This window comes from Parapedobacter koreensis, assembly GCF_900109365.1.
GTDB classification, from domain to species: Bacteria; Bacteroidota; Bacteroidia; order Sphingobacteriales; family Sphingobacteriaceae; genus Parapedobacter; species Parapedobacter koreensis.
Window position 1 is genome coordinate 172,610 of sequence record NZ_FNZR01000004.1, and the last position, 57,671, is coordinate 230,280.

At 47.6% G+C, this 57,671-nt stretch carries 58 protein-coding genes and 1 tRNA gene (2 of these 59 running past the window's edge); 43 read left to right on the forward strand and 16 right to left on the reverse strand.

The genetic code is table 11. The annotated features are described in order from the left end of the window. The 3 genes in view from BMW65_RS12050 to BMW65_RS12060 are tightly spaced (at most 14 nt apart) and all read right to left on the reverse strand, a layout consistent with a single transcriptional unit that may run on beyond the window. Positions 1–259, reverse strand: partial view of a carbamoyltransferase family protein gene (locus tag BMW65_RS12050; RefSeq protein WP_090605701.1) — the start only. Its footprint begins 1,514 nt before the window's first position; 259 of the gene's 1,773 nt are visible here — the first part of the coding sequence; it begins with the start codon at positions 257–259; its stop codon lies off the left edge, out of view. A gap of 14 nt (positions 260–273) precedes the next feature. After that, positions 274–663, reverse strand: a complete 390-nt coding sequence (locus tag BMW65_RS12055; protein WP_090605702.1) for a hypothetical protein — start codon at positions 661–663, stop codon at positions 274–276. Between the two features lies 1 nt (position 664). After that, positions 665–916: a hypothetical protein gene (locus BMW65_RS12060; RefSeq protein ID WP_090605704.1), complete on the reverse strand. Its 252-nt coding sequence runs from the start codon at positions 914–916 to the stop codon at positions 665–667. A 310-nt stretch (positions 917–1,226) separates the two neighbouring features. Between BMW65_RS12060 and BMW65_RS12065 the strand changes: the two genes are divergently transcribed. The 4 genes from BMW65_RS12065 to BMW65_RS12080 all read left to right on the forward strand — a co-directional run bounded on the left by BMW65_RS12065 (position 1,227) and on the right by BMW65_RS12080 (position 4,130). After that, a complete protein-coding gene (locus BMW65_RS12065; protein ID WP_090605706.1) occupies positions 1,227–1,994 on the forward strand; it encodes a mechanosensitive ion channel family protein in 768 nt (255 codons plus the stop codon). Positions 1,995–2,157: 163 nt separating this feature from the next. Beyond that, complete coding sequence (locus tag BMW65_RS12070; protein ID WP_090605707.1) at positions 2,158–2,814, forward strand: hypothetical protein; 657 nt, start codon at positions 2,158–2,160, stop codon at positions 2,812–2,814. A 21-nt stretch (positions 2,815–2,835) separates the two neighbouring features. Then, positions 2,836–3,480 (forward strand): hypothetical protein, encoded by a 645-nt coding sequence (locus tag BMW65_RS12075; RefSeq protein ID WP_245747624.1) that lies wholly within the window; start codon positions 2,836–2,838, stop codon positions 3,478–3,480. A 47-nt stretch (positions 3,481–3,527) separates the two neighbouring features. Then, the gene (locus BMW65_RS12080) at positions 3,528–4,130 is read left to right on the forward strand and encodes a DUF4142 domain-containing protein (RefSeq protein ID WP_218145397.1); all 603 of its coding nucleotides are present in this window, start codon (positions 3,528–3,530) and stop codon (positions 4,128–4,130) included. Positions 4,131–4,197: 67 nt separating this feature from the next. Here BMW65_RS12080 and BMW65_RS12085 read toward each other — a convergent pair whose 3' ends face one another. Next, a complete protein-coding gene (locus BMW65_RS12085; RefSeq protein ID WP_090605710.1) occupies positions 4,198–4,881 on the reverse strand; it encodes a uracil-DNA glycosylase family protein in 684 nt (227 codons plus the stop codon). 177 nt (positions 4,882–5,058) lie between these two features. Further along, a complete protein-coding gene (locus BMW65_RS12090; RefSeq protein WP_245747625.1) occupies positions 5,059–6,288 on the reverse strand; it encodes a glycosyltransferase family 4 protein in 1,230 nt (409 codons plus the stop codon). Between the two features lie 205 nt (positions 6,289–6,493). On the opposite strand from BMW65_RS12090, the gene BMW65_RS12095 reads away from it, so the two are divergent. From BMW65_RS12095 to BMW65_RS12110, 4 genes are all read left to right on the forward strand, one after another. Next, positions 6,494–7,054 (forward strand): RNA polymerase sigma factor, encoded by a 561-nt coding sequence (locus BMW65_RS12095; RefSeq protein WP_090605712.1) that lies wholly within the window; start codon positions 6,494–6,496, stop codon positions 7,052–7,054. Continuing rightward, positions 7,035–7,304, forward strand: a complete 270-nt coding sequence (locus BMW65_RS12100) for a hypothetical protein (RefSeq protein ID WP_090605714.1) — start codon at positions 7,035–7,037, stop codon at positions 7,302–7,304. The genes BMW65_RS12095 and BMW65_RS12100 overlap by 20 nt, the downstream gene beginning before the upstream one ends. An 84-nt stretch (positions 7,305–7,388) precedes the next feature. Then, the gene (locus BMW65_RS12105) at positions 7,389–8,084 is read left to right on the forward strand and encodes an ATP-dependent Clp protease proteolytic subunit (protein ID WP_090605715.1); all 696 of its coding nucleotides are present in this window, start codon (positions 7,389–7,391) and stop codon (positions 8,082–8,084) included. 384 nt (positions 8,085–8,468) lie between these two features. Then, positions 8,469–9,752: a hypothetical protein gene (locus tag BMW65_RS12110; RefSeq protein ID WP_143053873.1), complete on the forward strand. Its 1,284-nt coding sequence runs from the start codon at positions 8,469–8,471 to the stop codon at positions 9,750–9,752. 4 nt (positions 9,753–9,756) lie between these two features. On the opposite strand, the gene BMW65_RS12115 is transcribed toward BMW65_RS12110, so the two are convergent. Continuing rightward, on the reverse strand, positions 9,757–10,131 hold the full coding sequence (locus BMW65_RS12115) for a helix-turn-helix domain-containing protein (protein ID WP_090605718.1): 375 nt from the start codon (positions 10,129–10,131) through the stop codon (positions 9,757–9,759). An 81-nt stretch (positions 10,132–10,212) separates the two neighbouring features. Here BMW65_RS12115 and BMW65_RS12120 point away from each other — a divergent pair, with 81 nt between their 5' ends. The 9 genes from BMW65_RS12120 to BMW65_RS12160 all read left to right on the forward strand — a co-directional run bounded on the left by BMW65_RS12120 (position 10,213) and on the right by BMW65_RS12160 (position 15,842). Next, on the forward strand, positions 10,213–10,401 hold the full coding sequence (locus tag BMW65_RS12120; protein ID WP_090605720.1) for a hypothetical protein: 189 nt from the start codon (positions 10,213–10,215) through the stop codon (positions 10,399–10,401). A 21-nt stretch (positions 10,402–10,422) separates the two neighbouring features. Further along, the gene (locus BMW65_RS12125; protein ID WP_090605721.1) at positions 10,423–11,241 is read left to right on the forward strand and encodes a sigma factor-like helix-turn-helix DNA-binding protein; all 819 of its coding nucleotides are present in this window, start codon (positions 10,423–10,425) and stop codon (positions 11,239–11,241) included. Positions 11,242–11,243: 2 nt separating this feature from the next. Beyond that, complete coding sequence (locus BMW65_RS12130) at positions 11,244–12,338, forward strand: hypothetical protein (protein WP_090605722.1); 1,095 nt, start codon at positions 11,244–11,246, stop codon at positions 12,336–12,338. 1,117 nt (positions 12,339–13,455) lie between these two features. Next, a complete protein-coding gene (locus BMW65_RS12135; RefSeq protein WP_090605724.1) occupies positions 13,456–13,656 on the forward strand; it encodes a hypothetical protein in 201 nt (66 codons plus the stop codon). Beyond that, complete coding sequence (locus tag BMW65_RS12140) at positions 13,638–14,033, forward strand: type II toxin-antitoxin system VapC family toxin (RefSeq protein WP_090605725.1); 396 nt, start codon at positions 13,638–13,640, stop codon at positions 14,031–14,033. Before BMW65_RS12135 ends, BMW65_RS12140 begins: the two co-directional genes overlap by 19 nt. A gap of 429 nt (positions 14,034–14,462) precedes the next feature. Continuing rightward, positions 14,463–14,696: a hypothetical protein gene (locus BMW65_RS12145; RefSeq protein ID WP_090605727.1), complete on the forward strand. Its 234-nt coding sequence runs from the start codon at positions 14,463–14,465 to the stop codon at positions 14,694–14,696. Then, on the forward strand, positions 14,689–15,096 hold the full coding sequence (locus tag BMW65_RS12150) for a putative toxin-antitoxin system toxin component, PIN family (RefSeq protein WP_090605729.1): 408 nt from the start codon (positions 14,689–14,691) through the stop codon (positions 15,094–15,096). Before BMW65_RS12145 ends, BMW65_RS12150 begins: the two co-directional genes overlap by 8 nt. Before the next feature lie 236 nt (positions 15,097–15,332). Next, positions 15,333–15,542, forward strand: coding sequence for a hypothetical protein (locus tag BMW65_RS12155; RefSeq protein WP_090605730.1), 210 nt, complete (start codon positions 15,333–15,335; stop codon positions 15,540–15,542). Positions 15,543–15,551: 9 nt separating this feature from the next. Continuing rightward, positions 15,552–15,842, forward strand: coding sequence for a type II toxin-antitoxin system RelE/ParE family toxin (locus BMW65_RS12160; protein WP_090605732.1), 291 nt, complete (start codon positions 15,552–15,554; stop codon positions 15,840–15,842). A 174-nt stretch (positions 15,843–16,016) separates the two neighbouring features. Here the strand turns inward: BMW65_RS12160 and BMW65_RS12165 are convergent, their stop codons facing one another. Both BMW65_RS12165 and BMW65_RS12170 read right to left on the reverse strand, forming a co-directional pair. Beyond that, a complete protein-coding gene (locus BMW65_RS12165) occupies positions 16,017–16,406 on the reverse strand; it encodes a DUF1398 domain-containing protein (protein ID WP_090605734.1) in 390 nt (129 codons plus the stop codon). Positions 16,407–16,479: 73 nt separating this feature from the next. Next, on the reverse strand, positions 16,480–17,244 hold the full coding sequence (locus BMW65_RS12170) for a helix-turn-helix domain-containing protein (protein ID WP_090605735.1): 765 nt from the start codon (positions 17,242–17,244) through the stop codon (positions 16,480–16,482). A 53-nt stretch (positions 17,245–17,297) separates the two neighbouring features. On the opposite strand from BMW65_RS12170, the gene BMW65_RS12175 reads away from it, so the two are divergent. The 3 genes from BMW65_RS12175 to BMW65_RS12185 all read left to right on the forward strand — a co-directional run bounded on the left by BMW65_RS12175 (position 17,298) and on the right by BMW65_RS12185 (position 20,313). Then, positions 17,298–17,753, forward strand: a complete 456-nt coding sequence (locus BMW65_RS12175) for a PH domain-containing protein (protein ID WP_090605737.1) — start codon at positions 17,298–17,300, stop codon at positions 17,751–17,753. Between the two features lie 133 nt (positions 17,754–17,886). After that, positions 17,887–19,047 (forward strand): helix-turn-helix domain-containing protein, encoded by a 1,161-nt coding sequence (locus BMW65_RS12180; RefSeq protein ID WP_090605738.1) that lies wholly within the window; start codon positions 17,887–17,889, stop codon positions 19,045–19,047. Between the two features lie 96 nt (positions 19,048–19,143). Continuing rightward, complete coding sequence (locus tag BMW65_RS12185; RefSeq protein WP_177181104.1) at positions 19,144–20,313, forward strand: acyltransferase family protein; 1,170 nt, start codon at positions 19,144–19,146, stop codon at positions 20,311–20,313. Positions 20,314–20,319: 6 nt separating this feature from the next. On the opposite strand, the gene BMW65_RS12190 is transcribed toward BMW65_RS12185, so the two are convergent. Together BMW65_RS12190 and BMW65_RS12195 are read right to left on the reverse strand one after the other, a co-directional pair. After that, the gene (locus BMW65_RS12190) at positions 20,320–22,998 is read right to left on the reverse strand and encodes a TonB-dependent receptor (RefSeq protein ID WP_177181105.1); all 2,679 of its coding nucleotides are present in this window, start codon (positions 22,996–22,998) and stop codon (positions 20,320–20,322) included. Positions 22,999–23,027: 29 nt separating this feature from the next. Continuing rightward, positions 23,028–23,966, reverse strand: coding sequence for a GLPGLI family protein (locus tag BMW65_RS12195; RefSeq protein WP_090605742.1), 939 nt, complete (start codon positions 23,964–23,966; stop codon positions 23,028–23,030). Between the two features lie 184 nt (positions 23,967–24,150). Here BMW65_RS12195 and BMW65_RS12200 point away from each other — a divergent pair, with 184 nt between their 5' ends. Together BMW65_RS12200 and BMW65_RS12205 are read left to right on the forward strand one after the other, a co-directional pair. Then, entirely contained in the window at positions 24,151–25,707 is a 1,557-nt protein-coding gene (locus BMW65_RS12200) for a sensor histidine kinase (RefSeq protein ID WP_090605743.1), read from the forward strand. A 16-nt stretch (positions 25,708–25,723) separates the two neighbouring features. Continuing rightward, the gene (locus tag BMW65_RS12205; protein WP_090605745.1) at positions 25,724–26,434 is read left to right on the forward strand and encodes a response regulator transcription factor; all 711 of its coding nucleotides are present in this window, start codon (positions 25,724–25,726) and stop codon (positions 26,432–26,434) included. A 69-nt stretch (positions 26,435–26,503) separates the two neighbouring features. On the opposite strand, the gene BMW65_RS12210 is transcribed toward BMW65_RS12205, so the two are convergent. Continuing rightward, positions 26,504–26,713, reverse strand: a complete 210-nt coding sequence (locus BMW65_RS12210; RefSeq protein ID WP_090605746.1) for a hypothetical protein — start codon at positions 26,711–26,713, stop codon at positions 26,504–26,506. A 174-nt stretch (positions 26,714–26,887) separates the two neighbouring features. Between BMW65_RS12210 and BMW65_RS12215 the strand changes: the two genes are divergently transcribed. Both BMW65_RS12215 and BMW65_RS12220 read left to right on the forward strand, forming a co-directional pair. Next, complete coding sequence (locus BMW65_RS12215) at positions 26,888–28,519, forward strand: acyl-CoA carboxylase subunit beta (protein ID WP_394332218.1); 1,632 nt, start codon at positions 26,888–26,890, stop codon at positions 28,517–28,519. A gap of 18 nt (positions 28,520–28,537) precedes the next feature. Beyond that, entirely contained in the window at positions 28,538–29,887 is a 1,350-nt protein-coding gene (locus BMW65_RS12220; protein WP_090605748.1) for an acyl-CoA dehydrogenase family protein, read from the forward strand. Positions 29,888–29,951: 64 nt separating this feature from the next. Here BMW65_RS12220 and yidC read toward each other — a convergent pair whose 3' ends face one another. Further along, positions 29,952–31,775 carry a membrane protein insertase YidC gene (gene yidC / locus BMW65_RS12225; RefSeq protein WP_090605750.1) on the reverse strand — a complete coding sequence of 608 codons (1,824 nt, stop codon included), beginning with the start codon at positions 31,773–31,775 and terminating at the stop codon, positions 29,952–29,954. A gap of 15 nt (positions 31,776–31,790) precedes the next feature. After that, entirely contained in the window at positions 31,791–33,410 is a 1,620-nt protein-coding gene (locus BMW65_RS12230; RefSeq protein WP_090605752.1) for a CTP synthase, read from the reverse strand. A gap of 365 nt (positions 33,411–33,775) precedes the next feature. Between BMW65_RS12230 and BMW65_RS12235 the strand changes: the two genes are divergently transcribed. The 3 genes from BMW65_RS12235 (at position 33,776) to BMW65_RS12245 (ending at position 38,785) form a co-directional block, all read left to right on the forward strand. After that, complete coding sequence (locus BMW65_RS12235; RefSeq protein WP_090605754.1) at positions 33,776–36,799, forward strand: amidohydrolase family protein; 3,024 nt, start codon at positions 33,776–33,778, stop codon at positions 36,797–36,799. A gap of 21 nt (positions 36,800–36,820) precedes the next feature. After that, entirely contained in the window at positions 36,821–38,131 is a 1,311-nt protein-coding gene (locus tag BMW65_RS12240) for an amidohydrolase family protein (RefSeq protein WP_090605755.1), read from the forward strand. Positions 38,132–38,272: 141 nt separating this feature from the next. Then, entirely contained in the window at positions 38,273–38,785 is a 513-nt protein-coding gene (locus BMW65_RS12245) for an HmuY family protein (RefSeq protein WP_090605757.1), read from the forward strand. An 80-nt stretch (positions 38,786–38,865) separates the two neighbouring features. Here the strand turns inward: BMW65_RS12245 and rplS are convergent, their stop codons facing one another. After that, complete coding sequence (rplS, locus tag BMW65_RS12250; RefSeq protein ID WP_090605759.1) at positions 38,866–39,213, reverse strand: 50S ribosomal protein L19; 348 nt, start codon at positions 39,211–39,213, stop codon at positions 38,866–38,868. Positions 39,214–39,369: 156 nt separating this feature from the next. Between rplS and BMW65_RS12255 the strand changes: the two genes are divergently transcribed. From BMW65_RS12255 to BMW65_RS12295, 9 genes are all read left to right on the forward strand, one after another. Then, positions 39,370–39,443: transfer RNA gene (locus BMW65_RS12255), tRNA-Pro, on the forward strand. 299 nt (positions 39,444–39,742) lie between these two features. Next, complete coding sequence (locus BMW65_RS12260; protein ID WP_090605761.1) at positions 39,743–40,975, forward strand: site-specific integrase; 1,233 nt, start codon at positions 39,743–39,745, stop codon at positions 40,973–40,975. A gap of 95 nt (positions 40,976–41,070) precedes the next feature. Next, complete coding sequence (locus BMW65_RS12265) at positions 41,071–41,823, forward strand: hypothetical protein (protein WP_090605762.1); 753 nt, start codon at positions 41,071–41,073, stop codon at positions 41,821–41,823. A 112-nt stretch (positions 41,824–41,935) separates the two neighbouring features. After that, complete coding sequence (locus tag BMW65_RS12270) at positions 41,936–43,174, forward strand: hypothetical protein (protein ID WP_090605763.1); 1,239 nt, start codon at positions 41,936–41,938, stop codon at positions 43,172–43,174. A gap of 45 nt (positions 43,175–43,219) precedes the next feature. After that, entirely contained in the window at positions 43,220–43,765 is a 546-nt protein-coding gene (locus BMW65_RS12275) for a DUF420 domain-containing protein (RefSeq protein WP_090605765.1), read from the forward strand. A 214-nt stretch (positions 43,766–43,979) separates the two neighbouring features. Next, a complete protein-coding gene (locus BMW65_RS12280; protein WP_090605767.1) occupies positions 43,980–44,258 on the forward strand; it encodes a helix-turn-helix domain-containing protein in 279 nt (92 codons plus the stop codon). 123 nt (positions 44,259–44,381) lie between these two features. Next, positions 44,382–44,807 carry a plasmid mobilization protein gene (locus BMW65_RS12285; RefSeq protein WP_090605768.1) on the forward strand — a complete coding sequence of 142 codons (426 nt, stop codon included), beginning with the start codon at positions 44,382–44,384 and terminating at the stop codon, positions 44,805–44,807. Then, a complete protein-coding gene (locus BMW65_RS12290; protein WP_090605770.1) occupies positions 44,804–45,775 on the forward strand; it encodes a relaxase/mobilization nuclease domain-containing protein in 972 nt (323 codons plus the stop codon). The genes BMW65_RS12285 and BMW65_RS12290 overlap by 4 nt, the downstream gene beginning before the upstream one ends. 16 nt (positions 45,776–45,791) lie before the next feature. Next, entirely contained in the window at positions 45,792–46,379 is a 588-nt protein-coding gene (locus tag BMW65_RS12295; protein ID WP_090605771.1) for a hypothetical protein, read from the forward strand. 323 nt (positions 46,380–46,702) lie between these two features. Here BMW65_RS12295 and BMW65_RS12300 read toward each other — a convergent pair whose 3' ends face one another. Further along, positions 46,703–47,098: a helix-turn-helix domain-containing protein gene (locus BMW65_RS12300; RefSeq protein WP_090605773.1), complete on the reverse strand. Its 396-nt coding sequence runs from the start codon at positions 47,096–47,098 to the stop codon at positions 46,703–46,705. A 188-nt stretch (positions 47,099–47,286) separates the two neighbouring features. Between BMW65_RS12300 and BMW65_RS12305 the strand changes: the two genes are divergently transcribed. From BMW65_RS12305 to BMW65_RS24170, 3 genes are all read left to right on the forward strand, one after another. Then, on the forward strand, positions 47,287–48,297 hold the full coding sequence (locus BMW65_RS12305; RefSeq protein ID WP_090605774.1) for a hypothetical protein: 1,011 nt from the start codon (positions 47,287–47,289) through the stop codon (positions 48,295–48,297). After that, positions 48,254–50,074 (forward strand): hypothetical protein, encoded by a 1,821-nt coding sequence (locus BMW65_RS24560; protein ID WP_245747626.1) that lies wholly within the window; start codon positions 48,254–48,256, stop codon positions 50,072–50,074. The genes BMW65_RS12305 and BMW65_RS24560 overlap by 44 nt, the downstream gene beginning before the upstream one ends. Before the next feature lie 164 nt (positions 50,075–50,238). Then, positions 50,239–50,454, forward strand: coding sequence for a DUF7695 domain-containing protein (locus tag BMW65_RS24170; RefSeq protein WP_090605776.1), 216 nt, complete (start codon positions 50,239–50,241; stop codon positions 50,452–50,454). A gap of 52 nt (positions 50,455–50,506) precedes the next feature. On the opposite strand, the gene BMW65_RS12320 is transcribed toward BMW65_RS24170, so the two are convergent. Continuing rightward, the gene (locus BMW65_RS12320) at positions 50,507–50,887 is read right to left on the reverse strand and encodes a hypothetical protein (RefSeq protein ID WP_090605777.1); all 381 of its coding nucleotides are present in this window, start codon (positions 50,885–50,887) and stop codon (positions 50,507–50,509) included. Positions 50,888–51,342: 455 nt separating this feature from the next. Between BMW65_RS12320 and BMW65_RS24175 the strand changes: the two genes are divergently transcribed. The 4 genes from BMW65_RS24175 to BMW65_RS12335 all read left to right on the forward strand — a co-directional run. Beyond that, on the forward strand, positions 51,343–51,618 hold the full coding sequence (locus tag BMW65_RS24175) for a hypothetical protein (RefSeq protein WP_177181106.1): 276 nt from the start codon (positions 51,343–51,345) through the stop codon (positions 51,616–51,618). 62 nt (positions 51,619–51,680) lie between these two features. Further along, the gene (locus BMW65_RS12325; RefSeq protein ID WP_090605779.1) at positions 51,681–53,258 is read left to right on the forward strand and encodes a redoxin domain-containing protein; all 1,578 of its coding nucleotides are present in this window, start codon (positions 51,681–51,683) and stop codon (positions 53,256–53,258) included. Positions 53,259–53,261: 3 nt separating this feature from the next. Then, positions 53,262–56,489 (forward strand): SusC/RagA family TonB-linked outer membrane protein, encoded by a 3,228-nt coding sequence (locus tag BMW65_RS12330; RefSeq protein ID WP_090605781.1) that lies wholly within the window; start codon positions 53,262–53,264, stop codon positions 56,487–56,489. Between the two features lie 7 nt (positions 56,490–56,496). Further along, on the forward strand, positions 56,497–57,671 hold the 5' portion of the coding sequence (locus tag BMW65_RS12335; protein ID WP_090605782.1) for a RagB/SusD family nutrient uptake outer membrane protein. It continues 211 nt past the right edge of the window; only the first 1,175 of its 1,386 coding nucleotides appear in the window; its start codon is at positions 56,497–56,499; its stop codon lies off the right edge, out of view.

Sequence of the window (57,671 nt, forward strand, 5' to 3'; positions counted from 1 at the left end):
CAGCTTGTTTCTCATCGATCAATAGATAAGGGTCAAACGAATACACCACCTGGTCTACATCTTTCAGGTGGATGCCTGCCACGTGAAGGCAATAGTCAATCGCATGGAATGGCAATTCATAGGTAGAAAACGGAATAGGCCGTTTCCCGTGTTTAATGCGCGTAAAGCGTTCGTCTTCTACAGCCGCAAGCAATTGCCCGTCTTTGACAATGCAAGCAGCCGAATCATGAAAGACCGCGTTGATTCCTAATGTATACATGATAAAAACACTGGTTATCGATTCTGTTTTGGCCTCTTGACTATAAAAATGGTCATCGCAGTGAGAAAAATCGCCTGAAGGGCTGCATCCAGTAAATAAATGCGACTGATATCTCCACGTGCGACATACAGGATGTCCATGATGAGGAAACTCGATGCTGCCGCATAGCCAAGCAATACCGGCAAGCGCTGCCTGCGCAGGCTGGTTACCAAAAAAGTAAGCCCGATGGACGCGGCCAATAGCCCAACCATCTCCACCAGCCAAGTGTCCTGCTTGGGACCTGTGGCCACCATGAAGCTTTCCATATTGAGCAATGGCCATATCCCCGTAATCAGGAAATAGGCTCCTTGGAAAAGGAATACGTTGCTCAATGCCTTGCTATGCCGATTTACCCCTTGACCCATCTTAACTATCTTGTTGGTCGTGGCCGTGGGTCTTCACGATCTTATTATAGGTGCCTAATAATAGAAACGGCGCCGCCCATTGGCCGATGAACAAAGCCGTGTGTTTGTGCCCCGTGCATTTCAACGCGAGGGATACACCCATAGCTGCTAATGCGGCGCATAGGAATAATTTCGAGGGCAGTTTAGCGGTCTGTTCTTCTATTGCTTTGGTGGTTTCTCCTTCCCGGTGTTGGGGATTTTCTTGTAGTGCCATGATTGTTTCCTTTTAAATGGTTGTCAAATACTGTTTACTTGTATTGACGATTGCATAGACGGTGCCATGATTCCCCAGTTTCTAGGCATTTAGGTGTTTAACGCTCGTTTCGTACCAAACTCGGCTGCGGCTGCTTGCCACATAGTCTATGTTGGCACGACTACCACACTAACCGTTTCGGAATTACGAAACATGGGTTTTTGAAATGGCGACACTATTATGCAGTATTTAGTACAGTAGGACGATGCGTCACGCCAGCAGTGTGGAGTGGGTAAGCTTTTTGCATGATAAATAACAAATACCAATCATTATGGAAATTGAAAAGTTATATACGCGTTTTACAGACTGGTTTATTCACCAAGCACCACGCGTGCTACTGGGTGTACTGGTGCTCGTCGTAGGCATGTGGGTGATTCGGATGCTTTCCGGATGGATAAAGAAAAAGATTACGCAGAAAGATTGGGATCCTACATTGGAGGTTTTTCTTTCGAGCCTGATTGTCATGGCACTGCGGGTGCTGTTGATTCTGCTGGTCATTCAGGTGATGGGTTTGCAGATGACCTTATTTGCAGCATTGATAGGGGCTTTTGGTGTGGCGGCAGGATTGGCACTATCGGGTACCTTACAGAATTTTGCAAGCGGAGTGCTTATCCTTATGCTTAAACCTTTTCGCGTAGGTGATTTAATCTTCACACAGGGGCAGGAGGGTGAGGTAACCTCCATCCAATTATTCTATACCGTCATCCTTACCCGTGACTATCGCACAGTCATCGTGCCCAACAGCAAGCTTTCCAATGAAGTCATCATCAACATGAGCCAAGCCGGCAAGCGCAGACTGGATATGGAACTGAAAGTATCGTATGATATCGATTTCGAACACGCCAAGCAGGTATTGACCGATACCCTTAATCAAACAAGTGATTTGCTGGTAAACACGAATTACCTCATAGGCATCAGCGTACTGGAGCCTGATGGATACAAAATTTCAGTTTCCGTATGGGTGGATGAGCAAGACTATCCGGATACACGGCTGGCCGTGCAGGGAAAATTGCTTCAGGCCATGAAATCACTTCGTTGAGGGGTGTGCTTTTTTGCAAACAAATAAACCACAAAAGCAAACAGGATCGTCCAAAAGGCTTCATATTCCAAAAGGAAACCCCAGCGGGAATCTTTTGGATAGCCTCAAAAGTTGGCATATCCTTATACTGGCGCAATATGTGATTGACTAAAACAAAAAGAAAATGATGATACCAGATAATCAAAAGAAACCCCCTGTAATTCCGCTCGATGTAACGGATACAGATGAAACGCGTGAACCAACAGGCGAAGATTTGCGGTTCAACGAAGCGGAAGATAGCTTTGAATTAGATCCGGAGACTGAAGATGCCGAATACCAGCATCCCGATCCGTATGATACGGCTGCTCCGGACGGGGAAGATGACAATTCCACCTACGATGAGGAAAATCCTTATACACCTGATGAATACCGGGACAAACGGAGCGATCTGAAAGGCGAACTCGAAGAACTGGATGCAGAGGTTGCGGCCGATGAAATCACCCAACTGGACGAAGCTGACGAGCGGCTTGCCGAAACGCCAGAGGATGAGCGCGGTGACCTGGATGAAGAAGGGTATCCGCTGAAGGATGATGCCGGAGGTGATAATAACCCTATTTTGGAGAATTTTGATAACACCAACGATGGGCCGGAAGATGACGAAGACGGGGATGATGACGTGGAGGTGCCTCCTTTTGATGACCCAAGGCGCGATGATGACGAACCGATTTGGGACGATCCGAATAACCCCTTGGAGCCGGAGGATGTACCGCCCGTAGATGAACGGGATCCCTTGGGTGATAAGCAAATCCAGTCAGATGACCCTACAGAAACCCGGGGTTAGCCCTTTAAAATGAGGTGAACAATGATGGTAACACACAAGACAACGGCCGGCGCATCGGTGCCTCCGCAACATACTGGAAAGCAGGTTGATTTGGATGCACATATCGATCTGCCTGATGAAGAAAGTGCGCGCAATTTTTTCCTGCTGGCAAAACGTCGCTTATTGGATGTCAATAATTGGTACCAAATTGCCGAGATACCCATGGCTACGTTTGTACTCACAGATGAATATGGCGGCGAAGCGGTAAAATCCCGCCCTGAAGAAGGCGATAAAATTCGTGTGGATATTCCCGGCCCGGGACCGTCGGCTGGTGACGGTTATGACTGGGTCGTGATTGAAGCTATCGACGAAGTCGATGGCCAAGCGAGCGAAATGTGCTCAATAACCCTCCGCCCAACAGCCAACCCATTAAAGTTAAATGACGACACTGCCCATTTCTTTAAAGATGTGGCAAGTTCCACCATCGTGGTTGAACGGCAGGGGCACCAAGTAATAGCCCGATACCACGGAAGGAATGAAGTGACCAACACAGACACCGATTCGGTAGTGGACAACGCGAGAAATGCGATGGTGGGCATAGGAGCCAAGCTGGGGCTTTCCTATCCCCAATGGAAGAGCTTGGTGGCCGGTCTGGTAAGTAAACCCCAAAACAATGAACAAACTTAATGGTTAAAAGGAAATAGATTAAGCAAACTTATCAAAATTAAAAGATTATGAAGACGTTACGATTTTTAATAGTAGTACTTATATCAGGCATGGTGGCATTGGCGTGCAATAATGCAAACCAGCGCACAGCCAGTGATAGTGTGGATCAGGCGCAGGATGTGAATGACACTAGCGCAATGACCAATAGTGACGATGCGGATTTTGCAGTAAAAGCGGCAGATGCTGGGTTAGCCGAAGTTGAATTGGGCAAGCTGGCTTTGGAAAAAGCTGCCGACCAGCGCATCAAGGATTTCGCCAAGAAAATGATAGCCGATCACCAGAAGGCTAATGATGAACTGATGACCATCGCCACCAAACACAACATCACGTTGCCACCAGTGATCAGCGAAGATCATGTAGAAAAGCAACGGAAGCTAAGGGAAAAGTCGGGCATTGAATTTGACCGGGAATACATCGATCTCATGGTGAAAGATCACGACAACGCGGTGTCCCTGTTTGAGGATGCTTCGTCTGACGCACAAAACGCCGATTTGAAGGCCTTTGCATCGAAGACCCTACCTACCTTGAAACATCATCATGAAGAAGCCCAGGCATTGCGTGATGCCGTAGATCCAACGGATACCACTACCGTGCAACGGATAATGCCTTAGACGGTGAATAGCATCTATCAATACTTGCCTGAAGCCCGTAGACGACGGTTTGCGGGCTTCGCTATTGCTATGCCAGGTTTTTGAGGTAATGGTTGATATAATCTTGCCTCCGTTTTGATTGGTATTGCTCGATAAAACGTGGGTGATCCAGGGCAATAAACGTATCAAACAACTTTTCCGCTGCGTTGATGGTTTCGAAATATGTTGCATTCTTTTTGCCCAGCACGAAGCACACGCCAGTGTCCACGCCGAAATCTATTTGTTTTTTTAGGCTGGAGACGATAAACGGTTTTACGGCAGCAAACAAGCGCTCATCGTCATAGTAATTGCAATTGATCCAATTGCCCTTTCCATTCAGGCGGATAAATCCCAATGGGCATACCGAGTTGATGAAATAGCGACTATAAAACGCCTCTACGCCGCCATATTGGCGGATGACTTCATAGACAAACACCGAGGAGGGCTCATGGGTGCTAATGGACGAGATGGGAATGTCACAAAGCTGGGTAAGCCGCTTGGAGTCCGTGAATGGGATGCCCGTGGCACCACCACCTAACCTTCCCGGATTGATGCCAAGAATCAAAGTTCTTTTCCGGTAGTCATCGTAAAATTTTTTATAAAATGCCGTAGTCACGGACATGATTTCATCATTTGCCTTGAACGGATTCAATAGCTGCACATCAGCTGGCAGTGAATCTGCAAAAGCTAAATCCCGATTAAACTGGATGACGTGGTCTGCAAAAGTATTCATGAGCTGCTACCCTGCATGTTGGTTTCTTTTGGCAATAATACAAAAAATATTGATAAACGGTGGTTTGTGATTTTTTGGCATTAGAATTGCTAAAGAATGGATAGGTTTAGGTTGATAGCCCCTAACCCCATTGGGGCGGCCGCTCACGTCAGTGGGCGGCTTTTTTTTGTCATTTGGTTAATAAGCTTTCCACGAAAGTGGACGGGTCAATGAAGACGTCACCTGCATGAGCGTAGTTTCGGAAAGCAAGTGGGACTCCGCTGTTTTGACATGCGCACTGAATAGCCTGGCGTACTGTTTGCCTATTTTCGGCCACCGCAAGGATAGCCCATATCGGAAGGCATGCTGCCTAAGCCTATTTATTTCCGCTGGATTGGCTAAGAGGTTATTGACCACGGAAGCCAATTGCTCGTGGTTATTGAAATCGAACAGTTTTCCCCGGTTGCCCCGCAGCAGTTCGTTTGCATGCCAATAGGGCGTCGAAACCACCGCCGCTCCAGCCCCTATGGCATAGGAAAGCGTACCACTGGTGATCTGCGCTTCGTTGGGATAAGGAGTTAGGTAGACGTCACAAGCGGTTAAATAGCCATGGAGGTCTTTTTCGCTCATGAATTTTGATATAAACACCAAATGATCCGCCACGCCAAGCTGCGAAGCCAGTTGCTTTAGGTTATTGCGATAATCTTCTCCAGAATGCCTCAACACACCGGGATGCGTCTTGCCCAGGATGACATACTTGACGTCAGGGTGTTGTTCGCGGATGGCTGGCAGCGCCCGGATAACGGTTTCGAGGCCTTTGCTGGGGCCAATCAATCCGAAGGTAAGCAGTGTTTTTCCTGCTGGATAATTTAGCTGCTGTTTCACATCTTGTATACTTGGTTTTTCAAAATCAGGCACCCCATGCGGGATGGATCTGATCTTGCCCGGCGGGATACCGTATGCATCGCACAATAATTGCACCGCCTTTTTACTCATCACAACAACTTTAGCAGCCCTGTCCGCAAGTTTTTTGGTAATCGAAAGCTGGACAGGATCAGGATGCTCAAGTACCGTGTGGAAGATGATTGTGTACGGAATCTGTAAAGCACTGGTCAGCGCCAGTAAGTAAGCCCCGCTCCGGCCACCGAATATGCCAAATTCGTGCTGGATGCAGCATATATCCGCTCCACTGCGGTTGATGAATGCCGCAGCCGACTGGTAATCGGCAAGTTGCTCTTGACTGATGATAAATTTGACCCGATCGTCATAATCATATTGGTTTTTATTGTCTGAATCGTTGATTGCGACCATAAAACTGCCCGATTCCGAAAAAGGTAAGTGTTGGTCTACCGCTTGAATTAAGTTTTCATTGAATGTGGCCAAACCGCATTCCCGGGGTCGGCAAGTAGAAACGTATGCTATTTTCATTCGAATAACCAGCTAAATCTATAATGTGTCGTTGTAAGTGGCGATTGTGCCTCCGCAGTATCTCGTACACTTGCCTATTGTATAGGGTTTAACAGTGCAATTGGGTTATTGTTTGGATGGCAAATGGCCGATTAAAAAAAGTAATGGATAAATGATAAATTTGGGTGATATTTCTGCTACGAAAGGCACATCATAATAAAAGAACATGGCAACGATGACAATGCTACAGGCACTTTACCAACGTATTTTCCCGATAGTGGCCCGTGACGTGGCCAAAAGGGGAGGCACGTTTGAAGAAGCGAAAGATGTTTTCCATGACGCATTATTGGTTTACTATGAAAAAACACATGATAAGCGGCTGACTTTACGGCATGGCGAAGCGGCTTACATTTGTGGGATAGCACGGCACCTGTGGACTAAGCGGTATCGGGAAAACCAACGGTATGCATCACTTGATCAATTGATAGGTAGCTTTGAAGGCGATGACGATTCCGGTATGGACTGGGTGGATGAGGCAACACAGGATGTACAAGGCAGCGTACCAACAAGTGATAAACGTGTTCTCCGGCTATTGCAAGTGGCAGGCCAAAAGTGCATGGAAGTACTCGTTGCTTTTTATTATGAAAAACTCGACATGGAAGCGGTGGCCCGCCGTTTTGGCTTCTCGGGCACACGCTCGGCAACTGTACAGAAATTCAAGTGCCTGCAAAAGATAAAACAGGTGGTCAAAGTAAAATCGCTGCGCTATGAAGACTTCGTTGGATGACCTGCAATTGATGGAAAACTGCCTGCTTGGACGTGCTTCCGGCGAGCAGCGGACGCTTTTTGAAGCCAGGCTGCTGTTGGATCCGGTACTTCGGGAAGATGCGCACTGGCAGCAGCAGACTTACCGCATCATCCGCGACTACGGAAGAAAGCAACTGCGGAATGAGTTGGAGCAGGTACACCAAGTACTGTTTACTGCTCCGAGGCATCGTGCATTCCGTGACAAGGTGCTGAGCTTCTTTGGTAAGTAATCACGGCGTTCAACAATCAATAATTGGCATACCCGCTGGCGGGTGTGCGGGGACTCCTATGTTTAATCCTTCATAAACAATACGATGAATATCAACAGCAATGAATTTCGCCAATATGCCATAAAACATCACGGCATCAACGGCATGTATGTAGACCAGTATGTTTCGCGGGCATCGGCTTACGGTGCACCTATGGCGATGACGCCATACATCACCGAAGAGCGGCAGCTCAATGTCGCCCAGATGGACGTATTCTCACGTTTGATGGTAGATCGTATCATTTTCCTCGGCGAACCTGTGGACGATCGCGTGGCCAACATCATCCAGGCACAGCTGCTCTTCTTGCAGTCGGCCGATCCGAAGAAAGATATCCAACTGTACGTCAATTCGCCCGGTGGATCGGTTTATGCCGGGCTGGGTATCTACGATACCATGCAGTACATCGGGCCGGACGTAGCGACCATCTGCACGGGCATTGCGCTGTCCATGGCGGCAGTGCTGCTATGTGCTGGCGCTACGGGCAAGCGTGCCGCACTGCCCCATGCACGTGTGATGATCCACCAAACCTCGGGCGGCATGCAGGGCACGGCAGCCGATATGGACATCAGTATCCGGCAGACCTTGAAGATACAGGAGGAGCTTTACCGTATCATCGCTACCCACAGCGGGCAGGCGTATGAAATGGTGGATAAATTGTCTGAACGCGACCACTGGATGACAGCCATTGAGGCGAAGGAATTCGGTATGGTGGATGAGGTGTTGGGGCGCGACGATCGGTAGAAACTGCTCCCTTTTCGCTCGTTTTTCTTCTCTCTTTTCCCTGCCGTTGTTCTGCCGTAATGCGGGGTGGATACGGGGTGGATGCGGGGCAGATCCGGGAATTTCACGGATACACCTCGGATGGTCCCCGTATCCACTCCGCGAGATGGTAGGAGAAAGGCAGGAGTTAGTAGGGCAAGCATGCCTTATTCCAGCGCTTTAATTCCGTAGGGAGCAAGCCAGCGCCATTAAGTTATTTGCGCTCATCATACGGTTGTTTATTGGGTTACTTTAAATAAATTTGTATTTTGCTACAAAGATTAAGATAGGTGAGGCTATGGACGAGTCAGGGATAGTTCAATGCTGTTCAATTCCGTTCAAGGGCCTTCACGATTAAACGACGCGGTGGAAAAACAGCATGCATATTTGACGGCGTGCCTACAGGCTATTGAGGAAAAACTAGGCTGGGGCGATAGTGCGCAATGGACGAGCGCCGACTTCCAACGACTGAGTGATCGCATTTACGAATCCACGAAAGTGGTCTTAAGCGCCAGTACATTGAAGCGGGTTTGGGGCCGTGTAAAACACGAGGGTAAGCCTGCAACCTCTACCTTGGATACCCTGGTGGCTTTCGTGGGCTATGAAAATTGGCGTTCGTTTGTGATGGCTCAGCAGCAGATTCCCCAGTCCGCGGTAGTGGCTCCGAGTATGGACATCAAGAAGAAGCGGCTGGTGCTTTGGGCATTGGTCGTCATGGCGTTGATTGCTATCGGTTTTGTAACATTTTACCGGGCTGGCAAGGAAGACATGCCCGCCGGTACAGTGGCTGAAACAATTGCCGTTTCATCCGACGATTATGCGTTCAGCAGCGAGCCAATGACCCGTGATATCCCCAACTCAGTCGTTTTTACATACGACGCTTCCCAAGCGCCGATTGATTCGGTATTTATCCAGCAGAGCTGGGATCTGGTGCGGCAGGAGCAGGTGTCTAAGGATGGCCACAAACATACCTCAGTATACTATGAGCCTGGATTTTATTTGGCAAAGCTATTGGTAGGGCAGCAGGTAGTGAAAGAGCATCCGCTGCTTATCCCTTCCAATGGATGGCTCGGCACGATTGATCGAATGCCGAGGCCTATCTATCTGAAAGACGAGGAGTTTTTACACTCCGATCGATTGGGCGTCGCTGCGGAAGCTATCGAAGCCAGTCAAATCGACCTAAAGCCGGACCCCCCTGTGGTGAAATATTTCAACGTTGGGAATTTCGAACCCCTGTCTGTCGCTGATTTTTCGTTTAGCGCCGAGGTGCGCAACGATTATGCAGCAGGCAATAACGCCTGCCAGTTTTCACAGGTCATGCTCATCACCGAAGGTATGCCCATCTCGCTGACACTTTCTACCAAGGGATGCGTCTCTGAATTGGGCTTGATGGGTGGTGGCCAGTCCATATCGGGGAAAAATGCAGACCTTTCCGCTTTCGGTGTGGATTTTTCAGATTGGGTGACAGTGGGATGCCGCAGCGTTGATGGCAAGCTTGTTTATGAAGTGAATGGTGCGGAAGCCTACACACTACCGCTCGGCACAAATCCCCCACGTATCGTGGGCATGGTGTTCCTATTTGTGGGAACCGGTTCGGTAAAGGCCGTTCGGCTGCATGTCGACGGGGAATCCGTGTTTGAGGCTTTTTAAAGCATTATCGCTTAGTTTTAGAATCTGCCTCGATTTTTTCTTCTAACGTCTTAATGTATTTTTCCTGGATTTTCACCAACTTCTGGAGGGATTCCAAAGTAAGGTCTTCGCTTTGGTCTACACGCTGGTAAACTTCACTCGAATCGGTTGCCACAGCGTAAGAAGAAGGCGGTGTTATTTCAAGGTCTTTTTCGACCAAATCGCTAAGATCGATGTGAAATAAATTCACAATCCGTACCAATACATCCAGCTTTGGAATTGATCCCCGTTCGTAGGAAGCTACATTGTCACGGGACACATTAAGTAGCTTAGCTAAATCATGTTGGCCTAATTTGCGCTCCTCCCGAAGGAATTTTATATTTTTTGAAAAATACATCATTGTGAAAATAAATCACAAAACATTTGTAAATATGAAAAATATTAACAAACTTTGCTCGTATATTCACAAAAGTAATAAAAAATGAAGAAAGCAAGGTATCCTGAAAATTTACCAATGAAGCTTGAAATCGTGAAATCCCGACGCACCATCAAGGAGATTGCCGAGAAAATCGGTGTGAGCCGGGAAGTGCTGACCAATACCGTGAACGGGCATTATAAAGGTATCGAAATCATCAAAAAACTGAAAACCGAACTGAATATTATCGACTGACAACTACCTACAACTGCGCATATGTCTACAGCTCCCTATCGAACAAAGAAAAACATCGAAAAGGCCTTTCTGCGCTTCAAAGCGGACGAAGAATCCGGACTGAATTATTTCTACCACGCTTATTATGATTATTACGCATGGCGGGCCTACCGCTTCGTGAAGGACGATGTGGTGGGTCATGCTATTGCCCAGGAGGCTTTCCTTCGGCTGTGGCTTATGCGGGGCGTCATCCGCGATGTGGCGCACCTGCACGAATTCCTTGGCTTGCAGCTCCGGGATGCAGGGATGGCTTACTTCCGAAAGACCGTCAACCATTTCCACCGGAGCATGCTACGGTTGGATGGCATCGAGGATTTCCAGGAGTTTATGCTGGGCTATGATGTGGAGGAAGAGCAGGAGGAAGACACGGTCTACCTCGAACAACTGGAAGCGGAAAAGCAACGGCAGTTGGAACAGATCAACCATTTATTGCCCAACCTGACCGACCAGCAACAGTTGTTTATCCGGCTGTGCCTTCGGTATGGGTTTAATTACGAACGCATTGCTCATCACCTCGGCGGCATATCCGACTATGAAGTGGCTCAACGTGTGGAGCAATGCATCACCAATTTGAAAGCTGCACTCTCAGATACGGCCAAGCTGGACAGTGCCACGCGTACGAAGCCGCTCATTGCCGAAGGCATGCTCACCGAGGAGCAGGCACAGGTGCTGGCGATGCGGTACGACCTGCAATATTCCTTCGAAGAAATTGCGGAAGCACTGCAACTGGACGATGCCAAGGTGAAATCATTGTTTGTACAAGCGCATACCGTTATTAAAAAAGGGAAGCAATCGGCCTGACCATGGAAAAGAAGACCATCATCCTGACACGGAAAATACAGGTATACGTAGACTGCGAAGATAAGGAGAAGAAGGACGGGTACTACAAGCAACTGTATGAATGGCAGTTTTTAGCCTTTCAGGCGGCGAATCTGATTTTCACCCACCTGTACGTGCAGGATCGGGTGAAAGACCTGATTTACTTCACCGATGAGGTGAAGGTAAAACTGGCCGACCGTGCCAAGGATGACGAGGGCATTTTGAACACCTCGCGGATGAACACCACTTACCGCGTACTGTCCAGCAAGCTGCTGGGCAAGATGCCCTCGGACATCTTTTCCAACCTGAACAATGCGCTGACGAGCGTCTACAATACCGAGCGCAGCGCGTACTGGAAAGGGGAGAAGTCGCTGCGGAATTATAAGCGCAGTATCCCGTTGCCCTTTTCCGGCAAGTCGTTGAAGTTCGTGGCGGATGAAAAGCACCGGGAGTTCCGGTTTACGTTGTTCAAAATCCCGTTTAAAACCTATCTGGGCAAGGACAAGACAGACAAGCGCGTGCTGCTTCAACGCAACGTGGCCGGTACGCTGAAACTCTGTGCCAGTTCGCTGAAAATCGATAGGGGCAAGCTGTACCTGCTGGCGGCCTTTGAGATGGAGCGGGACGAGCACCTGTTGAAAGACACCGTAATCGCCGAGGCTTCGCTCTCCATCGAACATCCCATCGTGATGAAGGTAGGGAAGGAGCAGTTCCAGATCGGTAACAAAGAGGAATTCCTGCACCGTCGACTGGCCATACAGGCCGCACGGCACCGCTTGCAGCGGGGTTCTACGTACAACCGCCCCGGCAAGGGCCGCCAGCGTAAGCTGAAAAGTTTGGGGGATTGGGACGCGAAGGAAAAGCGGTATGTGGATAATCGGCTGCATTTGTACAGCAGGCGGCTGATTGACCTGTGCGTGAAATCCGAGGCGGGCACACTGCTCTTGGTAAACCAGCAGCAGAAGGAAGAGGTGGCCAAGGAAGAGGAGTTTTTGCTCCGCAATTGGAGCTATTACGGATTGAAGGAGAAGATTGCCTACAAGGCGAAGAAGGCAGGGATTAATGTGATTGAGGAGTAGCTAATTATAGGTATTAGCTATTAGCTAATAGGTTGTCGCAGCGAGCTAAAACCTAACTGCTAAAAGCTAAGGACTAAGAACTGTTCTTTGAAATCTTAGTAAAGTAAGTGGCTGAGCTATAATGGTGGCTGGCAAGGCGCGCGAAATGAGCAAAAGCGCAGTTTACTAAAGGTAAATGAGCATTTTGCGAATAAGCGCAACGCAGCCAGGTGCCATTAGAGACAGACACATAGAGGCTGCTTGTACAGCCGCAGGGTGAGGTCAGGATGACACTCACTGAATACTTTTTTCTGTTGCGGATTCGCGAATTCGCTTATTTGCTTGTGACGGTGGAACCAATTCAAGGTATAGCAACTAACCAAAAAGATTATGAAAGCGAACTCATCTGTTGTTTTACAGACTCCAATTTGAAAGTATTTACAACTAGTCCGAGCGCAACATCGTCACGAGCGGAGGGAGGCTACAGATTCCAATTTGAAAGGTATATACAACACCTTTGTAGGCAGGGCTGGCACTCGCTTAGGTGTCACTGACCCCAATCTGAGAGGGATATATAACTCTAAATGATGAGAACGAAGAAGCTAACAAGTTGTTTCAGCCTCCGCTTTGAAGGTGTATACAAAAAATGATCTGCAAGCTTGTTAATATGTTTAGGTGTTACAGCCCCAGATTTGAAAGGTATATACAACCGTACTCTACGTAGTAGTCGATATTTGTGTTGTTACTGACCTCAATTTGAAAAATATATACAACGTAGGTTGGTTCATAAATAAATGGTACAGACCCCAATTTGAGAGTATATACAACCGATTTTTCATTTGGCAAACGGGGCGGTTCGGTGTTACTGACCCCAATTTGAAAGGTATATACAACTCAATCTCGTCTTTTCCCACTCGATTGAATGGTGTTACTGACCCCAATTTGAAAGGTATATACAACTGATAATGAAGCTGCGTGTCAATCTTCGAGGGTGTTACAGACCCCAATTTGAAAGGTGTTATTTTGCCTTGACAGTAGTAAATAGCTTATTGCCGAAAGCCGGCAGCTGTAATGACCTATTTAATGAGAAACAAATATTTCCCAGTAATTTTGTATCTTTGTCTTAAAGGGTTAAGTCATGCAAACAATACTTGTTGAGTTAAAAAACCAAAAGGCCTACCGGCTCCTCAAAGAATTGGAGGATTTGCAGTTAATACGCCTTGTAAAAGTACCGACTAAATTGTCGGCTTTGCGCAAGCAAGTAAAGACCCCAATGGCCGAAACTGAAATTGACAAACAATTAACTGAATTGCGTAGTGAATGGCAGCGGGATATCTGATTGATACCTCTGCGGTAATCAAATACCTAAACGGAACTTTTCCAGAAACGGCGTTAAGGTTCCTAGATGGTGTTGTAGATGATGAGAGCTGTATTTCTTTTGTTTCGGAGATAGAACTTCAAGTGTGGACACCCCAAAACTCCGAAGACCTGTTAATCTACCAGCAATTTGTTGCTAATTCTGCTATTATTGGAGTAGATGAATATATTATTAACGAGACGGTTAGGATTCGGAAAATGCATAAGATCAAATTGCCTGACGCGCTTATTGCTGCTACGGCCATTGTCAATAACTTGACATTGATTGCAGACAATGACAAAGATTTCCTCAAGGTTTCGGGCCTTCGATATAGTAACCCGAAAAACCGCCAAACATAGTTAATGCAAACATAATCCCAAGAAGTTAGTTTTACGATTGCACGGATTGCCAACTGCTCTCACCTGAGACGAAATCTTTTACCAAACTGAACAGTTGAAGGTATATACAACAACATGAAGTCTTCGGGAAAGCAGTCGATTCTGTTAGCGCCCCCCAATTTGAAAGGTATATACAACTAAAGTATTCCTTATCATTGACAGCTAGGCGGTGTTACTAACCCCAATTTGAAAGGTATATACAACCGGAGACCGTGCCGCCTTCCGGTGCGTGGAGTTGTCACAGACCCCAATTTGGAAGGTATATACAATTATCTTTGCATATGTAATATTCGCAAGGGAGGTTATTATTTTGATTCGACTGTTGTCTGCTTAGCAAACCTGTAATGTCAAAATTATTGACTATATTTGAATAGCATTAAGGAAGTTGGTATGAAAACGATAGCGATTAATGTACCGCCAAATTTGGCCGATGCATTTGAAAAAGCTGACACCGAAAGAAAGAGAACAGCGGAGCTTTACATAAATGCTTGGCTTGCCGATTTTTTCAGCAACCAATCAGCTAACGAGCGGTTGTTTGATATCATGAAGAAGGCAACAGCCGAGGCGAAGGCGAAGGGTTTCAACGAAGCTGAGCTACAGGAACTCCTGAAATCAGATGAATAAATTTTTTGTGTTTGACACCAACACGCTTATCAGCGCGGTGTTTAACGAACACTCCCAATCTGGATTGGCTTTGAAGAAGGCAAGGACGATTGGAACACTCTTGGTATCAGACGAAATCATTTCAGAGTATCTGATTGTTTTCGCTCGTGATAAGTTCAACAAGTGGCTGTCTTTGGAGACCCGCATTGAGTTTATTGAAAATATTATAGCCAATGCGTTGCCTATTCAAATAGTCGAACGGATACAAGAATGCCGAGACCCGAAAGATGATAAGTACTTGTCTTTGGCGGTTTCTGCACAAGCCGATGCAATTATAACCGGCGATGATGATTTGTTGGTTATGAACCCTTTTAGACAAATTCCGATCCTAAATTCTTCCGATTTCTTGTCCCTTGGATAGTATGTTGTTTCTGAATCACAGAAATAAATTTGCTAAGGATTGTTATTAACCCCACTTTGAAAGGTATATACAACGACTTATTCATTTGAAATATGTCCTCATTCGGTGTTACTGACCCCAAATTGAAAGGTATATACAATCTCCTTGCGTGATTTATTAGATTCGTTCAAGGTGTTATAAGAGGTGTTTTGAAATAACAAACTGCATTGTGTATCTTTGTTCTAAACGTGACTCGTATGACACAGGTGACCTTACATATTGACAGCAAAAAAAAGTGGGCAGCCATAAAGACTATCTTGGAGGCCATGGATATCGCTTATGATGCACAGGAACCTGTGAAGGAAATTAGTGAAAAAGAACAGGTGCAGCTGCAGCGGGCAGAAGCAGACGTTGCTGAAGGGCGACTGCATAAGTTTAAATCCCATCGTGAAATATTAGGTCGTTAGTACCGGTTCGTGATTAAGAAAATCGAATATACCGAAACCTACAAAGAAACACTATCAGCTACAGTTTCGATAATGGAACGCGATTGGGACGAGAAGTATGTCAATCGCTTTTTGGACCAACTGGACGACGTGGTTGAAAAAATCCGGACGCATCCTTATCTATTTCAGGCTATACCAATAAATCCGAAATACAGACGGTGTGTCATTTCCAAACAAACGTCTCTGGTCTACGAAGTCACCGATTCAAAAATTATACTTCTGTATTTGTTTGACAATCGGCAAGAGCCATTATGGGATTAGGTGTTGATTAAGCTTTCGTACATAACAAATGCCCTGTAAGCTCTTTAAAATCTTTGAGGCTGCTTGTACAGCCGTAGGGTGAGGTCGGGTGTGACGATGGGGTATTTCTTTGGGCAGTTTCTTAGAAAGATTCGTTTACTGCCCAAAGTTGCTTCGTAACGTAAGCTTCTTGCTTTACTGTGGAATTTCCTCCACCAAGATTTCGTTTCCGGCTTTATCATAATAGGTACAGGTCATCTTTTCCATGCAAACTGCCCATTTCTCGATGCCGAGCTTTGCACTCGTGCCGACGAAAGTCAGGTAATCGGTCTCACCTTGTTGGTGGGCTTTCAGGTCGACTTTGAATTGCTCAATGTCAGGTGCATCCGCAATGTCGAGGGCATTGTATCGGGGCACCGAGGATATCCTGTAGTCATCCGCCCCGTAATAGTCGGTATGCCCGTCTGCAACATAGGTTTCATAATAGGTTACGCCCAGTGCCTTAATATCCTTGATATATGCTGGGAAGTCCGCGCCAGATTTCACATTGCTGTGCGCCTGTTTGATTTGTGTTACTGTAAACATCGTGTCTTGATTTTATTATTAAACAGTACAAAAATCGGCACCGGACAAGCGCTGTGATTGTAAAAAATCGTTTTTATAAAAAACGTTTAAAATACTCAGGGGTATCGCCTGTAAATTGTTTGAAATCCTTAATGAAATGCGCCTGGTCGAAAAAGTTATTTTCATAACAAATTTCCGCCAGGGACTTGGTGTCGTTCAAATCGTTAAGCACGGCGTTGAAGCGGACGATGGACGCAAACTTCTTCGGTGTGGTGCCCACCACTTTCCTGAATCGCTTTTCAAAGGGGCTTTGGCTGATAAAGAGCCGTTCGTTGAGTTCCTTGATTCGGACGCTGCCTTTGCTTTGATAGATGAGTTTCACGGCCTCAACAATAAGCTTGTCGGTTTGGATGGTTTTCAATTGGGATAATAAGAACCTTTCTATAATGTGTATCCGTTGTTTGTCCGTTTGGGCGTTGTCGAGGCGTTCTTCCGTTTCGATAATCTTATGTTTGTTAAAGATGTGGTCAAGCGATATGCTTTGGTTGAACAGTTCGTGAGCGGGAGGTGAAGCAAAGTGGGTAAATCCCGTTTCCGTGAAATAGACCAGTACCGTGCCAATGTTAGCTGAATTTTTGAAGATGCTGTAGCGGTCTGAAATGCCCGTGATTCCTGCGGAGGACAGGTTGTTTTCTGAGCCTTCTTTGATGGCAGCCAATTCGCCCATGTATTGAAAGCCGATGACAAGCCCTGGCGATGGAAGTACTTTGTAAGTAGTTTCCAGGGGACTCTCCGATATGGCAAGATAGCTGACATAAGGCTTCAGCTGATCGATCGGCAGGTATTTATCAAACTTCATGTTGTTGTCTCCTCTTTCAAAGATACATATTCTGATAATTTTTATCTTTGGGCATGGCACGAATACCTTTCAAAAGCCGGAAAGATCCGTTATTCGGCGTGGTTATCTTGGGGACGGCGTTGACGATGCTGTTTGTGCTGGCTGCTGAGCTGGACCGTATTGGGCAGCCGGGCAACGAGGTACAGATTTTAGGACTCATTATATTGGGGCTCGCTATGGGCCTTATGCTTTGGCTGTGGTTCGATACCGGTTATTCCATAGACAATGTGTTTATTTATTTCCGTTCGGGCCCTTTTCGCGGCAAGCTTCGTATTTCGTCTATACGGGAAGTGGTCGTCGGTACCACGATGTGGTCGGGATTCAAGCCTGCCTTAGCGCGGAAAGGAATGATTGTGAAATACAATCGGTATGATGAGATTTATTTATCTCCGGATAGCAACGAAGCGTTTGTAGCCGCTTTGCTTGATGCAAATCCGGAAATCCAAATTACCGGTAAAAAGATGCCGTGAAATTGCCTGAGCTGCTCTTGGAATGGATAGCATTATGCTTGATTTAACTCTTAAGGCTGCGTTAGGCAAAAATATAACTCGGTGTGCTACTTTTTCTTACTTTTAATGCACCGTTGCAACTGTTTTGCCACTGATGGCTGATACGAATATGCCCGTTACGTTGGATTTCTATGCTGTGTTTACCCTGTTGGGGATTGCGCAAGCGTTGTTTCTATCGTTGTTTTTTCTTGGCTCCGACAATCGCGGCAAACCATTCAACATCTTTCAGGGTTGGATGCTGGTCTGCATGGCCCTCAGCCTGCTGGAAATTTTCTTGCTCTATACGGGTTACATTGCCAACGTCCTGTTCTTGGTGGATTTTTCTGAAGCCATCAGCCTGTTGATCGCACCGTTGTTTTACTTGTCGGTAAAATCGCTCTTGAAGGGAAGGATCAAGAAAGTTGAGATCGCCGTTCACTTCGCGCTTCCTGTATTGTATTTCCTGTCATCCTTGCCTTACCTGTTTTCTTCGGAAGCTATCAAGTTCAATGCATGGGTGACAGCGTATGACTTGGATTACCCCATGCAGGCGATTAACGAGCCGTGGTGGTGGGACTCGCCGTTCTTTCGCTTGACTTTCTGGCACACAGATATACTCGTAGCAGGTTTTAGCGTGTATTTTGTGATGGCGGCTTGGTTACTCGTCAGTGCCTTCAGGCACCGGAATGAACGGTTGTTAGCACCGAAAACGCAGGCCCTCAAGACGGCCCGTGCATCGGCTATCCAATTTTTTGTTTTGTTATTGATCATCATCGTGGTGAAATTGATGAATCCCAGGGATACAGGTGATCAAATCATCGCGGCCTGCATCTCCCTTAGCATTTATTTCACCAGTTTCATCGTGGTCAAAAATTCAGGCTTTTTTAAGCAGGTTCCGCTGACTGATGACGGAAAATATAAAAACTCCAATTTGTCTGCCGATGACAAAGTACGGATAGCGGACTTATTATCCCGGCTGATGGAAGAAGGAAAACTGTTTACCTCAGGAGATATCAGCCTTGCTAAACTCGCTGCCGAAATCCGGAGCACGCCCCACGTGGTTTCCCAGGTCATCAACGAAAAATTTGACAAAAGCTTTTTTGAATGGATTGGTGAGTACCGCATTGCGGAATCCAAGGTATTGCTGAAACAGCATCCCAACTACAAAATCGAGGAAATCGCCGACCGCGTGGGGTATAGCTCCAAATCTTCATTCAATACTGCCTTCAAGAAAATCACCGGCATGACACCTTCGCAATACCGCCAATCGGAATAATCGGCGTTCGACTTTATAAATCCGTACATCCCGCCGATAATATCGTTCTTCCCGAGCCGTCATAAGGCCTTTCCTTTGGTGAAAATTCAAATGAAAATGAAGACTACGACTACACCGACACGGAGGCATGACCTGGATTGGTTGCGTTTTCTGGCTATTTTGATTTTACTGTTTTTCCACACCGGAATGTGGTTCAATACATTCGGATGGCACGTAAAAAATGCGGAGCTGACCCCTGCTTTTGATTATTGGATGATCTGGTTGCATTATTGGCGCATGCCGCTGTTGTTGTTTATCTCCGGCGCGGGTACATACCTTGCTTTGGGGAAGCGGTCGCCCCGCCAGTTCGTGGGCGAGCGCGCCCGGCGCTTGTTCATCCCGCTGGTATTCGGGATGTTCGTGGTCGTCCCGCCGCAGATTTATTTTGAGTACATTGGCAAATACGACAATTATTGGGACTTCTATCAGACCGTGTTCGAATTTGTCCGTTATCCGGGAGGCAGCTTCAGCTGGCACCACCTGTGGTTTATCATTTACCTGCTGGTATATAGCTTGGTTGCCTTGCCGTTGTTGCTTTTTGTAAAATCGCCACGCTCCGCTCGATTCAAGGCCGTGTTGTACCGTGTGCTGGGCGCACCGTGGGGGATGGTGGCGTTGCCTGCCTTGTTCATCTTGCTGACACAGGTACTGCTGCGGCCTTATTTTCCGGAGGAAACGCATGGACTCACCAACGACTGGGCTTTTTTTGCCTTCTATGGCTGCTTTTTCCTCTTCGGGATGTTGTTTTATGCCACGCCCCAGCTGTGGGAGGCCGTGCGGCTGAACCGCGGGTACCTGTTGGTGGCAGCGTTGTTGATACTGATTCCATTCTATGGAGGATTCCTCCACATGCGGGAAATCATCGTGCTGCCCATGACGCACAGGGAGGCAGAGGTACTGGTTGATGTGTCGGCTGTCTTTCTAAGCTGGTTTGCGGTCATCACCGTTATCGGGTATGCGCAGCAATACCTCAATCGGCCTCACCCTTGGCTGAAGCATGTAAACGAAGGGCTTTACCCTTTTTACATCCTGCACCAGACCGTGATCATTTGGATTGGCTACTACATTTGCCAATTGGATTGGGGTATTTTCGCAAAATTTTGGGCGATCAGCCTCTTGACGTTGCTCGCCTGTGTCGGGTTTTACCTGCTGTGTATCCGCCCGTTTAATGGGATGCGGATATTATTCGGGATGAAGTGGCAAAGGAGACATAGCGGAAAGGCATAGGCCAGCTTACAGATTAAACGTCAGCTTCAGTACCGCCATGCGCCCGCGTAGGTTGTATCGGCTGTAGCCGAACTGGTTGGCGGATAAACTATAGGTTTCATACGCTGTGATGTTGGCAAGATTCATCAGGTTCAATTCGATATCCGTATTCCACTTACTCAGCTTGTACCGGATACTGGCGTCCATAAAGAAATAGCTGATGTCTTCCAGCTGCGCCTGGCTGGTGTACTGATGGCGGCCGCTCAGGCGAAGGAACGTATTGCTGAGCGGGGAGTACAGCAGACTAACCGACTGATCATACCGCAGGATTTGCCTGTCGGGCATGCGGATGGCTGTCTCGCCTGCTACCAGCTTGCTGGTCATCCAAGTACCCGTACCTTCATAGTTGAGACTGATGCGGTTCCATAGCCGTGCCTCGAAACTGGGAGTGAGGCTGAATGATACATTGTTGTACGGCAATAGCTCGTCATTGAGGAATTGGTTGAACCGCGTGGTGCTCCACGTGCCTTTTAAACCCGTCGTGGCACCGAGGGCAAAAATGTATTTGCTGATGCCAGCGGTGGCCGTGAATGTGCTTACATCGTTTTCATAGGGCAGTAGCACGGTGCTCGAAATGTTGTCGGTCAATACATTAGAAGCAATGGTATTCGCTGTGGCATGGGTATAGCTAATGCCCACATTCATGAACAGCATGCTGATGTTGCGCTGAAAATTGTAGTTCAGGGCGACGTTATGTGCCCGTTGTTCCTGCAAGGCCGCATCATTGGTCTGCAAACTGCGGTAGTTGGTGAGGATAGCGCCCCGGTATACGCCGTTGATGTTGCCCATTTGGTTGCTGTACACATAGCTGGCAGATACATAGTCTTCCGGGGTGGTCATGTATTTTGCCCGGAAAAACGGATTGAAAAGTAACCGTTCGCTGGTTTCATCGAGGCCGAAACCAACATCTTCATACGCAATGCGCTGCCAGCTAAGCGGTAGGGAAAGCAACGTTTCCCATTTGCCTTCCTTGAGTTCGTATGTGGCGTTGAGCTGGGCATTATGGCGCTGCCAATGCAGGTTGTTGTCGGCACTCCCGGTGTAGGCAGACTGCTCGCCGGTGGGCTGCATCAGACGGAGCTGCGAAAGGAGTTGCTGCCATTCGTTGAGCGTACTCAGCCGGTAGCTTTGCATAATCCGTCCGTTAGGGATGCGGTAACCTACAGCCAGTGTATTGAACCATGTTGGCGTTTCGGTATATTGATATACTGCATCGAAAGGGCGACCCTCATTCAGGACATCTGCATTGATGCCGGATTGGATATCCAGTATCTGTGGGCGATTGAAATGGTTGACGTACCAGTTGACGCTTAGGATATTCCCGTTGCGCAGGGCTGGCACGTAATCCAAGGTGTTGGAAAAGTCGCGTATACGATGGCTGATCCGTTGATTCATCGCTGCAGCGTTGCTCGTTAATGCCGCATTGCCCGTTTCACCGGAATAGCCGATTTTGAGCGCGTTATTCAGGTAATACGTGTCCTTATTAGCCTGTGCATTGAGCGAAACATCGACGAGGAAGGGACTCCGGTTGATTTGCTGGATTTCACTGTACTGGATGGTATCATCGGCGAGGTATAGGTCATTGGTGCTGTAATAATCCATGTCGTTGTTGTCCAGCAACAGCCCTACATTGGCTTTGAGTTGCAGCCCGCTGCGGAGATTTACCAGGTTGTTGGCATTCAGCGAACCCGAATGATTAAAATAATAGCGGCTGGTCGGCAATGCCGGATTGCCCACCGTGCCGGAGGAAAGCAGTTCAGCGGGGCGCGAATTGCCCATGTTGGAAAGCCGTCCTGCCTGGTTGAATGCGGTGAAGTCGGTGGCAAGGTCCGTGCCTATGTTGTTGGCCTTGCCCACGTTCAACATTTTATATTTTTTGTTGAATAGGATGGTATTGAGCTCCCCGTCATATTGGCCCGGAAGACCACCGCCCGGTTTGGCTTGCCCCGTAAGTTCCAGCTTGGCCTCGTCTTTGATTTTGAGATTGAGCGCTACGTTTTCGCTGAGTGTCTTGCCTTGTAGGACGTTCAGCGGTTGGTGGTTTTGCATCACTTCCACGTCTTTGACCATCGCATGGGGGATGGTTTTGGTGCCGATGGCATATTTGTCATCCAGCAAATCGTCCCCATCCACATAGAAGTTGGATATGGCCTTGCCGTTGTATTTGATCTGGCCGTTTTCTTCCACCTCTACGCCGGGCATGCGCTTCAGCACATCGCCGATGGTACGGTCCTCGGGCTTGGTGAACGAAGCGACGTCATAGCTCAACGTATCGCCTCGCAGGTTGATTTTCGGTCGGCTTTTGACCTCCACTTCGGCCAAATCTATGGCTTCTTCCTCCATGAGGATGTCATAGTGATTGTTGTCGGCTGCAAGCGGTATCGATACCTTTTTGAAACCAAGGTGGTTGATTTCAATATGGAGCCTGGAGATATCAATCGTATCCCGCCACGCAAGCAGGAAGGTTCCTTGGCTGTCAGCAGTCTTAAAGGCCAGCACACGTTGCCGATCGTTTTTAACGGTCACACTGGCATAAGGCACAGGCTTCCCGTCTGGTGTTTCCAGTCTGCCTTGTAGCTGCCTGCTTTGAGAAAAAACAAGGACAGACCACAAGGATAGGTATATAAATAGCGATACGACTTTCATACCTTGAAATTTCATTGCATCACCCACCACTATTTATCTTCCAACTCTAAAGGATTGTTTGGGTTTTTAACCTTGCCTGTTTTCATGGTCATCTCGCGCATAGCATTGAACTCGTCCGGCGATAGTTCCCGTCCGTTTTGATCTTTCATGACGATTTTCCGCGCTACATTGGCTCCTGCTGGTACATCGATGCCGCGTAAGGCATTGGCCATGGGATCTTTGTCGAATGCTGCCTTCGCCTTGGCGAAATCCTTAGCAGTAGTGGTTATTGCATCTTTGGGTAATACGATTTCAATGCTGCCACCTTCTTGTTTGTCAAAGCCGGCGTAGCGAAAAACGACCTCTTTCCTGCTGTCTTCTGCTTCAAGGATAAGCCCTGGTAACCCATGCAGTTTCCAGGGGCCGTAGGGAAAAGGCAGTTCCGTCGTAAACCACGCCGTGTATTCCCGTCCACCGAAGGTGCCTGTGGCCTGCTGGCACGCGTAGCCACCAATTTCTTTGACCCCGTCACCGATTTGCCAGTCTATCAGGGGATATGCCTGTGGGATGATATAAGTGCCCGTGCCCATGGAACTGGAGAGGTATGCGCTATTCTCCTGCGGAAATAAGTATAGCGTCTCGTTGGATACATTGGGCGAACTGACGAAAATTCGGGACTGGTTCATTCCATTGCGGGCTCCTGCTTTGCCTGCATCCACCCGTTGTTTTTCTTCCATGTCTTTTTTCATTTTTTCCAGCATGGTAGCCAGGGCGAAGCTGTTGTACATGGAAGATCGCTTGCCGAAGTAAAGCATCATTTCTTCTTTGCGCGGATTGTCCCGGAAGTTGGTATCATCTACGTGAACCAGTTCATACTTGACATGGGCCAATGCTACGTCGTTTTCCTGTGCCAGCGCTGTAAATAAATGGCTGAAAAGAGAACCGCCCACCAGGAAGGCTGCCATTGAAATGTTTCGTATATTCATCATCTTAAAATTTTTGAATGGTATTCAAGGGCAAAAGTAGGATGGTAGCGCAGTTGAATCTTTGTTTTTAGTGTTAAGCAGTGTTAACGTCATCCACTTGTGTTAAATACTGTTAACGAGTGTTAAGCGGTGTTATATTTGACCGGCGAACACGCTCAAAACCTGTCAGGTTTTATAGCTTTGTAGCATGATGTCCAAAAGGATACGTTTCATCGTCATTATCGTCAGTTGTTCATTGGCGGGGATACTCCTTTTTCAGGGGTATTGGCTGTATAATTCCTACTTGCTCTCCGCAGAACGGTTTGATCGGGAGGTGGCCGATGTAATGAAGCGCTTGGAACGTACGCATGCGCTGGCGGATGTGGAGGCGATGGGCCTGCTTTCTGATAGCACGGCTAAAGACGATATCGGCCGATTGGCAAAAATGGTCGATTTCCTGCTTTCCGGCCCACGCCCATATCCAGATAGTGCGTTGGAAGATCGGCGTGGGAACCGTAAGTTTATCACCGAATCAAAGATGATGCTTACCTATCGGGATGATGCCGATACCTCAGAAATGCCTATGCATATCGGCTTGGATAGCATGGTGGCGTTTACAGCGCGTATCGGGGATTCCGTCGTGGGTGCTCCACGGATACAGATGCGGTTGAATAAACCCGGGCAGCTATTTGCACTGAATACATCATACGATTACTCGCAGGATGAATTTTCAACATTAAATACAGGCCTCGCCCATGAAGTAGACTCATTGCTACGGTCAGCGGGCATCGGATCGCCTTTTGCCATTAAATTGAGTAATTTCAACGGGAAAGGCGATGCGTACGTTTCGGATAGTACACTTTTTGGGCATCGGCCGGAAGCGGCCGTCAACGAGGTGAAGATTGGCTTGCTTAAGCCTTTCCGGCTCACACTGGCCGTAGCGAATGACGTGATTTACATACTGAACGATATGCTTTGGGTGCTATTGGCTTCATTGGCCATCGTCGGCATCACAGCTTGGGCTTTCGTCGCCATGCTCCGCACTATCTTCCAGCAGAAACGGCTGTCAGCTATCAAAAGCGATTTTATAAACAACATGACGCACGAGTTTAAAACACCGATTGCTACGGTGTCGCTGGCGGTGGAAGCCATGAAGAATTTCGACGTGATGGACAGGCCGGAGCAGGCGAAGGAATACCTCGACATTTGCGACCATGAGTTGAAACGCATATCGGTAATGGTGGAGAAGGTGCTGAAGATGGCTGCATTTGAGCGGCTTGATCTCAAACTATCTTTGCAGAAAGCCGACATTGGAAAGCTGGTGCATGATGTGGTGGAAAATATGCGGCCACAATGGGAAAAAAAGGCAGCAAAATTGGCTATCAAAGCTGAAAACGACAGCGTGGAAGCCATGGTAGATCAGGCACACCTTGCCAATGTGGTATATAACCTGATAGACAACAGCTTAAAATACACGGTTAATGTGCCTGAAATTGAGATAACATATGGTTTGATCGGCAATGGTCATGTGCGGTTGGCGGTGAGCGACAATGGCATTGGCATCCCTACGGCGTATCGCGAGCGCGTGTTTGAAAATTTCTTTCGCGTACCTACTGGCAATATCCACAATGCTAAAGGGTTCGGCCTGGGTTTGGGGTATGTGTCCACCATTGTTCAGAAACATCAAGGCAACATTGATGTGAAAAGCACGGTCGGGATAGGCAGCACATTCGCCATTACGTTTCCGGTAACCCCCTATCAATAATAAACCAACCCGAAAAATGGCGCAAGACACCGGAAAATTAAGCGTATTGCTGGCAGAAGACGAACCCTTCTTGGGGAAAATCGTCAAAGAGAGCTTGGAATCGAGGGGTTTTGAGGTGTTGTGGGTGCAGGATGGACTTAAGGCTTATTCGGCGTTCCGGACGTTCAACCCGGCTATCTGCATTTTTGATGTGATGATGCCCACCAAAGATGGGTTTACGCTTACCGAAGAAATCCGCAAAGTGAACGAACAGGTACCTATTATTTTCCTTACAGCTAAATCGTTGACCGAAGATGTGGTAAGAGGCTTTGAATTGGGCGGGAATGATTACCTCAAAAAACCGTTTAGCATGGAGGAGCTTATCGTGCGGATGAAAGCATTATTGAATAGGCCAATCAAACAACCGAACCACACTTCCAGCGAACAATTTGTTATTGGCAAATATGTATTTAACAGTGCATTGCAGGAACTCGCCATGGATGGAGAGGCTGTAAAACTTTCCTTTCGCGAGTCTGCCTTACTCAAGATGCTGGTAGAAAATAAAAATCAAGTATTGGATCGAAAAATGGCGTTGGGTTTTCTATGGGGCGAGGATAGTTTCTTCAATGCGCGGAGTATGGACGTATTCATTACGAAACTGCGCAAACACCTTAAGAAGGATAGCAACATTGAAATCGTCAACATCCGGGGAATAGGCTATAAACTGATGGTAGACGATGATAGTTAAGAAAAAAGGGGCGGCTTTATAGGCACCCCTTTTTTCAGATTTTTTGATCTGGCTTTTTAAGCGCTAATCTTACAAAGAATCAGTTGACAAAGAGTCAAGTGAGTCGATAGCAGCACCACCGATAGAATCGATAGAATCTGTAGTAGCATCAACTTCTGCTTCAATTTCGTTTGTCAATGAATCAGCAGTTTCTTCGCTTTCAGAAGTAGTTGAATTACAAGCTGCGATAGCTACAGAAAGAGCCAAACCTAAAAAACCGAATTTAAATACGTTTTTCATTGTTAATTTCCTTTTTTGGTTAAAACAAATTTGTTTATTTATCCCTTAATACATGGGTACAGGAAAAGGTAACCCAAAAATTTTTAAAAAATCCAGCGTAGCGAGATCCCGAAACGGGCGTGTAGGAACCTGATGGTTTTGCAGGAAACAAAAGAATGCCGTATCTTGTAACCCATGATAAGCCTTGATTTTAACCAAAATGAGGATTTGAATAAGCTGGCGGTTTCCGAATTGAAAAATCGGTTGAGAAAGGTGTATGTGGGAGGTGGAGCCAAGGCTGCCGAAAAACAGCAGGCGAAGGGCAAGTTATTGGCCCGTGAACGGATAACTTACCTGCTGGATGATGGGAAGCCTTGGCTGGAAATCGGCGCGTTGGCCGCTGAAGGGATGTATGCCGAGCATGGCGGTTGTCCATCGGCCGGTGTAGTGGCGGGCATCGGTTATGTCGCGGGGCGGCAGTGCGTGGTGGTGGCCAACGATGCTACGGTAAAGGCTGGCGCTTGGTTTCCGATGACGGCCAAGAAAAACCTGCGTGCACAGGAAATCGCCATGGAAAACCGATTACCTATTATATACCTCGTGGATTCCGCCGGGGTATACCTGCCTATGCAGGACGAGATATTTCCTGATAAGGAACATTTTGGCCGTATCTTCCGCAATAACGCCCGGATGAGCAGCGAGGGTATCGTGCAGATAGCGGCCATCATGGGTGCATGTGTGGCGGGCGGTGCTTACCTGCCCATCATGAGTGACGAGGCAATGATCGTGGAAGGCACGGGATCCGTGTTCCTGGCCGGGTCATACTTGGTCAAATCAGCCATTGGCGAGTCGGTAGATAACGAAACGCTGGGCGGGGCAACCACGCATTGTGAAATTTCGGGAGTGACAGATTATAAACAGCCGGACGACAAGACTTGCTTGGATTCCATCCGCAAAATCATGGGTATGCTGGGCAAGCCAAAGGACGCGGGTTTTGACCGCATAAAGGCAGCACCTCCTAAATTGGATGAGCACGAAGTCTATGGCATATTGCCTTCGTCGCGTGAGAAACCCTATGATACCAAGGCGATCATCCAGCGATTGGTCGATAATTCCGAATTTGAGGAATACAAAGCATTGTATGGGCAGAGCATTGTCTGTGGGCTCGGCCGGGTGGATGGCTGGGCGGTAGGTTTTGTGGCTAACCAACGCTCAGTAGTGAAAACAAAGAAAGGGGAAATGCAGTTTGGTGGCGTGATCTATTCGGATGCCGCGGACAAGGCTACGCGCTTCATCATGAATTGCAACCAAAAAAAGATACCGCTGGTCTTCTTACAGGACGTGACGGGCTTCATGGTGGGAAGCCGTGCCGAGCAGGGGGGCATCATCAAAGATGGCGCTAAAATGGTCAACGCAGTGGCCAATTCCGTAGTGCCTAAAATCACTATCGTAATGGGAAACTCGTATGGGGCAGGCAACTATGCCATGTGCGGCAAGGCCTATGATCCCCGCCTGATCTTCGCGTGGCCATCAGCCAAAATAGCGGTAATGGGTGGCGTCCAAGCTGCAAAGACGCTGCTCCAAATCCAAACGGCATCGACGAAAGCAACGAATACAGAAATCGATGCTGCGGCAGAAGAGGCGTTGCTCAAGGAAATTACCGAGCGGTATGACGAGCAAACGACACCTTATTATGCGGCTGCACGGCTTTGGGTAGATGGCATCATTGACCCGCTTGATACGCGGAAGGTGATTTCCATGGGCATAGAAGCGGCTAACCAATCGCCCATCGAGAAACCATTTAGTGTAGGGGTGATACAGACGTAAAACCAAAATCAAAACGCTATGTTTTCAAAAATCAAAAAGGCTTACCAGCTATTCAAAAGCATCGATTTCGAGCAGTTGGATAAGCTGTCACGGAAAATAGATCTGCCAAAAGCGATGGAGTCTTTCTCCCAATTGGACGATAAACAACTCAAAGGCCTGATGAAGATGTTGGAAGGCGGGGAGCCCAAAAAAGAATTGCCACCTATCAACAGCGACTTCTACGAGTTGCACTTGCGCTTGGATGATGAAGACCGCGCACTGCAACTCCGGGTACGCGAGTTCATGGAACGTGAGATACGCCCGTTGGTCAACCACTATTGGCTGCGGGATGAATTTCCCTTTGAGATCATCCCGAAGCTGGCCGAATTGGATATCTGCGGCCTTACTTACAAAGGCTATGGCTGTGCGGGAAGGTCGTCATTGATGGAAGGCATCATTGCCATGGAAATCGCACGGATAGATGCGTCCGTGGCTACGTTTTTCGGAGTGCAAAGTGGCCTGGCTATGGGATCGATATACCTCTGCGGATCCGACGAGCAGAAGCAGGAATGGCTGCCGGCGATGCAGCAGATGAAGCTGATTGGGGCTTTCGGCCTTACCGAACCAGAAGTGGGATCCGGGGCTGCTGGCGGGTTGACGGTAACTGCCCATAAGACCGACAAGGGCTGGGTGCTTAACGGACAGAAAAAGTGGATTGGCAATGCCCCTTTTGCCGATGTGACCATCATCTGGGCTAAGGACGTGGGCGATGGCGAGGTAAAGGGTTTCCTGGTACGGAAAGGCACACCGGGGTTTGAAGTGGAAAAGATCAAAGGTAAGATGGCATTGCGCATCGTTCAGAATGGGTTGATTACCCTGACGGATTGCATAGTGCCCGAGAGCGACCGCCTACAACATGCCAATTCGTTTAAAGATACGGCAAAGGTATTGCAACTGACGCGGGCAGGCGTGGCCTGGATGGCCGTGGGCTGCGCGTGCGGTGCGTATGAAAATGCGCTTGACTATACCCGAAAACGCAAGCAATTTGGCAAGCCAATCGCTTCTTTCCAACTCATTCAAAACCACCTCGTGGAGATGCTGTCCAACCTTACGGCTATGCAAGCATTAGTGTATCGCCTTTCGGAATTGCAGGACACCGGGATGCTGCGCGATGAACATGCTTCGTTGGCCAAGGTATTTTGCACACTCCGCACACGGGATATCGTAAGCCAGGCACGTGAGGTAATGGGTGGCAATGGTATACTGTTGGAATACGACGTGGCCCGCTTCCTTGCTGATGCCGAAGCCATCTATTCTTATGAAGGTACCAAAGAGATTAATTCACTGATTGTTGGCAGGTCGATTACGGGGTTCAGCGCGTTTGTTTGACAGCGTCAAAATTGTAAGTTGTAAGCCGTAAGTTAAAAGAACTTTTAACTTACGGCTTACAACTTTATTTCTTTTTATTGCCCTGCGTTTGCTGTTGGCGCATGTAATCTTCCATGCGCTGCTGGAATTTTGACTTTTTCTTCTGTGCTTCGGGCTTCTTCTTGTTAGCTTGGATGATGGCCAATATCTTATCGTCATTGACCATTTGGCGGATGATGAATTGCTGGCCAAATGTGAATACCGTGGATAGGAAATAGTAGTAATTCAACCCTGCTGGGAAGCTATTCAAGACAAAGAGGAAAATCAATGGCATGAAATAACCGATGTACTTCATCTGAGCATTGGCGGCGGCACCTGAGACCGTATTGTTGTACCACGTTGAAAGCAGTGTGGCTACCGTCATCAAGATACACATCAAGCTGATGTGATCCATGCCAATCAACGGGAGCGCCGGAAAGGTAATGGGCGAATCATAGGTTGAAAGGTCTTTTACCCATAGGAAGCTTTCACCCCGCAATTCAAACAAATTCGGGAAAAAGAAGAAGAAAGCAATCGTGAAGGGCATCTGTAGCAGCAACGGAATACATCCTCCCAAGGGGTTGACACCGGCCTGTTTATAGAGTTTCAGATATTCCTGCTGCAACAAGGTCGGATTATCGTCTCCCACTTTTTCTTTAATCTGATCCATTTCTGGCTTGAGTACTCGCATCTTAGCCATGGATACGTATGATCGGTAGGTGAGGGGCGACAATACCAGTTTCAGCATGACCGTCAGAATCAGGATGACCAAACCATAACTCCAATTGAAGCTATCCAGGAAGTTGAATACGGGAATAGTAATAAATCGGTTGATCCATTTCATCGGCCCCCAACCCATATCGATCTGTTTCTCCAGCCCATAGCCATGTGCCTTCAGTACATTGTATTGGTTGGGCCCAAAGAAGAAATGCATCGGGTAGGTATTGATGTCCTGGCGACTGAAATCAAGGCGGAGGTTGGCCGAAAACAGTTTGACAATGTGATCGTCCACGCTTGAATATACATTTACCTTGCCGCCATTGAAGCCATTGTCGGCTACGAGTACGTTGGAGAAAAAATGTTGTTTGAAAGATATCCACTCCACCTTTTCGCCGAGCTCTTCTTCATCGTCCTTTGCCGTGTTGAGGTGATCGACCTCGCCATCTGCGAGGGCATAATACAAGGTGGATCGCTGGCGCTCGCTACTCATATCCTTTTCCTTTTGGGAAAGGGCTGCTTCCCAGTTGAGCACCAACTGGCTTTCCGTGGGCGCTACTACATCCTGTAGCCCTTGGGTGACAATGGTGAAACCAAGGTTGTGATCCCCCCCTTTGATGGAATAGATATAGTCGATGTACTTTTCGGGCGCATAAGACAACCGGAAAGTAATGGAAGCCGAATCTTGCCCCGCCACTTGGATATTATCGCCGTCAGTGGCAAAGTACAGGTCATTGGTAGCGATGTTTTTCCCAGCAGCTGAAAAGAAGAGGCCGAATTTATTCTGCTCACCCTCAAAGAGCAGGAGTGGCTGGCCGTCATAGGTCGTTTCGTCTTTCAGCTCAACGGACTTCACGCGCCCGCCCTTGGTACTGATAGTTGCCCGGATGTGCTCGTTTTCGAGGGTGACTACCCTGTCCTCACCCTGGATGGCACCGCCAAACGGACCGCTGAGCAGGGCCGAGTCAAGGACGGCGGTTTGCTGCGTGGTCGTATCTTGATCTACATGCTCGATGCCTGCCCGTGCCCGGGCAAGCGAATCCTGTAACTGGCGCTCGCGTTTTAATTCTTCGTCCGAGGGCTGCAATAAATAAAAAGAACCTGCGATAATGACGAAAATTAAAACGAGTCCTGTGATTGAATTTCTATCCATTTCTTAATTTATGCACTATTTCTGCTTCGCCGCTTTGCTATGCGCCAAAGAGGCGGCTACAAAGCTAACAAAAAGTGGGTGAGGATTTGCAACTGTTGATTTTAATTCGGGGTGGAATTGCCCGGCGACAAAAAAAGGATGTCCCTTGAGCTCTACGATTTCGACCAGGTTATTCGCCGGGTTGATACCGGAGGCAACCATTCCTGCAGCTTCATATTGGGCGAGGTAGTCATTGTTAAATTCATAGCGGTGGCGGTGCCTTTCGGTTATTTTGGCCTTTCCATAAATAGAGGCCGCTTTCGTGCCCTTTTTGACTTCGCAGTCGTACGCACCCAGCCGCATGGTTCCGCCCATGTTTTTTACCTTTTTTTGCGCTTCCATGAGGTGGATGACAGGATGTTGGGTTTTCGGATTCATTTCGTAGCTGTTGGCATTTTTTAGCTTCAGCACGTTCCTGCCAAACTCCACGACGGCACATTGCATACCTAAGCAGATACCGAAGAATGGGATATTATGTTCGCGAACATACTGGATAGCCACCAATTTTCCTTCCAGTCCGCGCTCGCCGAAGCCTGGCGCAACCAATACACCGCATACGCGCTTCAATTTTTCGTCTACATTGCCCGCATTGATACTTTCGGCAGCAATAAGCTTTACCCTTACCTTGCATTCGTTCGCTGCGCCGGCGTGGATAAACGCTTCGTTGATGGATTTGTAGGCATCGGGCAATTCCACATATTTGCCCACAAGGGCAATAGTAACCTCGGCTGTCGGATTTTTCAGTTTGCCCAGAAAAGCCTTCCAGCTTTCCAGATCAGGTTCGTTTTTTGTGGAAAGTTTCAGTTTCGTCAATACCGTTTTGTCCAATTGTTCTTTCAGCATCAGCAGCGGCACATCATAGATCGAGGGCGCGTCGATGGATTCAATCACAGCATTGGCATTGACGTTGCAGAATAAGGCAAGTTTCTTGCGGATCTCGGCGTTGAGGTGATGTTCCGTTCGGCAAACCAATACGTCCGGCTGGATGCCGTATTCCAGCAGGGTTTTTACGGAGTGCTGGGTGGGCTTGGTCTTGAGCTCACCGGCAGCGGCCAAAAAGGGTACAAGCGTGAGGTGAATAACCAGGGAACTATTGCCGCCCAGCTCCCAACGTAGCTGACGGACCGCTTCAATGAAAGGAAGGGACTCGATATCGCCAACGGTTCCACCAAGTTCTGTGATAATGATGTCGTATTGGCCATCTTTACCCAATAGGCACATCCTTCGCTTTATCTCGTCCGTGATGTGCGGAACCACTTGAACGGTTTTGCCAAGGTAGGCACCTTCACGTTCCTTGTCGATAACGTACTGGTAGATACGGCCGGTGGTCACGTTGTTGGCTTGGGAAGTGGGTGTGTTGAGGAAACGTTCGTAATGGCCGAGGTCCAAATCAGTTTCCGCGCCGTCTTCGGTTACATAGCATTCACCGTGTTCATAAGGATTGAGCGTGCCGGGGTCAATATTGATGTAAGGGTCGAATTTCTGGATGGTCACTCTATAGCCCCGTGCTTGAAGCAGTTTGGCCAAGGACGCCGAAATAATACCTTTTCCCAACGACGAGGTAACGCCGCCCGTAACAAAAATGTATTTAGTCATGACAAATTCTGGGTGTATTTTATACGTTGTCTACGCCAAAAAAGCTTCGAACATCACGTTTGTGTACGGGATGCAAAGATACGGTTTTTTGTGGAAATGATAAAAAAAGATTTTCCATGTCACGGAAAACGGCATGGATATAACTGTAAAGAAAATTATCCCAAAATAAGGTGTTTTATAGCAACAATGTTGTTTTTGTAAGTAACTTTCCTATTACGAAGATATATTTTTATGCTTAAATTGACATAAGCGCCTAATTTTGGTGAAAATCATTCCTTTTAAGGGGAGCCATCAGGAGTGGCCTTCACAAAACAAGCTAAATACGCTCGTAAGAGCATCGTTACCATTAAAAACAAATTGCTATAATGAAAAAATCATTACTTTTCTTTTGTTTCATGCTGATCTCGGGTCTTACCATGGCCCAGGGGACTTTTCCGGTGAACGGTTCACATGACGAACGGCCGCAATTATTTGCATTCACCAATGCGACTATCGTGGTAAAAGCGGGCGAGGTGATCCAAAATGGCACCTTATTGGTGGATGGACAGCGTATCGCGGCCTTGGGCAAGGGCCAGGCTGTCCCCAAAGGCTATGTCACTATCGATTTGCAGGGTAAATTTATCTATCCGTCGTTTATCGACGCATTTAGTGAGTACGGTCAACCCAGGGAGGGCCGGGGTGGCGGCTCGCAAGGATTCGGCGGCGGACGACAGGCCCAGATTTTTGAGTCGACCAAAAACGGCCCCTATGGCTGGAATGAAGCGATACGTCCGGAGACGGCAGCTAAAGAGACTTTCACCGTAGATAAGCGGCAAAGTGAAGAATTGAAGAAGATTGGATTCGGTGCGGTACAGTCCGTCGTGCGCGATGGCATTGCTCGCGGTAGTTCGGTGGTAGCTACTTTGGCCGAGGCACGGGAAAACGAGGTGATCATCCTTCCTGAGGCGGGTGCTCATTATTCGTTCAGCAAAGGCTCGGCACGAACCAGTTATCCTTCTTCATTGATGGGAACCATTGCGTTGATACGCCAAACGTACTACGACGGCCAATGGTATGCCAAGCAGCAAGATGAATATAACATCTCCTTGGAGGCGTTCAATAAATTGCAATCGTTGCCGCAATTTTTTGAGGTAGACGATATGTTGGATGTTCTCCGGGCTGACAAAATCGCCAAAGAGTTTGGAAAAAGCTACATCATCAAAGCAGGGGGCAACGAATATCAGCGGATAGCAGATATTAAGGCGACCAATGCCAGCTTGATTGTGCCGCTTAACTTCCCTAAAGCGTATGATGTGGAGGACCCTGCAGATGCTCGTAATGTGACATTGGCACAGCTGAAGCATTGGGAAATGGCCCCTGCTAATCCAGCGTTGCTGGAAAAAGCAGGTATTCGTTTCGCCATTTCGTCAATTGGGCTGGACAACCCCCGTGATTTTTGGAGCAACCTGCGTGTCGCCATAGCGAATGGCCTCTCTCCGGATTATGCATTGCGTGCGCTTACTGAAGTGCCGGCAGAGATGCTGGGCCTTTCCAGTAAGCTGGGCACGTTGGAAAAAGGTAAACTGGCCAATTTCATTATTGCCAGCGACACGTTATTCAAGGAAGGTACGGTAATTTACGAGAACTGGGTGCAGGGTAAGAAATTTGTAGCCACAAAAAGCTATGCTAAAAACTTGACGGGTGAATATGCTACGCAGTTGCCGGGTGTGGGCACAGCGAAATTGTTTGTCAAAGAGAATGATGGCAGGCTGGAAGCGCACCTTACGGTAGGCAACGACACGACGGAGACCAAAGTGACTTCTTCCCGCACTGGCGATTTGTTGTCCTTCAGCTTCAATCCAAAAGGACAGCAGGGAAGTACACGAATCAGCGGATACATCGTCGAGGAGGAACCGCTGGCTTTAAAAGGCGAGGTCGTGCAGCCGGACGGTGCATCATCATCATGGACGGCTACTTACACGGCTGCCTATACCACAAAAACGTCGGGCAGGACGCGGCAAGGGGGGAATAAATCGGTTGTTGAAGGCGAGATCCTCTATCCCTTTGTTGCCTATGGCAACAAAACGCTTCCTACAGCCGAGACTGTATTGATAAAAAACGCAACGGTGTGGACCAATGAGGCCGATGGCATCCTGGAAAATGCAGACGTATTATTGGCCGGTGGGAAAATTAAAGCCGTGGGCAAAAATCTATCGGCATCAGGAGCAACGGTAATCGATGGTACGGGAAAACACGTAACGCCGGGTATCATTGATGAGCACTCCCATATTGCTATCAGCCGGGGGGTCAATGAAGGCTCACACTCCGTTACCTCGGAAGTACGGATAGGTGACGTGCTCAATTCGGAAGATATCAATATTTACCGGCAACTGGCTGGAGGGGTCACGGCTTCACATCTGTTGCACGGCTCTGCCAACTCCATTGGCGGTCAATCCCAGCTCATCAAATTGCGCTGGGGACAAAACCCCGAAGGACTGAAATTTGGCGAGAATGACGGATTCATCAAGTTTGCATTGGGTGAAAACGTAAAGCAAAGTAATTGGGGCATCACAGGTACCCGCTTCCCGCAAACCCGCATGGGCGTGGAGCAAGTGTTTTACGACGCATTCACACGGGCTAAGGAATATAAGGCACGGATAGCGGCCAACGACCCGGCATTGCGGCGGGATCTGACCCTTGATGCCCTGGTGGAGATATTGGACAAAAAGCGATTCATCACTTGCCATTCTTATGTGCAATCGGAAATCAACATGCTGATGCATGTGGGAGACAGCATGGGATTCGGGGTGAATACGTTTACCCACATCCTGGAAGGCTACAAGCTGGCCGATGAAATGGCCAGCCGCCAGATTGCCGGGGCTTCTTTTGCCGACTGGTGGGCCTATAAAATGGAAGTACAGGAGGCGATTCCCTATAATGCTTACCTGATGCATAAGCGGAATGTGCTGACGGCTATTAATTCTGACGACGCCGAGATGGCCCGCCGGTTGAACCAAGAGGCAGGAAAGGCCGTGAAATACGGCGGAGTGACCGAAGAAGAAGCGCTTAAAATGGTCACACTCAATGTGGCTGAAATCCTTCACGTAGCAGATAAGGTAGGAAGCCTCACCCCGGGTAAAGATGCAGATATCGTGATATGGAGCGATAAACCGCTTTCGATCTATGCCAAGGCGGAGAAAACATTCGTCGATGGCGTGAAATATTGGGATCTTAATGAAGATGCCGTGAAACAACAGGCGTTGACAGCGGAGAAGGCACGTCTTATTCGCAAGTCATTGCAGGCTAAAGGGAATGGCGGCACTACACAACGGGCCGTTGCCCAACCCAATATGGAATATCATTGCGATACCATCGGCGAAATCGGCGAGTTTGAAGAATACATGGATTAACGGCTTTCAACTATTAGCGAAATGAAATCAATTATCACATATTTATCAGCAACGGCAACCTTATTGTTGATAACGGTACTGGCCAGCGCGCAACCGACCATTTACCCAGCCAAGGTGCAAGACCAACCCATTGCCATCATCGGCGCGACCATCCATGTAGGCGATGGCAAGGTGATAACACAGGGTACATTACTTTTCGAACAAGGGAAAATCACTTATGTTGGAGGGGCTACAACCATCTCTGCTGGAACGTTGACCATTGATGCTGCGGGCAAGCATGTTTATCCCGGATTTATCGCAACGAATACAAATTTGGGTTTGGTGGAAGTGGAATCTGTGCGGGCAACGATTGACTATGCCGAAGTTGGCGAAAATAATGCGCATGTACGCTCGTTGATTGCTTACAATACGGATTCCAAAGTCATCAACACCCTGCGCTCAAACGGTATCCTGCTGGCGCAGATCACGCCGCAGGACGGACTCGTATCTGGGCAGTCATCGATTGTACAGCTGGATGCATGGAACTGGGAAGATGCGGCTTATAAAATCGATGAAGGCATCCATATCAATTGGCCTACCGTACGTTTCGGGCGTTTCGGTGGAGGCGGGCCTTCCAATCCCGATGCGCAAAAAGAGCAGGTGCAAGCAGAAATTGCCCAATTGGAGGATTACCTTAGCGAGGCAAAGGCATATGCTTCATCGGCAGGAGAGTACCCAAGCAATGCGCGCTTCGAAGCCTTTAAGGCGGTGTTTTCCGGTGAACGCAAGGTGTACGTGCATGCAAATCGGGCTGCAGACATCATTGCAGCAATATCCAGCTTGAAACGACTTGGCATCAAACCGGTATTGGTAGGAGGGGCAGAAGCCCATTTGGTGACCGAATTGCTCAAAGATAACCAGGTGCCGGTCATCATCAGGCAGTCACACTCGCTGCCTTATGCGAGTGACGCTGATGTATACCTACCTTATAAACAGGCGAAACTGCTGGCGGATGCAGGGATATTGATAGCTTACAGCATAGACGGTTTCTGGCAACAACGTAATCTGCCGTTCATGGCGGGGACGGCAGCGGCTTATGGCTTGGACAAAGAGCAGGCATTGGCCACAATCACCAGCAATACCGCAAAGATTTTGGGGATTGATAACCGGACAGGTACACTTGAAGTAGGCAAGGATGCCAACGTAATTGTATCCAGTGGAGATGCCTTGGATATGCTTGGGAATGACATCGAAAGGGCGTTTATACAAGGACGAGACATCAACCTGGATGACCTGCATAAGCAGCTTTTCGAGCGTTATGAGTATAAGTATGGATTGATCGAGGACAAATAGTTCTTGCCCGCTTTCCATAGGTACTAAGCGGCAGGCTCTTGCTTATGCAGGCCTGCCGCTCAACGATGGAACTGAAATTTGGTGTGTTGTTTTCTTAGTTAGATCGATTATAAATAATTGATTATTGTCTATATTTGCTCTATGAAAACAATATATCCCAAAGTGGTGTCAATCGTTGTATTGGCACTGACTATGATAACGGTACTTCATGCACAGGAAGCGAAAACCGTGAGCAATATCGACGCTTCATCCAAGACAGCTTATTTTAGTTTTACCGAAGGCAAGGAAGTCGCTGACGCATCCCAAGATTGGGATATCGCGTTTAACCGCACTACTATCTTGATAAATGGGGGTAGCAGCGGAACTGGCAAAGCTACTGGTACGCTGTTGAAAGACACCTCCTTTGAAAAAGTGACGAAACAGCCCAGTACAGGCCTTAAGGAAGATACAGAAAGTGAAAAAGCGATACCTGCTGGAAGTGGCAATGGTTGGTACGAATATGATATGAGCAACCACAGTATCAATCCCATCCCTGGGCGCATTCTGGTTGTCAAGACGTCGGCTGGCAAATATGTAAAGGTAGAGATCTTGAGCTACTATAATAAATCGAACTCTAATTCAGCAAATTATTCGTTCCGATACAGCTTCCTGTAAAGGGGGATATGCGGATAAAAAAAGGAAGCTGCCATTTTTGGCAGCTTCCTTTTTTTATCCGGTATGTGCTCAAAAAAACCTTAAACCCTTTTGGATTTAATACGCGCTGCCTTGCCTGTCAGGCCACGCAGGTAATACAATTTTGAGCGACGTACTTTTCCGTAGCTGTTTACTTCAATCTTCTCAATGTTTGGTGAATTTATGGGGAAAATACGCTCAACACCTACGCCATTGGAAATCTTGCGCACAGTAAACGTCTGGTTGGCACCGATGCTATTACGTTGGATGACAACACCTTGATAAATTTGAATACGCTCTTTGTTGCCTTCGCGAATTTTATAGTGAACGCTAACAGTATCCCCGGCTTTAAATGCGGGAACTTCGTTTTGTGTTACCGCTTGCTCTTCTACAAATTTTACTAAATCCATGATTTTGAGTAATTAATGACGATTATTATCCCGTAAAAATCGAGTTGCAATATTAGTGATTATTTTCTGAATAAAAAAGCCGTTTTTTAAAAAAGAAATATGAACTTGTTTTTGGAATTTGGATTTAATTTTTACCTTTGCAAACCCTAACGGGAACGGGGTGTAGCGTAGCCCGGTATCGCGCCTGCTTTGGGAGCAGGAGGTCGTAGGTTCGAATCCTGCCACCCCGACAACACTTACACTAAGTAATGTCAAAAACCCGCAAATTCTATGGATTTGCGGGTTTTTTGTTTTTTTCCATACCAATAAACCCCAAAGAAAACCAATCAAGATGTGAGCTATTCGGTGAGTGATTTTTATACCTTAATTTTACTCACCTATTAGCATATAATTATCTGTATATCAATTTATTGTATGCAATAATTTTGATGCTGTTTGCTCTTGTTTGATACCCTTTTGAATGCACATAGGTGGGCAGTGTGTAAGGAACCGTGCAAAAGTGTATCAGTTAAACAAAAAATAGATTGGTATGAAAAGTAGGAACACCTTTGGAATCCACTTCGTCTTGCGGATTCCCAAACAACAGAAAAACGGCATGGCAACGGTGTACGCAAGGATAACCGTGAACGGGCGCAGGTCTGAAATCTCGCTTAAAAAGAAAGTAGCCCCAAAGGATTGGGATGATGCGAAGGGCAGGGCAAAAGGCAAGCGTGAGGAAATCCAAAAGCTGAACAGCCACATCGAAAGGGTGCGGACACTCATTGCGGACGGTTACCACGAATTGGTGCAACAGCGTAAGACTATGACGGTTGATGCGGTCAAATCTCTTTTTCTCGGAACGGCAGAGGACACCATGACCCTACGCAAACTTGTAGAGTATCACAATAGGGAAACGGCACACAAACTTGCACATGGTACATTGAAAAACTACCATACCACGCAACGGTACATCGAGAAATTCCTCAAAGAGAAATACAGGCGGAACGATATTGCACTATCCGAACTTAATTACAGGTTTATCATGGACTTTGAGAGTTACCTGCAAAAGTACCAACCGAAAGACCACCACAAACCATTGGGCAACAATGGTATCATGAAGCACATTGAGCGGTTTCGCAAGATGGTCAACATGGCTATAATGATGGACTGGCTTGCGAAAGACCCTTTTGCCAAATACAGGCTCCACTTTGATAAAGTGGAAAGGGGGCATCTAACACAACAGGAACTGGACATATTGGCTGATAGGACTTTTTCAATCGAACGGCTGCAATCGGTGCTTGATATGTTCCTGTTCAGTTGTTACACAGGGTTGGCCTATATTGACTTGGTCAACCTCATGCCCGAAAACATCGTGAAAGGCATCGATGGCGGGGATTGGTTGGTGACACACAGGCAGAAAACGGAAACGGTCGTCAAAGTGCCCCTTTTGCCGCAGGCATCCACACTCATATTGAAGTACCAAGACCACCCGAAAGCATCCAACGGCGGTACGTTGTTCCCCGTCATATCCAACCAACGGATGAACGGCTACCTAAAGGAAATAGCGGATATTTGCGGAATCAACAAAACGCTTACATTCCATATCGCACGGCACACCTTTGCCACCACGGTCACATTGAGCAACGGCGTACCCATCGAATCGGTGAGCAAGATGCTCGGACACACGAGCATCCGAACCACGCAGATTTATGCGAAAGTGGTGGAACATAAGTTAAGCGAGGATATGCAGAACCTAAGGGAGCGTATGGCATCGGGAAGCTGAACAGACCACCTTTCCTGAAAATCCATTAAATTCAGTAAATTTGTTAGAGGCAGTTATAACAGGCTGTCTCTTTTTTATTTCAAAAATGATTTGCCATGCGGGATACCTATTTCAAGATACGCCGACCTTTCAGCAGAAGAAAACACCGATACGACATCGGCAGTCCCATCGGGTTTTGGAACTACTACGATGACAACCATTTTCTTACCCGACTGTACGTAATAGGTAACGAAGAACAGGAACAATATTACCATTATCACATGGAATATGCCGTAAGCACAGGGAAATGCACAGAAGCAGAGTTTTACGAACTCGTAAGGGAAATCGTGGCAGACCATATCGAATTTATCCGCAAACAATCCCCCTTTTCCCGTAAGCATGCAAGAAACCGTCTCAACCTCAAATGCCTTCGGGCATTCCGCGATTACCTCATATCCACCAATACCTATGGATACCGTGACCCCGTGGACATTACCATTACGCGGTACGATTCGGAGATTGCTTCGTTGAAAAAGGAACTTGCGGAAAAGAATGAGGAACTTGAGACTTTGAAAGTGTATGAAACCGACTATAAGGTGAGGATAACAAAAGGATACCTGAATGCATTTATTGACTTTATCCATCAATTCCCCGAAATCAGAATCCCACATAAAGACGGTACACGCCTTTTGAGTGCATCCACGGAAAGCGTATGGGTAAAGATGATATGCAAGTATTTCCAGCATGGTGAGGAGGATATCAATATGGAAACGCTAAGGAGTAGATTTACTTCAAACAAGGAAAATCCAAGCACTAAATATCGTCCGATAAGGGAAAAGGATAGGTTATTCAAGGTTATTCATAGATAATGTAGAGAATATTCCGATTTCGCTGTATAAAATAGGTGATATGCTTATAATTTGGTGAAAAAAGCTGATTTATTGTTAGTTTTGGCGTCTAATGTTAACAGTGTAGTTGAAAATGAAAAAATATAGCATATTGTTAATTGGAATATTTTTTTTCAATCTGTCATTCGGACAAGATACATTGTCTTCCGGACTTGTAAGAGCCCATAGCCGAAGTTTTGTGATTAGTGACAATAATATTACTGGTAACGGATGGACTTTAATTCAGGACGCATTTCGTTCATCCCAATTTGTTCTACTTGGGGAAAGCCATTTCTCACCCTTGATTTCACAATTGACGAAAGCGATTTTGGATTTTATGCCGGAAGACGGATTTAATCATTTTATGATTGAGACCGGCCCCGTTGCTGTATTGCAGTTAATGTCGCTCTATAATGCAAATAGTGCGCAGTTTCAATCAAATCTTTTTAATTTCCTTAGCGAATATAAACTAACGAATGGGTTTCCGCCATCTGAATTTATAAATATGAAAGCTGATGTAGACATGTACAAAAAAGCTATTGAAAGGAATATTAAAATTGTTGGTCTTGACAGAGAATATTATAGTTCAATCGAATACCTGTTTGATAGACTTGCCAGTTTGACGCATAACGACCGCGATAAAAAGCTGTCTCAATACGCAAAAGAGGCTCTTTTGCGTCACAAGAGCGCATATATAAATGATGGGAGTTATGCTTTCATGACCGAAGTTAGTAACGACCAGAACATTAAAGAATATTTGAGCGTGATGGTTGAAACGGGTAACGAAGCGAATTTCATTATCCAAGAATTATCAAAGACCTTTAAGGTTTATACGATGTACGAGGCCAAAAAATATTTCGATAGTGAAGAGGTAAGATTGGCCAATATTAAATCAAATTTCGGCATATCATATAACAGTTATTTTCTAAAAGAAAAGAAGCCAATGAAGGCTTTTATTAAAATAGGAAATGTGCATTCCGGAAGGGGGCTTAGTCCACTTGGACATTATGATATTGGAAATACCGTTGCTGAGCTTTCCATGATGAACGGAAATGCATCGACTCATATCTATGCAATGAGGCGATACCGATATGGGGATAATGGAGAGGTACAAGACTTCATAAAAAATGGGTTTGAAAAATATGAAGATTTTATTGGGCTAAGCGACAAGGAAAAATGGATTGTAGTCGATTTACGCCCTTTAAGAGAAGCAATGGAATCAAGGAAGTTGGTAGTGCCAGTTATGGAAGAACGTAACTTGATTAAAAACCACGATTTATTGTTATTACTACCTGTAGACGGTGCATACAGCGAATCCTTGAATTACCAATAGCTATCAACAAATCATATTTGGTTATTCCTCAAAACAAATTTAAAAATGGAAACAATCATCCAAACACCATCAGGTAAAAATTACAGGCCATTGATTTGGACGTTAACTTTGGCCATCAATGGATTAATAGCACTTGCTTTTTTCCTGCCAAACATAGAAATACTAAAGCAATATGACTTTTCTTTTTTGCCAAAACTAAACGCGATTCTTAACAGTTTGACATTCATTTCGCTAATCGTTGCCCTCGTTGCTGTCAAGCAAAAAAACATTAAACGACATAGGAATTTTGTCCTATTGGCCCTTTTTTGGACGAGCCTGTTTTTGGTGTCGTACTTATTATATCATTTCTCTACGCCGTCAACTTCATTTGGAGGACAGGGAATAACCAAGGTAATATACCTGTTCATTCTACTGACCCATATCGTACTGGCAGCCATCATCGTTCCGCTTGCGCTGATTTCCATCGGACGTGGGCTAAATATGGAAGTGTCAAAGCATAAAAAAATCGTGAGGTGGACCATGCCTATTTGGTTGTATGTTAGCTTGACAGGAGTAATTGTCTATCTGATGATTTCTCCCTATTATTCGTAGCCACCGGGTGATATTTCAAGAACGGCACTTGATATTTCCTTCGACACAGACCTCTTAGTTTCATACACATTGACACTAAACTGACCAAACGCCCACGATGGTCATCCTCTGAATAGCTTTTCCCCATTCCTTTGTATCAAAAGCGGACGGAAACGTACTAACCAATTCCGTCCGCAGGGTAACAGATTTTTAACGATAACACAAAGGAGGAAAGATGAACGTAGAGCTTATCACGAAGGACGACCTTGACCAATTCAAAAGGGAATTGCTGGAAGAAATCAGGAAACACAACCCCCACCCGAGAAAACACGGACATGAACAGAGGGCGTGGCTCAAAAGTTTTGAGGTACGCAAGTTGCTCGGCATATCCGCAGGCACGTTGCAGAACCTACGGGTGAACGGTACATTACCCTTCACCAAAATCGGTGGACTGATGTACTACAGATACGAGGACATCCAAAAGCTGATGGAGGGAGGTGAAGATGGAGAATAGTACCTGCAAAACCACGGTACGGATGCAGGCATCCGACCACCCTTTTCCTATCCCGATTGTAAGGAGCGAGTTTATTTTTTTGCTATACAAAAAATCCCATCCCGCGCCGTCTGGCGGCAAGGGATGGGTACCCGCTCCCGTTGGTCGGAACATAGGAAAGGGGATGGCATGACGGCAGGGAATACACGGACAACCCCGGTTCAGACGGGGAAGAAACGCCAGCGCGGACGGCCAAAAAAAACCATCACCCGGAGCGGAATAATGATGGTGCGGATGACACCCACGGAGCGGTCAATCATCGAGGGCAAGGCGCGGCAGGCGGGCATGCGCGTGAGCCAGTGGTTCAGGCAGGCAGCACGGAGCGCGGTGGTCAATCCACGCCTATCCACCGAGGAAATGGGGATGCTCCGGATGCTTTCCGGCTTGGCAAACAACCTCAACCAGCTTACCAAGCTGGCCCACACCGCCGGGCTGGTGTCGCTCATGGGGACATGCCGCGAACTGCTCACCCAAATCGGGGAATTAATCAGTAAAATCAAACAGGGATGATAGGCAAGCAGCTAACCGGAAAGAATTTCGGCAGGTGCATCCGCTACCTGCTGGAAAAGGAACAGTCGGCCGTGCTGGATGCACATGGTGTACGGAATTACGACACAAAGGCCATCATCGATGACTTCAACGCGCAGCGCAAGCTAAGGCCGTCGTTGGGCAAGGCCGTGGGCCACGCCGTGTTGAGCTGGAGCAACGAGGACAGGCCCAAGCTCACCGTGGAAAAAATGGCGGCACACGCAAGGGAATACATGGAAAAAATGGGCATCACCGATACGCAGTACCTCACGGTGCTGCATACCGACCGGGACCACCCGCACCTGCACATCGTTTACAACCGCGTGGACAATTCGGGAAACACCGTGAGCAACTACAACCTTTGGGAGAAAAACCGCAAGGTGTGCAGGGAAATGACCGAGCGATATGGCTACCACATGGGCAAGGGCAAGGAACAGGTGAACAGGCAGGCATTGCGTGGCAAGGAACAGGTACGCTATGCCATCTACGATTCACTGAAGCTGGCAGCACCCAAGGCCACCTCGTGGCCGCAACTGGAAAAATTGCTCGCCAAGCAGGGCGTCACCATCCAGTACAAATACCGGAGCGGCACGGATGAGGTACAGGGAATCTCATTTGAAAAGGACGGGGTGAAATTCAAGGGGTCTGCCATCGACCGGAAATTCAGCTTTGCAAGCCTCGACAGGCAGTTAGCCAACAACCAGGGCATGGGGTTGAACACGGGTAGCATGGGCCATAGACAAACCCTTGCAGACCAAATCAGGGACATGCTGGACACGCACCAAGAACGTGGGCACTCCCATGAGCCATCGCACGGGTTGGGCCTGCTCGACATTCTGCTGCAACCCGTGGAAATCGTGCCCGAACCCGAACCGATGGCCGATGCCGAGAAACGGCGGCGCAAAAGGAAAGCACAGGAAGCGGAGCAATCACGCGGTATCAGCAGATAATTAAAGGACAATCCAAATGAAAGAATTACACGAACTGGAAAACAACATCGGGGATATGGCCGACCTGCAACAGCAGCAGGAGCGGCGCATCACGGCACTGGAAAACCGTAAGGTGGTGGTGCCGGACTACGGCCCCAAACTGGCTGAAATCCTCAACGCATTGCGGACGGATCCGGCGATGCCGGGTCCGTCCGCAATGCAAGAACTTGGTGAACGCATGGAGCAGCTTTCGGCAAAAATCCCCGACAGGTTGAGTGTACACCACCGTCACGAAATCACCGGAAACGCCAAGGGCTTCATCATCGCCGCAACCATCATCCTATGCGCGTTCAGCATAGCCGTAGCCGTGTTAATCAACCTATGGCAACGGAACGGCGAACTTCGCGCCAGTAGCATCAAATACCGTATGGTGCGGCAATATTACCCCGGTGCGGCGGCATGGGCAGAGCGCACCTATATGGCCAACCCCGATTCGGCACGGATGGACGTGGAGCGGCTGGAGGCCGAGCAGGAGGCTTTGCGGCTGGCCGAGGAAGCGGCAGCAAAGAAAGAAGCCGAAGCAAGGGAGGCCCGTGACAAAGCCGATGGCATGAGAAAAAAATGAGCAAATGCGGCCACCATGCCCAAGTCCAAAAAAGCGAAAAGACCCCGATGGTCGGGGCCTTTTCTGCCGGAATTGCGCAACTCGTGAAATTGCAACAAGGCTTTCTATTCAGTACCCGGTGCAAGACAACCATTAAGCATCAAGTGCCATACATGGAATTGCGAAGCAGGGATAGCGTTCAATTACTAAAACAATCCCCATCTTAAATGAGGGTTGATAACTGGAATTAAAGATACACCTTTAGGCGTACAACTGCAATAATCTCCATATACCGTGGGCAAAAAATAAGTGTAAAACACAACGTTGATATTCTGACTGCAATTTCAGCGTTTTTTGGTCTTCAATAACTCCACTTTGTCGCGTTCGCTTTCCAACAGGCGCTCGTAGAGTTTCCTGTTTTCCTCGTAAGCCTCTACCAGCTTGTCAATCGGGCTGAAATTGTAGAATACCGAACCCGCCTTGTCGTGCAGCGTGCTGGAAATGATATTTATGGCAGCTTCCTCATCGAAACGCTGTATCACTTCCGGGCTGATGTTCAGGATACCCGCGACCTGTTCCAGTATGTCCCGCTCAATCCATTCCTTGGCTTCGAGTTGGGACACCTTTTTCTGCGTCCAAGCCTCACCAAGCTGGTAAGCCAGCGTTTCCTGCTTCATGCCAAGCATTTCCCTGAAACGTTTGATATTGCGGCCCTCGTGTACCTTTTTTGTCTTTTCCATAATTGTTGTGTAATGCAGCAAAGGTAATTCGCGGCAAGCGTTACCTACAACGAATGTATGGAATATTTCGCGGATAAATTATGCTCCAAATGGAATATTTTATACCGTTTCCGGGATTGAATATGCCAAGCGGCCTACGGAGATTTGTCATATAGGCAACAATATCCATTCATCAAAACACTTAAAAAATGACAACTTATCACAATCATCTCAATGGCCCCGGAGGTGACATCCGCTACAGTGGTGACGTTACCAACAACACGAACAACAACTCGAAAACCACCAACCACATCTACCTTGGCTCCTACACCAACCAAGGCGAGTACGACAGTTGGATGCGGCAGATAGGCTCCCTACTCCACGTATCCGCACAGCACGCCAGCCTGAAACCTATCTTGGACTTGATAATGGCAGCCATCGAACCGGACAGGATTTTCCTGCTGGATAATCCGGCCATCCCCGAATATCAGGTTTTTGGTTGCACGGAAATCATCTTGGCAATCGACATGGACAAGGCCCCATCCAAAAAGATGCTGGACGGCATTTTGAAATTTTGCTGCACCCGTATGCAGGACGTTGTCCTATCTTTCCACCCCTCACAACAGGTGGAGGACGGATTGGCTGGCGGGCATCCCTATTACAGCACCCATTGCAGGGAGGAATTTCTGGTCTTTTCGGGCAGTTGCTATCGGCTCCCGAAGACACCCGAAACCGTGTTGCCCGACCTGAAAGCTGAAATAATGGAAAGCTACAAAGAAAGCATGGCAAGGGCATCGGCTTTCCTCGAAAATGCCAAGGCCATAAGCAAAAAGCAATCCCACAACCCGGCCTTAGTGATGCTCCACCAATGCTTTAAGCAACTGTTCACCGCCATCACCCATTCACTGGGCAAGGATTGCCCAACGTCCGACAACCTTATAAAACTCAAAAGGAAAGCGGAGAGATACCTGCCGCAATTGCAGCCATACGTAGACGAAAATGTACTCGCCCACATCGACGGCGTACGCAAATCAACGGCCGGGCGCTATTTGGAAGCCGGGGAAGTATTTGAAACCGCCTCTTTGCTGGATGACACAGGCGAATTGCTCAAAGCGGTCGGGGTTATCTTCGACCATACCATGGAAAGGATGTTTGGCAATACGCCGACTTTACCCGGTGTCAAACCTAAAAGCGCGGAACCGGATGGCGATGGCGAATGAACATAGCAGTCGGCTGGCGGGGGCCACCGTGTCCGTAGGCATGGATGGCTCCCATACCGCCTACCCCTACCCCGAACTGATGGCCCGCGTCATCGGGTTAATCCGTGTGGACGAGATATATCACAACCGGAATTTCGTTGCCATCGGCAGCCACGGGGAGCTGGTCATCTTCGTGCCGCAAGCAGTGTCGAACCCCTTTGCCGAATATATGCCCCTGCTCGACATGGTGTTCAGGGATTACCCCGACCTAAGTTACAGGCTGTTCAATTCGCAGCGGGCAAAGGAGGAAGCCAAACGGCGCAATATTTTCTACCACTTCGCATGCCGCATCGCAAATCGCCTGTATGCCAACCCCACGTCCAGCTTCCGGCTGGCTGATTACCTATGCCCCACGGCTGGCCATTTCTTGGCAGAAGCCAAAGCCTATTTCGATAGTGAAATGGCAAAGGTGCTGGCATTCCGCGATGGCGTGTCGTTGTACTTCGGTACGGACAACCGCCCCTTTGCGGCCTTCATGCTCCACCAGCAATTAGAACTCACTTACAGGGTGGCCGAACTTTTCGTGATGGGGCGGGATAAAGTTACCCATTCCATAAACGCCCACCAACGATATACCGCTTCCTATATCCCACGGTTGGGTAACATCTTCGACCAACGGGACGAAGCCGAGCAGCGTTTGGCGATGCAACTGGATGACGCATACTTGGCCACACGGTATGGGCATGGCTATGCCATCAAAAATGGGAAACTTGCGGAGGCGATTGAAAAAGCGGATGCCGCATACCGAACCACGCTCGCGATATACACCGAAATCGAACAACTGTTTACACCAGCACCAAAAAATCCTATCTTTGACCCCATGGCCAACAGGAGAAACCAAACAAACGACAAGCCACCAAAGCGGAGCGATGAACTGCTCAAAGGCGCATTCGAGGAAAATTTTCCCGACTTCCTGCGGTTCCTATACCCCGATGCGGACAGGCTTTTCGACTTCGACCGGGGGCTGACCTTCATGGACAAGGAACTGCTTGAGATAATCCCCGACAGGGAGCGCACCAAAGGCAAACGCGTGGCTGACCTATTGGTAAAAGTCTACCTAAAGGACGGGTCTGAACAGCACATCCTGCTCAACACCGAGATAGAGGGTGGCAGCGACGCCGAATTTGCCGAGCGCATTTACCAATACAACTATCGGATTTGGGACAGGTACCGAATCGCCGTGGCCACCATCGCGGTTTACACAGGGGGCCACAGCCAGCCCAAGCCGCACGAGTACAGGCGCGAGGTGCTGGACACATTTGTTCATTTCCGGTATCGCACTTACCATATTTTCGACCACGCCGAGGATGACCTGCTGCAAATGGACAACGCCTTTGCCCTCATCGTTCTGGCCTGCCAAAAGGCACTCTTGGAAGGCAAGGTGCCGGAGCGTGAGCTTGGCGAGGGCAGAACCACCATCGCGCGGGCTTTGATTGCAAGCGGCAGGTACGACAAAGACCGCATCTTGGGTTTTTTGGGGTTTCTGAAAAATTTTATTTTCATTGATGACGAGGAAATAAATCGTAACTTTGATAAATTCATTTATGAAGTGACAGGAGGCACTATTGAAATGGGCGTTATAGAAGTATTGAAAGAACAGGAAAGGCAAAAGGGAGTTAAAGATGGCGAGCGCAAAAAAGCCCTTGATATTGCCCGTGAAATGAAAAATGACGGCATACCTGTAGACCAGATTGTCAAATTCACCAAACTCACGGCCAAGGAAATAGAGAAACTTTAGCTCTTGAAGATGAAATAGGTTTTTATCCCTTTCAAAAGAGTATATGAAAGCTACCCACAGGGTGGCTTTTTTGTGAAATGACTTTTAGCACAAGCGGTATCAATCCGACCCAAGTTGGCACCATGGCCTTAATGGCTTTCTTGGCTTTGGACTAATCGAATACAATGGAGAAAGAATTAATGAAGGTGGATACACTTTCAATATCCAAAGGGCTGAACCGAAACCAACGGCAATGTCCCCGATGCGACGATATACTGACGCCTTCACATAACTACGACATGAAAATATGCAAATGCGGTTATTTAAGCATCGATGGCGGCATGAATTTAAGGATAATGCTGACCGATACCAGCAACAATAATGGTGGGAAATTAATTTAACGTCCTTACTTTAGGAAATAACCGTCAAGTTTCAAAGGCACCGTTTTTCACCTTATTTTTTCCCGCTACCCGATGCCCTCTTTTTCTCCTGCAAGGCGATGACTTTATTTTGAGCATCGATAATCTGATTTAAATCTGCAATTTTTTCCTCTTTGCTTCTAAGTTCATCTTCCAACTTCAAAACACGATTGTGTAGCTGGCTAACTTGTTCGTCGAACATGCTTTTTATCGGCTCTTCGTTCAGATAAAACAGAAACAGGTTTTTGTTGAATAGTTGAGAAAACTTAATCATTTTGACCACATCAATAGACTCACGCCTGTAAATGTCATACAGATTGGATTCGCTGATATTTACAAAATCGGCAACGTACTTAACCTTTAGACCACTGTCCTTTATATAACTTTTTATTATGCTTCCAATGTGAATGCCCATGCAACAAAGTTTGGAAAACATTTAAAGTCCTAAAGGACAAATAGGTATGATAAATTTGAATCAATAACTATAATATTTTTGTAGTTTAAGATATAAATACATATATTTGACGGTATTGTGATTAAAAACCACAATAATTTAGTAGTTTTTTAAACGGTATAGTTATAGGAATAGGATAAATAGAAGTATCTATTTCACGAGTCTCACACCGAAATCTGGTAAATTAAGGCATGTGAGAGCAAGTGAAGCGCAAACGTCCTACCTTTGTAGGATAGGGCTTGCGCCCACTTGTCTTATTACATGCCTGCCATCCCTTTTCGGATGGTTAGCTGAAAGATGGTTTCCATCGAGTAAGCGGGCCCTACCAGAGCCTCGGTGTAATAAGATGTGGGTGGCAAGCCTTTTTTATTGGGCCTGCCCTCACTTCAAGAAAGGCTCGTTAAGATTGACGAGCAATGCAGCCGAACAGCAAACATATCGCAACCAACGGCACTGAAGTCCCAGGAAACCGATGCAGCATGCATCGCCAATACCTTTCCATAGGTAGACGTAGGTTCATGGTGGCCGGCAGTTCTCCACTGGCGGCCATCCATTTTCTTTCGCGGCAATTTAAAACGTCTATCATTTACGCTCTCTTTGGCGGCTCGCCGAAAGGAGGGCGAAGCCTATGCCTGTTAATTTCAATTCTTTCTACCCAACGCTATCGCAGCATCATAAAATCGCCGGATTAACTACTCTTGGCCATTTTTCCGTGCAGTAGAATTTTTCATATAATCCACTAACCAAACATAGCATGAGCGTTTTTAGACGTTACGGGCAGGTTATGCCCAAAAAATTACAAGGACATCCCATCGATACAGACGGCCAAGCCGTTACCAAGAGCATGTGTGCAGTAGCCGTGCGGCAGCACTCCACGCCCGTGGAGGCTGCTGCCACGGCATTTTATCCCCACCAAGCCAAAAGGCCAAGCCTGTCCGTACAGAGCCTTACGACACCGATAGTAAGCCTTGCGCTTCTGATAACGACCATGTGTTTGTGTGCCGCGCAGCAGGGATCCGCTCAGGCGGGTCCCGCTGCCACGGCAACACCAAACACGCCACCGCTCCAAGTTGGCAGCCCCATACCCGATGAAGTGTGGGATATGCCGCTCCAAGTGGTCAACCATCCCGATGGCAAGGAAACCATCACCCTCGCGGACTATAAGGACAAATTAATCATACTGGATTTTTGGGCCACTTGGTGTATACCATGTATTAAGTCACTCCAAAAACTGGATACACTGCAAGGACAGTTTGGAGACGGTCTTGCGGTAATCCCCACCACGTATGAAGATGCTGGCAAATCAGCCGACTTTTTCAAAGAAAAAGGCTGGTCACTCCCCACAGCGGTATCCGAGAATATCCTAAAAGAGTACTTCCCCTACCAAAGCATCCCGCACCAAGTATGGATTAAGGACGGCAAAGTGCTTACTATCGCCGGGCCGGAATACGCCAGCGCGGATTATATCGCCAAGGTTCTGCAAGGAGAGGATGTAGACTTCGACCACAAAATAGAGGTGGAGTTTGATAAGTCCAAGCCTTTGTTTTTGGACGGAAATGGAGGCGATGGGTCAAACATGATTTACCAATCGGTTATATCAGGTAGGTTAAACGCGAGAATATCAGGTATGACATGGCCATCCCGGAGCCATATTCTTGTCTACAACTATTCTATTCACATGCTGTATAAAACGGCTATAGACTATTTGGAATTGATGCCGTTTACCAATGACAGATATATCATCTATGAGGTAGACGACACGCTTCGATACCGGATTAATCCGCAATTGGTACCATCATCGGAACAATCTGATTTGCTACAGTGGGCAACGGAAAATGAATACTGCTATAACCTTGTGCTTCCCGATGGTGCCAACAAAACTGACGTGTCCAAAAGGATGCTTCAAGACCTTAACGAGTTCTTTGGGATGTACCAAAACATCACCGTTGCGGTAGAGAAAAGAAACATAATGGCACTGGCCATAGTCAAATCCGAAAGCTATCAAGACATATCTACCAAAGGCGGCGAGGGTATACGCAAATTTGATATGGACAGAGGGGTTTTAACGCTCAAAAACCAAACCCTGAAACCTCTTATATCCCGCATGAATGTTGCACTTGATTACAGGCCAAAAATCGGCTTGGAACCCTATACCTATCCAATTGTGGATGAAACGGGTATTAAAAGTAACATCGACTTAACCATAAGCGCGGACTTTGGGGATGTTGGTTCCGTAAAGGCGGCCCTTAACAAGTACGGGCTTGACCTCGTGGAAAAGATAACCCCCGTAGAAATGATTGTGTTCAAATACGACAACCAACCTAACAAATAGACAATGAAAGTCATAAAATCCCTAACCATACTAACTTTTATACTTATCCAATTGGCGGCGTATCCCCAAGCCCAAAGAACCGTCACAGGTACGGTCTACTCCAATGACACGAAACAGGCAATCCAAGGCGCGAGCATCGTCAGCAAGTCCACTGGTAGGTCAATCGTTTCTGGCCAAAGCGGTAGCTTCATATTCCGCAACTTGACGGACAGTGACACATTGGCCATTTCCTTCATCGGGCATGCGAGTAAAGAAATCCCGGTAGCAAGCATAGTGCAAAGTCCCATTGATGTGTATTTGGAAGAAGTGGTGAAGCAAATCGATGAAGTAGTGGTAAATACAGGCTACCAGTCGCTGCCAAGAGAAAGGGCAACGGGCAGCTTTACCCAAATAGGCAACGACCTGTTCAACCGGAGCGTCAGTACCGATTTGGTGAGCCGCTTGGAAGGTGTGACCAATGGCCTTGCATTTGAACTGCCAGCCACAAGAGGTGCGCCGTCATCCACACCTAACCTTCGCATAAGAGGTTTGAGTACAATCCGTGGCGAAACCGAGCCACTTATCGTGGTAGACAATTTCCCCTATGAGGGCGACATCAACAACATCAACCCCAACGATGTGGAGAGCATCACGGTTTTGAAGGATGCTGCCGCGGCCTCTATTTGGGGCGCACGGGCCGGAAATGGGGTGATAGTCATCACCACCAAGAGCGGGGCAATATCGCGCAGACCGACCATCAATTTCAACACTAACGTGAGCATCACCCAAAGACCGGATTTGTACTATTCAAGGGATTACCTTTCCCCAGCCGAAACAGTGGAGTTGGAGCATACCTTATATGAACGTGGACTGTACACAAGGAACGATTGGACGGCATACACCCCTGCTGTTGAAATACTCCATGCACTTGCGGAAGAACGGATAGACGAAGCCACGGCAAACGCTCAATTGGAAGTACTTAAACGGTATGACATCCGGGATGAAGCAGTAAGGCACCTCTACCGTCAAGGTTTAAACCAGCAATACGCCATGAACATCAACGGCGGCGCTGAATGGCACCAATATTACCTATCGGCGGGATTCGATAACAATGCCAGTAACCTAATAGGCAATGGATATGAGCGAATAACACTGATGGCCAAAAACGACTTCCAGCCAATACCGAAACTCAATATAAGCACATCGTTAAACTATGTGCAGGGTCGTTCAACGAGCAACGGTATCGGTTTAATGGATTTGACGCCGATAGGGTTTAATAATCCCTATGTGTATGCAAGGCTTGCCGATGAGAACGGTAATGCACTACCCATCGTCAGGAACAATAGATTTAGCTATACGGACGCGGCGCTGGAAATGGGGTTGCTTGACTGGCACTATCGGCCACTCGATGAACTCCGTTTGAATGATAATACATCCAATACAAATGAAATCAGGGTCAACACTTCGGTGGGTTACCAATTGTACCGGGGATTGCGTGCCGAAGTCCGTTACCAGTACCAAAACATTGGTGAACAAGCAAGGCAGCATTATCCACAGGAAAGTTACTATGCCCGTCACGCAATAAACCGTTTCACCGATGAAAACGGAACAAGGCGGGTGCCTTTGGGTGGCATATTGGACAGGTCAGGGGGCGACTTTTCTTCCCATTATGGACGTTTCCAACTGGATTACAATGGCGATTGGGCCGATAGGCATGAACTCAACGGGGTGGCTGGTTTGGAGTTAAGGCAGGAGCGCAGTATCAGCCGCGGAACTTCAAGGCTCTACGGGTATAATGACGAGGTGCTATCGTATGCCACCAACCTGAATTTCGATACCTCTTTTCCTACGAGGCCACGACTATCCGCGCGGATACCCTACGACAATTCACCCGGCCGCCATATTACGGATAGGTTCGTGTCGTATTATGCAAACTTTGCCTACACGTTTGATGGCAAATATATTCTATCAGGTAGCACGAGGTGGGATGCTTCAAATATTTTCGGGGTTGACTTCAACCAAAAAGGGGTGCCTTTATGGTCAATCGGTGGCGCATGGAATGCCAGCGATGAACCTTTTTTTAACGTAGATTGGGTGAACCTCGCCAAGTTGCGCCTTACGTACGGCTCCAACGGCAACGCCGTTAGGTCGCTTTCCTCGCTTCCCTTTATCACCTATGGAGGCACCAATGCCTATACGGGGTTGCCATACGGCATATTGCGGAGTGTGGGCAATCCCGACCTAAGTTGGGAACAGGTGAACACGCTCAACATCGGTTTGGATTTCTCGCTTTTTGATAGGCGCATTTCGGGCAGTGTGGATTGGTACAACAAGAACAGTTCAAATCTGATAGGCTCGGACGTATTCGACCCCACCACGGGGATTTCTCCGCTATCCGGTACATTATACAATTTGGACAACCAACGGAATTACGCCGATTTGAACACGAAGGGCATTGACATCGAAGTGAACACCGTGAACGTTGACCGTGGCCTTAAATGGCAGACCACAGCATTGTTCAGCAAGGTACGGAACACCGTGATGAACTACAACAATTTGCGGACACCAATGGGGGTAGATTTGCTCACCGTAGTTGCGGCCCCGTTGATTGTAGGCAATGCGATAGACCAGCTTTATTCACTTCCTTGGCATGGTTTGGACGGAACAGGTGCGCCGCTGGTGATGGTAAACGGTGAGTTGGGTACTGATTACAACACTTATTTCAATGATTTGACCCAAGAGGGCGTAATCAGAGCAGGGGTTACCATGCCCCCCTATTTCGGGGCAATCCGTAATACCTTCACTTGGCGTTCACTTTCTGCAAGTGTCAACATCGTATGGAAGGCCGGGCATAGGTTCAGGCGGGGAAGCATTAGTTACGCCAACCTTTTTGGCACCTCAAAAGTCATGCATATGGATTACTTGGACAGGTGGCAACAACCCGGCGATGAACTGACCACCGATGTGCCATCCATGCCGGAGAGTACGAATGCAAGGCGTGACCAAGCCTACCTTTGGAGTGAGGCAACGCTTGAAAGGGGTGACCATATACGGTTACAGGATGTAAACCTATCCTACCAATTGCCGGACAGTTATTCGCGCCATATCGGTCTTTCACAGGTCAGGATATACGCGTTCGCGAGTAACTTGGGACTGCTTTGGAAGCACACCGATTACGATGTTGACCCCGGAGTAAGTGCCCTGTATCCCCGACCCATACAGGTATCTTTTGGTTTGCAGATTCAATTATAGACAAGTTATGAAAACATTCAACTTCAAAGTATATACAGCAATTTCAATGGCCGCCACTATAATGCTGGCGACTTCGTGCATGAAGGAATTTTTGGACATCAAAAGGGATAAATCGCAGGTTATTCCCGTTACATTGGAGGACTACCGCTCTATATTTGAGCATCATCAGATGAATTATGAACAGACCGTGTTGGGCGAAGTAAGCGGTGATGATTATTTCGTGTCTGCCCAGCGGTGGAACGGATTGGCAGACCCGGTACAAAAGAACGCCTACGTGTGGGCAGATAACATATTTCAAGAGGAAACAAGCGGCGACTGGAACCGTGCCTATGAACGCATCCTCTATGCCAATTTCGTGTTTGAGGGGGTGGGCGACATTGATGAAACAACCGCCAACAAGGCGCTTCGGGATGAAGTACTTGGCGCGGCACATTTTTTCAGGGCGGTTAACCTCTACCAACTGGCGCAGGTGTTCTGCAAGCAATACGACCCGTCCACGGCCAGCGGTGATTTGGGATTGCCGCTTAGGACGACTTCAAACGTCAACGTTGAGTACCAGCGTGCCAGTTTAGAAGCCACCTATGGACAAATCCTAAGTGACTTGGAAAATGCCGAGCGTCTACTGCCAAGCCAAATATTTTACAGCCTTCGCCCCAACCGCGTGGCAGCATTGGCTATGCTGGCCAATGTGCATCTCCAAATGGGGGATTACCAGTCTGCTTATACCTACGCCGATGCGGCATTTAGGATAGCCCCGGAAATATTGGACTACAATGATATTGATGTATCGTCAAACACCCCGTTTGCGCAGCATACTTGGAACAATCAGGAAATAATCTTTTATTCGGAAATGCGCTTCGCCGCCGTATTGATGGCCGCAAATTTGGAGGTGGACAGCACTTTATATGCTTCCTACCACGAGCATGATTTGCGAAAACAAGCGTTTTTCATCCCCAACAATGACCGCATTACCATCAAACCTGGATACAGTGGGAATGATGTTATTATGTTCAATGGAATTACAACGCCCGAAATCATATTGGTACGCGCCGAGTGCAATACCCGCCGTGGTGAAATCAACGATGCAGTCTCCGACTTAAATAACCTTTTGTCGCATCGGATAGCGGCGGGATATTTAGAACGCATAGACAGCGACATAAGTCAAAGCGAATTGCTGCAACT

Coding starts and splice junctions, on each gene's coding strand:
- BMW65_RS12195 (WP_090605742.1), bottom strand. CDS start 23,966: ATGATGAATATACGAAACATTTCAATGGCAGCCTTCCTGGTGGGCGGT.
- BMW65_RS12120 (WP_090605720.1), top strand. CDS start 10,213: ATGAAGAAAGCAAGGTATCCTGAAAATTTACCAATGAAGCTTGAAATC.
- BMW65_RS12100 (WP_090605714.1), top strand. CDS start 7,035: ATGAAGACTTCGTTGGATGACCTGCAATTGATGGAAAACTGCCTGCTT.
- rplS (WP_090605759.1), bottom strand. CDS start 39,213: ATGGATTTAGTAAAATTTGTAGAAGAGCAAGCGGTAACACAAAACGAA.
- BMW65_RS12290 (WP_090605770.1), top strand. CDS start 44,804: ATGATAGGCAAGCAGCTAACCGGAAAGAATTTCGGCAGGTGCATCCGC.
- BMW65_RS12260 (WP_090605761.1), top strand. CDS start 39,743: ATGAAAAGTAGGAACACCTTTGGAATCCACTTCGTCTTGCGGATTCCC.
- BMW65_RS12245 (WP_090605757.1), top strand. CDS start 38,273: ATGAAAACAATATATCCCAAAGTGGTGTCAATCGTTGTATTGGCACTG.
- BMW65_RS12180 (WP_090605738.1), top strand. CDS start 17,887: ATGGCTGATACGAATATGCCCGTTACGTTGGATTTCTATGCTGTGTTT.
- BMW65_RS12085 (WP_090605710.1), bottom strand. CDS start 4,881: ATGAATACTTTTGCAGACCACGTCATCCAGTTTAATCGGGATTTAGCT.
- BMW65_RS12285 (WP_090605768.1), top strand. CDS start 44,382: ATGGGTACCCGCTCCCGTTGGTCGGAACATAGGAAAGGGGATGGCATG.
- BMW65_RS12230 (WP_090605752.1), bottom strand. CDS start 33,410: ATGACTAAATACATTTTTGTTACGGGCGGCGTTACCTCGTCGTTGGGA.
- BMW65_RS12190 (WP_177181105.1), bottom strand. CDS start 22,998: ATGAAAGTCGTATCGCTATTTATATACCTATCCTTGTGGTCTGTCCTT.
- BMW65_RS12205 (WP_090605745.1), top strand. CDS start 25,724: ATGGCGCAAGACACCGGAAAATTAAGCGTATTGCTGGCAGAAGACGAA.
- BMW65_RS12170 (WP_090605735.1), bottom strand. CDS start 17,244: ATGAAGTTTGATAAATACCTGCCGATCGATCAGCTGAAGCCTTATGTC.
- BMW65_RS12200 (WP_090605743.1), top strand. CDS start 24,151: ATGATGTCCAAAAGGATACGTTTCATCGTCATTATCGTCAGTTGTTCA.
- BMW65_RS12185 (WP_177181104.1), top strand. CDS start 19,144: ATGAAGACTACGACTACACCGACACGGAGGCATGACCTGGATTGGTTG.
- BMW65_RS12075 (WP_245747624.1), top strand. CDS start 2,836: ATGATGGTAACACACAAGACAACGGCCGGCGCATCGGTGCCTCCGCAA.
- BMW65_RS12130 (WP_090605722.1), top strand. CDS start 11,244: ATGGAAAAGAAGACCATCATCCTGACACGGAAAATACAGGTATACGTA.
- BMW65_RS12125 (WP_090605721.1), top strand. CDS start 10,423: ATGTCTACAGCTCCCTATCGAACAAAGAAAAACATCGAAAAGGCCTTT.
- BMW65_RS12220 (WP_090605748.1), top strand. CDS start 28,538: ATGTTTTCAAAAATCAAAAAGGCTTACCAGCTATTCAAAAGCATCGAT.
- BMW65_RS12330 (WP_090605781.1), top strand. CDS start 53,262: ATGAAAGTCATAAAATCCCTAACCATACTAACTTTTATACTTATCCAA.
- BMW65_RS12055 (WP_090605702.1), bottom strand. CDS start 663: ATGGGTCAAGGGGTAAATCGGCATAGCAAGGCATTGAGCAACGTATTC.
- BMW65_RS12240 (WP_090605755.1), top strand. CDS start 36,821: ATGAAATCAATTATCACATATTTATCAGCAACGGCAACCTTATTGTTG.
- BMW65_RS12210 (WP_090605746.1), bottom strand. CDS start 26,713: ATGAAAAACGTATTTAAATTCGGTTTTTTAGGTTTGGCTCTTTCTGTA.
- BMW65_RS12305 (WP_090605774.1), top strand. CDS start 47,287: ATGACAACTTATCACAATCATCTCAATGGCCCCGGAGGTGACATCCGC.
- BMW65_RS12165 (WP_090605734.1), bottom strand. CDS start 16,406: ATGTTTACAGTAACACAAATCAAACAGGCGCACAGCAATGTGAAATCT.
- BMW65_RS12155 (WP_090605730.1), top strand. CDS start 15,333: ATGACACAGGTGACCTTACATATTGACAGCAAAAAAAAGTGGGCAGCC.
- BMW65_RS12080 (WP_218145397.1), top strand. CDS start 3,528: ATGAAGACGTTACGATTTTTAATAGTAGTACTTATATCAGGCATGGTG.
- BMW65_RS12235 (WP_090605754.1), top strand. CDS start 33,776: ATGAAAAAATCATTACTTTTCTTTTGTTTCATGCTGATCTCGGGTCTT.
- BMW65_RS12145 (WP_090605727.1), top strand. CDS start 14,463: ATGAAAACGATAGCGATTAATGTACCGCCAAATTTGGCCGATGCATTT.
- BMW65_RS12175 (WP_090605737.1), top strand. CDS start 17,298: ATGGCACGAATACCTTTCAAAAGCCGGAAAGATCCGTTATTCGGCGTG.
- BMW65_RS12325 (WP_090605779.1), top strand. CDS start 51,681: ATGAGCGTTTTTAGACGTTACGGGCAGGTTATGCCCAAAAAATTACAA.
- BMW65_RS12215 (WP_394332218.1), top strand. CDS start 26,888: ATGATAAGCCTTGATTTTAACCAAAATGAGGATTTGAATAAGCTGGCG.
- BMW65_RS12275 (WP_090605765.1), top strand. CDS start 43,220: ATGGAAACAATCATCCAAACACCATCAGGTAAAAATTACAGGCCATTG.
- BMW65_RS12060 (WP_090605704.1), bottom strand. CDS start 916: ATGGCACTACAAGAAAATCCCCAACACCGGGAAGGAGAAACCACCAAA.
- BMW65_RS24170 (WP_090605776.1), top strand. CDS start 50,239: ATGGAGAAAGAATTAATGAAGGTGGATACACTTTCAATATCCAAAGGG.
- BMW65_RS12280 (WP_090605767.1), top strand. CDS start 43,980: ATGAACGTAGAGCTTATCACGAAGGACGACCTTGACCAATTCAAAAGG.
- BMW65_RS12270 (WP_090605763.1), top strand. CDS start 41,936: ATGAAAAAATATAGCATATTGTTAATTGGAATATTTTTTTTCAATCTG.
- BMW65_RS12135 (WP_090605724.1), top strand. CDS start 13,456: ATGCAAACAATACTTGTTGAGTTAAAAAACCAAAAGGCCTACCGGCTC.
- yidC (WP_090605750.1), bottom strand. CDS start 31,775: ATGGATAGAAATTCAATCACAGGACTCGTTTTAATTTTCGTCATTATC.
- BMW65_RS12140 (WP_090605725.1), top strand. CDS start 13,638: ATGGCAGCGGGATATCTGATTGATACCTCTGCGGTAATCAAATACCTA.
- BMW65_RS12115 (WP_090605718.1), bottom strand. CDS start 10,131: ATGATGTATTTTTCAAAAAATATAAAATTCCTTCGGGAGGAGCGCAAA.
- BMW65_RS12320 (WP_090605777.1), bottom strand. CDS start 50,887: ATGGGCATTCACATTGGAAGCATAATAAAAAGTTATATAAAGGACAGT.
- BMW65_RS12065 (WP_090605706.1), top strand. CDS start 1,227: ATGGAAATTGAAAAGTTATATACGCGTTTTACAGACTGGTTTATTCAC.
- BMW65_RS12295 (WP_090605771.1), top strand. CDS start 45,792: ATGAAAGAATTACACGAACTGGAAAACAACATCGGGGATATGGCCGAC.
- BMW65_RS12150 (WP_090605729.1), top strand. CDS start 14,689: ATGAATAAATTTTTTGTGTTTGACACCAACACGCTTATCAGCGCGGTG.
- BMW65_RS12105 (WP_090605715.1), top strand. CDS start 7,389: ATGAATATCAACAGCAATGAATTTCGCCAATATGCCATAAAACATCAC.
- BMW65_RS12095 (WP_090605712.1), top strand. CDS start 6,494: ATGGCAACGATGACAATGCTACAGGCACTTTACCAACGTATTTTCCCG.
- BMW65_RS12300 (WP_090605773.1), bottom strand. CDS start 47,098: ATGGAAAAGACAAAAAAGGTACACGAGGGCCGCAATATCAAACGTTTC.
- BMW65_RS12070 (WP_090605707.1), top strand. CDS start 2,158: ATGATGATACCAGATAATCAAAAGAAACCCCCTGTAATTCCGCTCGAT.
- BMW65_RS12090 (WP_245747625.1), bottom strand. CDS start 6,288: ATGAAAATAGCATACGTTTCTACTTGCCGACCCCGGGAATGCGGTTTG.
- BMW65_RS12265 (WP_090605762.1), top strand. CDS start 41,071: ATGCGGGATACCTATTTCAAGATACGCCGACCTTTCAGCAGAAGAAAA.
- BMW65_RS24175 (WP_177181106.1), top strand. CDS start 51,343: ATGCAGCCGAACAGCAAACATATCGCAACCAACGGCACTGAAGTCCCA.